Below are 56,226 nucleotides of genomic sequence, written 5' to 3'. Positions count from 1 at the left end.
GCAGTGCGAGCTCAAGCAAGAGTTCGAGCGGTTCCGGCAGCGCCCAGGGCTCGGCCGCCACGACGGGACAGGGGCAAGGCCAGAAGCCGCCGAGCACGACAGACAAGTGATATAGACAAATGATCAAGGAGGCCGCCCGCGTAGCGGCCTCTTTCATTTGTGGTGGCCGCCATCTATCGATGCCAGGCCCGGAGGCATCCATGAACGACGCGATCGATCTTGCACAGAAGCTGTCGACATTCAGCGACCACTGGTCGCCGCGCACCGTGGCGCAATTCAACGCCTGCGACGTCATGGTAGTGAAGGTCGAGGGCGAGTTCGTCTGGCACAAGCACGACGACACCGACGACTTCTTCCTGGTGCTGAAAGGCGTGCTCGACATCGAACTGCGCGACCGCACCGTGACGCTGAAGCCGGGCCAGATGTACATCGTACCGAAGGGCGTCGAGCACCGCCCCGTCGCGCGGGAAGAGGTGCATCTGTTGCTGATCGAGCCGACGGGGACGCCGAACACGGGGGATGCGAAGACGGCGGCGGCGCGGAAGGTGGTGTAAAGCCCCTACAGGAAAGGTTAAATTCCATAACCGGATCAATGCGATCAGCCCTGTCCAGTCCTTGCTAAGAAAATATTCCGCTTGGCGTTTGACCCAACTCAGATGTTCAATATGCGCGTCTCACCCGATCGAGGGGCGCTGCGCATCGTCAGGAGTGTTGCGGTGAGATGCGGTGGACGCCGCTCGCGCACTGACGACGTGCGCGATGCGGCGGACGGCGAAGTCGTGCAGACCTGACGCCCTAGCGGCAGGTGTCTCCCGCGGAACGCGAAAGCGTTTCGCAGCGACGGTGACAAACAAGCCCAGTCTCACCGGGGCGAGCACGTATAAGCCGTAAAACCATCGCGCAGGGAAAGCCGGGTTGTTTCCGGTTACACCTGTGGTCCTACCTCCCGCGTTTTTTATTACGCGGGACCCATGGGTGCGATCGGCACCCGGCTTTCCCTGCGCCCTCTGATTGAAGAGCGGCGAAACGAAATGCAAAAGCTCGGACGATTCATGTCGCGAGAGTGCGAAGCGGCGTCCTCATCCACAACTGTCATCGCCCGCGAAAGCGGGCGATCCAGTATTCCAGAGACAGCCTTTGCTGAATCGATAAGCCGCGGCGTACTGGATCGCCCGGTCGAGCCGGGCGATGACACTGAAGTTGGGGCCGCGTGGGGATGCAACGACGGCGGAGAAGGTTTGCGCTCATCCCTCCGCCTCGAGCCATTCCGCGGCGCCGCGCCACAGCGTGTCGCGGTGCTCGCTGCGGAAGAAGCCGAAATGGCCGATCTTGCTGACGCCGGCGTCCGCGGGTCGGATCGAGACGATCTCAGGCGTGACCGATGTAAACGCGGAGCACAGCAATTCGACCGCGGGCCGCGTCGCCCAGGTGTCGTCGGTGACGCTGAAGGCGCGGAGCTTGCCGTTGAACTTCGCGAAATTCGCGCGCGCCGCGAGCGCGGGATCGTCGAGCAGATAGCGCTCGCGCATCACCCAGCTTCGCCATTGCTCGAACACGCCCCGCGGCAGGTCCATGCCAAGGCCGGCCCAGGCCGGCACGTAGCCGAGCGTGCGCGCCAGCGGCATGCCGATGCCGTTCATGAAGGCGACGACGCGGTAGCGTTCGGGCGAGGCCATCAGTTTCCAATAGGCGGCCTGCGCGGCGATCAGGAGAGCGCGCGGGATCTCGGTGTTGTTGGCCAGCAAGCCAAGCGCCTGGCCGCCGAAGGAATGGCCGACATAGGCGAGCGGCAGATCGCTGTAGCGGTCGCGCATCCAGCTCACCGCGGCGGTGGCGTCGAGCGCGGCCCAGTCAGCCATCGTGGCCTTGAAGCCGGAGAGCGACTTCGGCTTGTTCAAGCCGGTCGCGGCAAGCGGTCTCGAGTCACCGGTGCCGCGGTAGTCATAGGTCAGCACGGCCGCGCCGCGGCGGGCGAGGTAGCCGGCAAAGCCGCGATAGACCTTGCGTGGCACGGCGGTCGCCGAATTGATCAGCACGGCGCGGCGCTTCTTGCCGCGCGGCAGGAACAGCGTCGCGGCGAGCGGATAGCCGTCCGCCGCCGGCACGACGATATCGTCGCTAAAAACGTCGTCCGGCGTGGCCTCGGCCACGGCTATTTGGCTGGCATTCATGGTATGGTCCAGCAAAGGCGAATTCGGTTTTTCTTGCAAGGGCTTGACGGAATTGCCGGAATCCTTCTAGCGGGGGAGCGGGCGGCTGTGTATAAGCCCTGCTTTCCCGGCGATTAAGTCGCGGTTTTTGCTCAGGAGTTGACCTCATGTCCGAGCGGTGGACACCCGATAGCTGGCGCACCAAGAAGGTGCTGCAGGTGCCCGATTATCCCGATGCCAAGGCATTGGCCGATGTCGAGGCCCAGCTCGCGAGCTTTCCGCCGCTGGTGTTCGCGGGCGAGGCGCGCAACCTGAAGAAGGCGCTGGGGCGGGTCGCCGACGGTGAGGCGTTCCTGCTGCAAGGCGGCGACTGCGCCGAGAGCTTTGCCGAGCACGGCGCCAACAACATCCGCGACTTCTTCCGCGTGCTGCTGCAGATGGCCGTGGTCATGACCTATGCCGGCGCGCTGCCGGTGGTGAAGGTCGGCCGCATCGCCGGGCAGTTTGCCAAACCGCGCTCCTCGCCGACCGAGAAGCAGGGCGATGTCGAGCTGCCGAGCTATCGCGGCGACATCGTCAATGACATCGCCTTCACGCCGGAAGCGCGCATTCCCGATCCGCAGCGCCAGCTGATGGCCTATCGGCAGTCGGCGGCGACGCTGAACCTGCTGCGCGCCTTCGCCACCGGCGGTTTCGCCAATCTCGGCAGCGTGCATCAATGGATGCTCGGCTTCCTGAAGGACTCGCCGCAGTCCCGCCGCTACAAGGAGCTCGCCGACCGCATCTCGGACGCGCTGAACTTCATGCGCGCCTGCGGCCTCGACCTCGAGAGCCATCCCGAGCTGCGCGCCACCGATTTCTACACCAGCCACGAGGCGCTGCTGCTCGGCTACGAGCAGGCGATGACGCGGGTCGATTCCACCACCGGCGACTGGTACGCGACATCGGGCCACATGATCTGGATCGGCGATCGCACCCGTCAGCTCGATCACGGCCATGTCGAATATTTCCGCGGCATCAAGAACCCGATCGGCCTGAAATGCGGTCCGTCGCTGAAGCCGGACGAGCTGCTGAAGCTGATCGACGTGCTCAGCCCCGACAACGAGCCGGGACGGCTGACGCTGATCAGCCGGTTCGGCGCCGACAAGGTCGGCGACCATCTGCCGGGCATGATCCGCGCCGTGCAGCGCGAAGGGCGCAAGGTGGTGTGGTCGTGCGATCCGATGCACGGCAACACCATCACCTCGACCTCCGGCTACAAGACGCGGCCGTTCGACCGCGTGCTGGCGGAGGTGAAGTCGTTCTTCCAGATCCATGCGGCCGAGGGCACCCATGCCGGCGGCGTGCATCTGGAGATGACCGGGCAGGACGTCACTGAATGCATCGGCGGCGCGCGCGCCATCACCGACGAGGATCTCAACGACCGCTACCACACGGTGTGCGATCCCCGCCTCAATGCCGAACAGTCGATCGACATGGCCTTCCTGATCGCCGAGCTCTTGAAGCAGGAGCGCGCCGGCAAGGCCAAGCCGATGCCGGCCGCTGCGGGCATGTGATTTGGGACGTGTGGGGGCAGTGACTTGCTGAGGTTCTGGCGAGCCACCATCAACTCGCGCAACGGGCTGGCGTTCGCCATTCGCTCGGAGCAGGCGATCCGCGAAGAGGTGGGGGCGCTGGCGCTGTCGCTGCCGCTGGCGTGGCTGGTCGGCGCCACCGTGATGCGCCGGGTCGAGCTGGTCGCGACCGTGGTGCTGGTGCTGGTGATCGAGCTGCTCAACACCGCAATCGAGAAGCTCGCCGACCGCCTGACCATGGATCACGATCCGCAGATCGGCCGGGTCAAGGACATGGGCTCGGCCGCCGTCGGCGTCGCGCTCATCATGGCCGGGCTGTTCTGGCTGTTCGCGCTCGCCGAACGCCTGGGCGCGTTCTGACCGTGATCCGGAAAAGTGGGAACCGGTTTTCCGATCAGATCATGCTCAAAACGAAAGAACGACGGTCATGGTGCGATTTCTGCAATCGCACCATGACCGAAGGGCCATTGAAGTTTGCTCTTGTGCAGGACAACTTAAGCGGATGAGCGAACAACAGATCAAGATCACCCTGGCGCAACTCAATCCGACGGTCGGTGACGTCACCGGCAACGCCGCGAAAGCGCGTGCTGCGCGCGAGAAAGCCAAGGCCGACGGCGCCGACCTCGTGGTGCTGTCGGAGCTGTTCATCGCCGGCTATCCGCCGGAGGATCTGGTGCTCAAGCCGGCGTTCCAGTCGGCCTGCCGTGCGGCGGTCGAGGAACTGGCGCGCGAGACCGCCGATGGCGGCCCGGCTGTTCTGATCGGCACGCCTTGGGTCGAGGACGGCAAGCTCTACAATGCCTGCGCGCTGCTCGACGGCGGGCGCATCGCGGCGCTGCGCTTCAAGGCCAATCTGCCGAATTACGGCGTGTTCGACGAGAAGCGGCTGTTCGCCCGCGGCCCGGCGCCGGGCCCGGTGACCGTGCGCGGCGTGCGCATCGGCGTGCCGATCTGCGAGGACATCTGGCTCGAGGAATCCGAGGACTACGAGAACGTCGTCGAGTGCCTCGCCGAGACCGGCGCCGAGATCCTGGTGGTGCCGAACGGCTCGCCCTATGCCCGCGACAAGGCCGATCTCCGGCTCTCGATCGTGGTGGCGCGCGTCACCGAAAGCGGGCTGCCGCTGGTCTATCTCAACGAAGTCGGCGGCCAGGACGAGCTGATCTTCGACGGCGCCTCGTTCGCCCTGAATGCCGATCTGTCAGTGGCGGCGCAGTTGCCGGCGTTCGAGGAGAACATCACGACGCTGACCTGGCGCAAGACCGCGGATGGCTGGCGCTGCTCCGGGCCGACCACGCCGCAGCTCGAGGGAGACAAGGCCGATTATGCGGCCTGCGTGCTCGGCCTGCGCGACTATGTCCGCAAAAACGGTTTTCCCGGCGTGCTGCTCGGCGTCTCCGGCGGTATCGACTCGGCGCTGTGCGCGGCGATCGCGGTCGATGCGCTCGGCGCCGACAAGGTGCGCGGCGTGATGCTGCCGTTCCGCTACACCGCGCAGGTCTCGCTCGACGATGCCGCCAAGCTCGCCGCCGCGCTCGGCATCCGCTACGAGATCCTGCCGATTGCCGATGCCGTGAACGGCTTCGAGACGATCCTGGCGCCGGTGTTCAAGGGGCTGGAGCGCGACATCACCGAGGAGAATTTGCAGGCGCGCGCCCGCGGCACGCTGCTGATGGCGATCTCCAACAAGACCGGCGCCATGGTGGTGACCACAGGCAACAAGTCGGAAATGTCGGTCGGCTACGCCACGCTGTACGGCGACATGAACGGCGGCTTCAACCCGATCAAGGACATCTACAAGACCGAGGTGTTCCGCCTGTCGAGCCTGCGCAATGCCTGGAAGCCGGACGGCGCGCTCGGGCCGTCGGGCGAGGTGATCCCGGTCAACATCATCATCCGGCCGCCGACCGCGGAATTGCGCGAGAACCAGACCGACCAGGATTCGCTGCCGCCCTACGACGTGCTGGACGCAATCCTGGAGCGTCTCGTCGAGCGCGAGGAGCCGCTTGCGACCATCATCGCAGCCGGCTTTGAGCCTGATGTCGTGACCCGCATCGATCGCCTGCTCAACATCGCCGAATACAAGCGGCGGCAGGCGGCGCCGGGCGTGAAGGTGACGCGCAAGAATTTCGGCCGCGACCGCCGCTATCCCATCACCAACCGCTTCCGCGATTTCGGCAAGGCACTGCCGACGCCCGATGACAAGCTGGTGACGCGCACCTCGCGTGCGTCGGCGGAGGCGTTTGAGGGGTAACCTTTACTGCTTCTTCTGCTGGATGAAGGTCGGGCCGACGGTGCGGATCTGGCCGTCGCTCGCGGGCGCGGCCGGGGCCGGCGCCGTGGCGTCAGCGGCAGCCGGCTGCTGAGCGGCGGCTGCAGGCGCGCCCTTCTTGCCGGCGGCGGCCTTGGTCTGCGCGCGCTGCTGCATCTTCCGCGCGCTCTCCTCGGTGACGATGATGTCGCCCTGCTGCGCGGCGGACGCCTGATCGTCGACCGCCTTCAGCGCCTCGGCCCAGCTCTGGCCGGCCGCCCGGCAGGAGCACGACGGATTGAACTCGGTGCGGTACTTGAAGGCGTTCGGCAGCGACGAGTAGGACTGGCCGTTGATCGAGACCGCCTGGTTGATGTCCTCGCCGGGATTCCGATAGGCGAACAGGCTGGCCTCCGTGGCCGGGCACTGCGCCTTGCAGATCTGCTCGTCGGCGGCGAAGCGCGCCTGGCTGGTCGCAAACGAGATCGGGAAATAGGCGCCGTCGCAGGTGCGGACGCAGACGGTGCGGAAGGTGCCGGACTGCGCGCCATATTGCGGGTCGGGCGGGGGCAGCTGGCTGTTCGGATTGCCGCCGCCACCGCCACCGCCGCCGAACAGGTTCTCGAGGAAGTTGCCCGGGCCGCGCGATGCGGCCGCGGCGTATTGCGGGCCGCAATTGTTCTGCGCCAGTGCGGTCAGCACCGAGCGGCGCTGGTTCTCGCGGTCGGCGCCGCCGAGCCCGCCGGAGCGCAGCCGCTCCAGATTGGCGGTCATCTGGTCGAGATTGGCGCGCATCTGCTGGATCTGGTTGTTGACCGGACCGCACTGCGCCGAATTGTTGTTGAAGAGGGACAGGAAGCCGGAGCTGTCGCAGCCCATGCGCCGCGCCTGCGCCGTCACCCGATCGAGCTCACCCTGCTGGCGGGTCGCCGCGTCCTGGTAGCGTCGGATCTGCTCGTCCCGTGCCGGATCGCCGCTGCCGCCGCCGCGATCGATCGCCGCCAGCTGGCCCTCGAGCCGGCTGCACATCGGGTTGGCCTGCGGCGCGCCTTGCGGCGCCGGGCCGGGCGGGCCCGGGGGCACCTGCGCCAGCGCATCCGTGGCGGGCAGGGCGATGCCGGCCAGCACGGCGCAAGTCAGAAACCAGGGGGAGAAGCGAGAACGCGAGCGATTGGGCATATCCGGCCATTAAAACGACGCCGCCCGGCGATCAACGCCAAAGCGCGCAGGCAAGGCCGCTGCAATAGCGGTTTCTCGGGGCAGCGTCACGTCGTTTCCGGGGCGCCGGTGTGGCAGTAACCCCGTTTATCCAGCGGCTTGGCTTAGCGCTGGCAGGTGATGGCGACGTATTCACCGCAAGCATTGCCGCTGCATTTCTCGTTTGCGGCGTGCGGAACCGCGCCGGTGATCTCGTCGGGATCGACGCGGCGGTAATTGGTGGCCTGCGCAAAATCGCGTGAGCGGCAATAGGCGCGGGCGGCGGAGGCGCCGCAGCGGTCGCCACGGGCCAGGCACTGGTCGATGCCGTAGCCGTCGGCCTGGTTGGCGACGATGAAGACGCGGCTGTCGGCCAGCGCGGCCGAGGGGGCAAGGAAGGACGGGACAGCGAAGAGCGTGCAGGCAATCAATGCTGAAATCGGCCGCATGGTGCACCAGTGAAATGGCGGGGGATCCGCTGGTCTTCCGGTACGCCCAAATCCTTAATAATGATTAACCATGAGGGCATTGGCGTGATTTTGCTGGGCGGGCGGCCGTAATGGGCTCCAAAACAGCCCCTTGACGCGATGGAGGGGTCATGAGACACGGTGGAACCATGAACGGCCACCTCGCCATCTGCAGCATTTGCCGCGAGATTATGAGCTAGCGATTCGCTGGCTGAGGCCGTCTTTTCTCAATCGCCTGAGAATCACTGGACGCCCGGCCGCAAGGGATGGGTACCCATGGATTTGCGCCTCTACGATACGTTGACCCGGGAGAAGCGGCCGTTCGTGCCGCTCGATGCCGACAATGTCCGCATGTATGCCTGCGGACCGACGGTCTACGATTTCGCCCATATCGGCAATGGCCGCGCCGCTGTTGTCTTCGACGTGCTGTTCCGCGTACTGCGCCACCGCTATGGCGCGGATCACGTGACCTATGTCCGCAACATCACTGACGTGGACGACAAGATCAACGAGCGCGCTGCGCGGGACTATCCCGGCGTGCCGCTGAACGAGGCGATCCGCAAGGTCACCGAGCTGACCTACCAGCAGTATCAGGACGACGTCACCGCGCTGGGCTGCTTGGCCCCGACGGTGCAGCCGCGCGCGACCGAGCACATCCCGGAGATGCGGGCAATCATCGAGAGACTGGTCGCCGGCGGCTTCGCCTATGTCGCCGAGGATCACGTGCTGTTCTCGCCGCAGGCGATGAACGCGGCCAATTCGGTGCTGCCGCGCTACGGCGCGCTGTCGAAGCGCTCGCTCGACGAGATGATCGCCGGCGCCCGCGTCGACGTCGCGCCCTACAAGCGCGACAACACCGACTTCGTGCTGTGGAAGCCGTCGAAGCCGGGCGAGCCGTCCTGGCCGTCGCCGGCAGGCATTGCGGTCGAGGGCCGGCCCGGCTGGCACATCGAGTGCTCGGCGATGGCCTGGAAGCATCTCGGCGAAAAATTCGACATCCATGGCGGCGGCATCGATCTGGTGTTCCCGCATCATGAGAACGAGCTGGCGCAGACCTGCTGCGCGTTCCACTCCGACCGCATGGCCAATGTCTGGATGCACAACGGCTTCCTGCAGATCGAAAGCGAGAAGATGTCGAAGTCGCTCGGCAACTTCTTCACGATCCGCGATCTCCTGGCGGATTGGCCAGGCGAAGTGCTGCGGCTTGCGATGCTCAAGACGCACTACCGCTCACCGCTCGACTGGACGCTGAAGAGCGCCGAAGAGAGCGCGAAGACACTCGACGACTGGTATGCGGTCGCGGCCGATGCCGAGCCCGGCGCGCCGTCGCAGGCCGTGGTCGAGGCACTTTACGACGACCTCAACACGGCGCAGGCGATGGCCGTGCTGCACGGCCTGCGCAGCGCGTCGTCGAGCAGCGAACAGCGCCGCAGGGAATTTGCCGGTTCGCTGCGGCTGCTCGGTTTCCTGTCGGAGAGCGCGGCCGCGTGGGAGGCGCGCAAGCAGCAGGCGAGCGGCGTCGATGCCGCGGCCGTCGAGGCGCTGCTTGCCGAGCGCAGCGCGGCGCGGGCGCGCAAGGACTTCAAGGAGTCCGATCGGATCCGCGATCAGCTCGCCGCGATGGGCGTGGTGATCAAGGACTCCAAGGAAGGCACCACCTGGGAGGTCGCGCGATGAGCCGTTCCGCACCCGCATTGCGCCCGTATCTGCCCGACGACGCAGCCGTTCTGGCGGCGATCTTCGCGGCCTCGATCATGGATCTGACCGGTGACGATTACAGCGAGGCGCAGCAGGAGGCCTGGGCGGCGGCGGCCGACGACGAGCAGGCGTTCGGCAAGAAGCTCGCCGGCCAGCTGACGCTGATTGCGACGTTGCAGGGCGCGCCGGTCGGCTTCGCCTCGCTGAAGGGCGCCGATCACATCGACATGCTCTATGTGCATCCGCGCGCGGTCGGGCAGGGCGTCGGAGCTGCGCTGTGCGATGCGCTGGAGAAGATCGCGAGCGCCCGTGGCACCAAGACCCTAAAGGTCGATGCCAGCGATACCGCGCTCGAATTCTTCCGCAAGCGCGGCTATGTCGCGCAGCAGCGCAATTCGATCACCATCGGCGACGAATGGCTCGCCAACACCACGATGCAGAAGACGCTCGACGGCGTTGCCACGCCCGGAGGCCACGCATGAGCCGCGAGCGCCTCTATCTGTTCGACACCACGCTGCGCGACGGCGCGCAGACCAATGGCGTCGACTTCACCTTGCAGGACAAGCGGGTGATCGCGGGCATGCTGGATGCGCTCGGCATCGACTATGTCGAGGGCGGCTATCCCGGAGCCAATCCGACCGACACCGAGTTCTTCGGCAGCAAGCCCGCGTTCGACCACGCGCGCTTCACTGCGTTCGGCATGACGCGGCGGCCGGGCCGCTCGGCCTCGAACGACCCCGGGCTTGCCGGCATCCTCGAGGCCAAGGCCGACGCGATCTGCTTCGTCGCCAAATCCTCGGCCTACCAGGTCCGGGTCGCGCTCGAGACCAGCAACGAGGAGAACCTCGCCTCGATCCGCGACAGCGTCGCCGCCGCCAAGGCGCTCGGCCGCGAGGTGATGGTCGACTGCGAGCATTTCTTCGACGGCTACAAGGAGAACCGCGACTACGCGCTCGCCTGCGCAACGGCGGCCTATGAGGCGGGCGCGCGCTGGGTGGTGCTGTGCGACACCAATGGCGGCACCATGCCGCATGAGATCGGGACCATCGTCGGCGATGTCGTCAAGCATGTGCCCGGCACCCATCTCGGCATCCACGCCCATAACGACACCGAGCAGGCGGTGGCCAATTCGCTGGCCGCGGTGCGCGCCGGCGCGCGGCAGATCCAGGGCACGCTCAACGGCCTCGGCGAGCGCTGCGGCAACGCCAATCTCTGCTCGCTGATCCCGACCCTGAAGCTGAAGCAGGAGTTCGCCGACAGATTCGAGATCGGCGTCACCACCGAGAAGATGGCGACGCTGATGAAGGTGTCGCGCACGCTCGACGACATGCTGAACCGCGCGCCGAACCGCCATGCGGCCTATGTCGGCGAGAGCGCCTTCGTCACCAAGACCGGGATCCATGCCTCGGCCGTGATGAAGGATCCGCAGACCTATGAGCACGTGCTGCCGGAACTGGTCGGCAACCACCGCAAGGTGCTGGTCTCCGACCAGGCCGGCCGCTCCAATGTGATGGCCGAGCTCGACCGCGCCGGCATCGCCTATGACAAGAGCGACCCGCGGCTGACGCGGCTGGTCGAGGAACTGAAGGAGCGCGAGGCCGCGGGCTTCGCCTACGAATCCGCCAACGCCTCGTTCGACCTCTTGGCACGCCGCACGCTCGGCAAGGTGCCGGAATATTTCAAGGTCGAGCAGTTCGACGTCAATGTCGAGCAGCGCTACAACGCCAACGGCCAGCGCGTCACCGTGGCGCTCGCGGTGGTGAAGGTCGATGTCGACGGCGAGCATCTGATCTCGGCCGCCGAAGGCAACGGCCCGGTCAATGCGCTCGACGTCGCGCTGCGCAAGGACCTCGGCAAGTACCAGAAATACATCGACGGGTTGAAGCTGATCGATTACCGCGTCCGTATCCTCAATGGCGGCTCCGAGGCGGTGACGCGCGTGCTGATCGAGAGCGAGGACGAGACCGGCGAGAACTGGACCACGGTCGGCGTCTCGCCGAACATCATCGACGCGTCATTTCAGGCGCTGATGGATTCACTGGTCTACAAGCTGATGAAGTCGGGCGCGCCGGCGTGAGACTGGCGTGACGGCACGAAAGGGACGTCATTGCGAGCGAAGCGAAGCAATCCATCCGTCCGCATGCTCGAATCGATGGATTGCTTCGTCGCTTCGCTCCTCGCAATGACGAGGGAGGACAGACATGATCGACCACGTCTCCGTCGGCGTCCGCGATCTCGAACGCGCCGCACGGTTCTATGAGCCGACGCTGGCCGCGCTTGGCCTGAGCCGCCTGGTCACGCGGCCGGCGACGATCGGCTTCGGCAAGGCCTATCCCGAATTCTGGATCAATCTGCGCGCTGCGATGGCGCCCGTGCCGCATGAGAGCGGCACCCACATCTGCCTGCGCGCCAAGACCACCGCCGAGGTCGACGCCTTCCACGCCGCCGCGCTGGCTTCGGGCGGCGCATCCGACGGTCCGCCGGGCCTGCGCCCGCACGATCGCGTGCGCTATTACGCTGCGTTTGTCCTCGACCCCGACGGCAACCGCGTCGAGGCCGTGACCTTTCCGAGCGAGTGAGTTTGGCTAGCCTACACGCATCTCATCCGTCATCCTGAGGAGCGCGTAGCGCGTCTCGAAGGATGAATCGGCCACCAGCGGGGCCGTTCATCCTTCGAGGCTCGCTCCGCTCGCACCTCAGGATGACGGGGATAGTTTGGCGCCCGCGCTCCTCTACAGCCGCCGCGCCACCTCGGGGGCGAGTTCCTTCGCGGCCGCCGGCTTGCCGGCCACCGCCGAACGCAGCCGCGGCAGGATCTCGTCGACGCGGTCGGCCATCAGCACGTTGATGGGCAGCGTCGGCCGGATGAACTCGGTCGTGCGCATGTGGTTCAACAGCGAGAGCAGGGGCTCCCAGAAGTTGTCGATGTTGGCGAGCAGGATCGGCTTGGAGTGACGGCCGAGCTGCTGCCAGGTCAATTGCTCGACCAGCTCCTCGAGCGTACCGATGCCGCCGGGCAGCGCGACGAATGCATCCGAGCGCTCGAACATCAGCCGCTTGCGCTCATGCATGTCGGGGGTGACGATCATCTCCTGAACCGAGGTCAGCGCATTCTCGCGCGCGCGCAGGAATTCGGGAATGATGCCGGTGACCGAGCCGCCATGATCGAGCGTGGATTTGGCGACGGCGCCCATCAGGCCGATCGAGCCGCCGCCATAGACCAGGCGCACGTTGTTGTCGGCAAAGGCCTTGCCGAGCGCGACGGCAGCTTCAACGAAGCGGGGATTGTTACCGGGGCCGGAGCCGCAATAAACACAGACAGTCTTGATTTGGTTCATACGATCCTTGTGGCACTGCAGCGTAAAGAGGGTCAAGATCAGCATATGGGGATTGAGGGCCAAAAAATCCCGCAAATTCCCGCGAATCGCGAACAATTTTCGTCATAAGCCTGTACGCCGCGTTCAAACGATCTATATGACGGGCACAATGGCAAATCGTGGAAAAGATGTGGCAGCGCACCGGCGCGCCATGACGGCGCGAGCGGGCTCCTGATGGTGCCGCCGCAACAGTCTGTGACCGGCGCCGCGCAGCCCACGGCCACGACGCCGGCCGCCGAGAAGGGCACGCTCCTCGGCACCCTCGTTCATCTCTGGCCCTATATCTGGCCGGGCGATCGCGCCGATCTGAAGATGCGGGTGATCTGGTCGGTGGTGCTGCTGCTGTTCGCCAAGCTCGCGACGCTGTCGGTGCCGTTCACCTTCAAATGGGCGATCGATGCGCTGAACGGCACGGGTTCGGCGCCGGTCGCATCGTCGAACTGGATGGTCTGGCTGATCGCCTCGCCGGTGCTGATGACGATCAGCTACGGCGCGGTGCGCATCATCATGGCGGTGCTGACGCAGTGGCGCGACGGCATCTTTGCCCGCGTCGCGATGCATGCGGTGCGGCGGCTCGCCTACATCACCTTCGTCCACATGCACGAGCTGTCGCTGCGCTTCCATCTCGAGCGCAAGACCGGCGGCCTGACCCGGGTGCTGGAGCGCGGCCGTTCCGGGATCGAGACCATCGTGCGGATGGTGATCCTGCAGCTGATCCCGACCATCGTCGAAGTCACGCTGCTGGCCGGCGTGCTGCTGTGGCAGTTCGACTGGCGCTACGTGCTCGCGGTGCTGATCACGGTCGTCGTGTTCATGTACTACACCTACGTCGCGACCGAGTGGCGGATCGAGATCCGCCGCAGGATGAACGATTCCGACACCGAGGCGAACACCAAGGCGATCGACTCGCTGCTCAACTACGAGACCGTGAAGTATTTCGGCGCCGAGGAGCGCGAGGCGCGGCGTTACGACCGCTCGATGGAGCGCTACGAGCAGGCCAGCGTGAAGACCTACACTTCGCTTGCGGTGCTCAACACCGGGCAGGCGATCATCTTCACCGCGGGGCTGACCGCGACCATGCTGATGTGCGCATTCGGCATCCGCAACGGCACCCATACGGTCGGCGATTTCGTGCTGATCAACTCGATGATGATCCAGCTCTACCAGCCGCTGAACTTCATGGGCATGGTCTATCGCGAGATCAAGCAGGCGATCATCGACATCGAGAAGATGTTCGACGTGCTGGCGCGCGATCCCGAGGTGAAGGACATTCCGGGCGCCAGGCCGCTGGTGGTGTCGACAGGCAGCGTGCGCTTCGAGGATGTCCGCTTCTCCTATGAATCCGACCGGCCGATACTGAAAGGCCTGAGCTTCGAGGTGCCGGCCGGCAAGACGGTTGCGATCGTCGGTCCGTCAGGCGCCGGCAAGTCGACGATCTCGCGGCTGTTGTTCCGTCTTTACGACGTCTCGAGCGGCCGCATCCTGATCGACGGCCAGGACATCAAGACCGTGACCCAGGCCTCGTTGCGACAGGCGATCGGCATGGTGCCGCAGGACACCGTGCTGTTCAACGACACCATCCGCTACAACATCCGCTACGGCCGCTGGGATGCCGGCGACGACGAGGTGGAGGAGGCGGCGCGTCTGGCGCAGATCGACGGCTTCATCCGGATGTCGCCGCAGGGCTACGAGACCCAGGTCGGCGAGCGCGGCTTAAAGCTCTCCGGCGGCGAGAAGCAGCGCGTCGCGATCGCACGCACGGTCTTGAAGGCGCCGCCGATCCTGGTGCTGGACGAGGCGACGTCGGCGCTCGACAGCCACACCGAGCACGAGATCCAGGGCGCGCTGGAACGGGTGTCGCGCAACCGCACCTCGCTCGTGATCGCGCACCGGCTGTCGACCATCGTCGGCGCCGACGAGATCATCGTGCTGGACCAGGGCCGGATCGCCGAGCGCGGCACCCACGCGCGGCTCCTGGCCGCCGACGGGCTCTATGCCAGCATGTGGAACCGGCAGCGTGAGGCCGAGGAGGCTCGCGAACGGCTCGCCCAGGTCGGCGACGACGGCACGGCGCCGAATCGGCTGCCGCCGGCGGTGGCCGAATCCTCTGAGGATTCCACCCCTGACGCGGGTGAGAAGCCCTTGCCGACCGCCGCGGAATAGTCGATTAGGGCATGATCCGGAAACGTGCGAAGCGGTTTTCCGAAAAGATCATGCCTGAAACGACCAACCAAAGCGCGACGATCGCGCCTTGAGGCCACTCCCGCCGCAGGGGCGGGGTACCACAGCGAGTTCTGATGTCGATCGCCAATTCCATCCGTGCGCAGATCCCGCCGATCCACCCGGAGGGCTATCCCTTCATCGGCGGTTTCGCGCTGGCGAGCCTGATCCTGTTCTGGATCTGGACCCCGCTGGGCTGGATCGGGACGCTGCTCACGGTCTGGTGCGCGCTGTTCTTCCGCGATCCCGTCCGGGTGACGCCGCTGCGCGACGGCATCGTGGTGTCGCCGGCCGATGGCCGGGTCTCCATGGTGGTGCAGGCGCTGCCGCCGGCCGAGCTCGGCCTCGGCGACAAGCCGCTGCCGCGGGTCTCGGTGTTCATGAGCGTGTTCAACTGCCATGTGAACCGCAGCCCGGTGGCCGGCCGCATCGACCGCATCGCCTATCGCCCCGGCGCCTTCATCAATGCCGAGCTCGACAAGGCGAGCGAGGACAATGAGCGCAATTCGCTGGTGATCTCGAGCTCGAACGGGCGGATCGGCGTGGTCCAGATCGCGGGCCTGGTGGCGCGCCGCATCGTCTGCTTCGTCAAGGAAGGCCAGTCGATCGGGGCGGGCGAGCGTTTCGGCCTGATCCGCTTCGGCTCGCGGCTCGACGTCTACCTGCCCGAGGGCACCAAGGCGCTGGTGTCCGAAGGCCAGACCGCGGTTGCCGGCGAGACCATCCTGGCGGATTTCCGCGGCGCTGATCCGGGCCGCACCTACCGCGCCGATTAACGCTGTTTCAGCCGGTCGATCAGCCGGTTCCGGCTCCGATGGCGGAGCCGGGCGGCGCTTGCTATATTGTGGTCCATGATGCCATCAGACCCCAATTCCATCGAGTTGCGCCGCCGCCGGTTCCGTCCGATCCCGGTGCGGATGCTGGTGCCGAACATGATCACGCTGCTGGCGATCTGCGCCGGCCTGACCGCGATCCGGCTGTCGACTGAAGGGCGGATGGAGCTTGCGGTCGCGGCCATCGTGTTCGCCGCGATCCTCGACGGCATCGACGGCCGCGTCGCCCGCATGATCAAGGGCCAGTCGAAATTCGGCGCCGAGCTCGACAGCCTCGCCGACTTCGTCAATTTCGGCGTCGCGCCGGGCCTGATCCTGTATTTCTGGCAGCTGCATGAATTGAACAATGGCGGCTGGATCGCCGCGATGGTGTTCGCGATCTCCGGCGGCCTGCGGCTGGCGCGCTTCAATGCCTCGATCGACGATCCGAACAAGCCGGCCTTCGCCGCCAATTATTTCACCGGCGTGCCGGCGCCGGCCGGCGCGATCACCGTGCTGTTGCCGATCTATCTCGCCTTCCTCGGCGTGCCGATGCCGCCGGCGACCTTGACGGCGTTCTACACGCTCTTGATCGCCTTCCTGATGGTGTCACGGCTGCCGGTGTTCTCCGGCAAGACGGTGAAGATGCGGGTGCCGCCCGAGATGGTGCTGCCGGTGTTCGTGTCGGTGGTGTTCTTCGTCGCGCTGCTGATCGGCTATCCCTGGCACATCCTGTCGGCGGGTTCGGTGGCCTATTTGATCAGCCTGCCGTGGGGCTGGAAGTCCTATCGCGACCAGGAGCGCCAGCTTGCGGCGCAGACGCAGGGGGCGAGCGCGGCGTCGCCGGCCACTGCTGCTTCCTATACGGCGCCGGTCGCGGATACGGACCACGACGATCGTCCGACGCATCTGCATTGACTTCCCGACCCGTCATCCTGAGGAGCCGCGTAGCGGCGTCTCGAAGGATGCACGGCCACGATCTCGCAGCTGGGCCGTCGATCCTTCGAGACGGCGCTGCGCGCCTCCTCAGGATGACGGTCATGGAGCTGTGACGCCCAAATATCAGCCATGAGCGGGGCTCGGTTGGGTTCGCCCCTGATCTCGGTTATAGGCTGAGATGGCTCAGCGAACGCCAAAAATCAGGAGAGAAACGCCGTGACGACATCCGCTTCCGCCCCGCTGCCTGCTTCCGTCCTCGAGGCGTTGGGACGCTATGACACGCCGACGATCTGCAACGCGATGGAGATTGTCGCGCCGGAGCGCCGTCTGATCGGCTACACCGTGAAGCCGCTGGTCTGCCCGTTCCCGACGCTGCCGCCGATCGTCGGCTATGCGCGCACGGTCGCGATCCGCTCGGTGCTGAAATCCGGCCTGTCGGCCGAGGAGCAGTCGAAGCGCCGCATCGACTATTACGAATACGTCGGCACCGGCTTCGGTCCGCGCATCTCCGTGATCCAGGACATCGACGGTCCCGACGTCGGCTATGGCGCGTTCTGGGGCGAGGTGCAGAGCGCCGTGCACAAGGCGCTCGGCTGCCTCGGCGTCATCACCGACGGCTCGATCCGCGACATCCCGCAATGGGCGCCGGGCTTCCAGGCGCTGGCCGGCTCGATCGGCCCGTCGCACGCCTGGGTGCACGCCGAAAGCTTCGGCGGCGAGGTCCGTGTCGCCGGCATGACGGTGCGCTCCGACGACCTGATCCACGCCGACAGCCACGGTGCGATCGTGATCCCCTACGAGATCGCGGCCAAGCTGCCGGAGGCCGCCGAACTCTGCGGCCGCCGCGAAACCCCGATCCTCGACATCGCGCGCAGCAAGGACTTTTCGCTCGAGAAGCTGAAGGACGCGCTGAAGCGCTCGTCGGAAATCCACTGAGGCGCCGAGTCTCCACCGCGCGCTCCCGATCACCTCTCCCAAGGGAGAGGTGAACGTCCGCCACCGCCCACGCCGATCACGCCGGCGCGACCTTGGCGATCTCGTTCGCGCCGCGAACGGTCATGTCGATCGCGACATAGAGGATCACGGCGAGGCCGACATAGGCGATCCAGCGGTGGTTCTGCAGCAGCCGTGCGATGAAGGTGGCAGCGGCGCCCATCATCGCGATCGAGAGCGCGAGGCCGAATACCAGCACGATCGGCTGCTCGCGCGCCGCGCCCGCGACCGCCAGCACATTGTCGAGCGACATCGAGACGTCGGCAACGATGATCTGGGTGGTGGCCTGCCACAGCGTCTTGCGCGGCACCTCCGCGCCGCCGGTGCCATCCACGGCCGTGGTCTCGTGCGCGCTGGCACGCAGCTCGCGCCACATCTTCCAGCACACCCAGAGCAGCAGGATGCCGCCGGCGAGCAGCAGGCCGACGATTTGCATCAATTGCGTGGTGACGAGGGCGAACAGGATGCGCAGCAAGGTCGCGGCGCCAATGCCGATCAGGATCGCCTTGCCGCGTTGCTGCGCCGGCAGGCCGGCCGCGGCGAGGCCGATCACGACGGCATTGTCGCCGGCGAGCACGAGGTCGATGACGACGACTTGCAGCAGTGCGCTGAGGGCGTCGAGTGAGAACAGTTCGGACATGGATCATCCCCTTTAAGGTCGGGGAGTGGGCCGCTTCGACGAAGCCGGATCTGCCGTCATGCCGACGGCAGATCCGTCATGACGTTGTCACGTCGCCGGTCGAGGCAGGGCCACTCCAACTGAGTTCCAGTCCGACATCGCAGCTTGTGGCTGCCAGAGGGGCCCGGCCTGGGATTACGGTCGCCAAGCGCGATGCGATCATTCGTCATCGCGCTTGCGCTTTTTTTGAGCATGATCCGTTCGGAAAACCGCTTCACACTTTTCCGGATCATGCTAGCCCGGACGGATTGCTGCTTCTTCCTCGAAGAACAGCGCCGCCTGGTCCGGCTCGCCGAGGATCGCCGCGGCGCATCCCATGAAGGTGAAGGCGCCGGCAAAATCCCACAGCGTGAGTTTCGCCACGCTCGTGCGCGCGTGGATCACGCGCGCCGCGAGCGCGGCAATGGCTGCCTCTGCGAACAACGCCAGGCTGAGCGCGGGCAGCACGAGCGCGAGCTCAACCAGACGCACCGTCAGGACAATCGGCAGCGCAGTCAGCGCTGCGAAGAGCAGGAGCATGCCGAATGGTTCCAGCGAGGCAGCCTTCCGCGAGTGCCTGCCTGGAATGGTCGAGGACATTCCAAATCCCTGCCGATGCAAATCCTTCAATCGGAGTCTTGTCGTTCACCCCGAGATTATCAGAATGCATGTCCCTTGACGCGCGGCGCGGCGCCGCGCGACCGCAGGCCGCGCGACAGATTGTGCACCTCGTGGCCATCAAGGAGGGGCGTTGACGGGTCATTTCGGCGCCGTTTCGGGGCTGATGGTGCTGCGGCATGCCATGGCAAAGTCCACAACGGGGATTTATCTTTGCTGGCAGCGCTGGGCGGACGATCGAAAGGCAATTTCGATGAACATGACGGGCAAGACGGTGCTGATCACCGGTTCCACCGACGGCGTCGGCCGCTATGTGGCGATGAAGCTGGCATCTCGCGGCGCCCGGGTCCTGATCCACGGCCGCGACACCAAGCGGGCGCAGGTCCTCGCCGACGAGATCAAGCGGGTCAGTGGGCGCGAGCCGATGTTCTACCAGGCCGACCTGTCCTCGCTCGCCGAAGTCCGCGAGTTCGCCCAGCTGGTGCTCGACGACCAGCAGCGCCTCGACGTGTTCGTCAGCAACGCCGGCATCGGTTCGCAGAACGAGGGGCCGGCGCGGCAGACCAGCAAGGACGGCCACGAACTGCGTTTCGCGGTCAACTATCTCGCCGGCTTCCTGCTCGCACATCTGTTGCTGCCGCGGCTCAAGGAGAGCACCCCGGCGCGCATCGTCAATGTCGCCTCGCTCGGCCAGCATCCGATCGATTTCGCCGACGTGATGATCACGAAAAACTACAGCGGCGCACGCGCCTACGCGCAGAGCAAGCTGTCGCAGATCATGTTCACGATCGATCTTGCCGCGGAGCTGGAAGGCAGTGGGGTGACGGTCAACTCGCTGCACCCGGCCACCTACATGAACACCACGATGGTGCGCGCCTCAGGCGCGACGCCGATCTCGACCGTCGAGCAGGGCGGCGACGCCATCCTGCGTCTGGTCGAGGACGACGACGTCGCGGACAAAAGCGGATTGTTCTTCGACGGCAAGCGTGAGGCCCGCGCCCACGCGCAGGCCTATGACGCCGAGGCGCGCAGGCGGTTGCGGGAGTTGAGTTTGAAGCTGGTCGGATTGTAGGATCCCAGACCCGTCGGCCGGCCGGAGCGGATCGCATCAGATAACCGCCGACACTGGCCCGAACGCCGGGTTCCCGGCCATAGCCGATATTTACTAACGGCTTGGTCAAAAGGAACTAGAGCTCCCGCCGGACGTTGACACGGCAACCCAAGCAGAACGGACAGATCAAGCAACGCAGGGAGCCAGCGATGGACCATGTGGTGACGGATGACGCGCGCGAAAACGGGCGGCTGAGGGGGACCGTTTCGGCTGCCCGCGGGGGGATTATTTTCGTTGATGTAAACGGCCAAGTCGTGGGAATGGACAGGACCGCTCGGGAGGGACTCGACGGTGAGGTGAAGCAACTGAAATTGCCGCTTCGCGACGATGGCGCACGCGATGCCGGTTTCGTCGATTGTTTCGCGTCCGCCGAAACCGTGAGAATCCGCGGCGTGCCGACGCAGGTGTGCGTCATCCAGGAACGTGAATCCACGGAACGGCGGGCCACGGAGCGGGAGGTGATGACTGCGATCGAGTCGGTGCTGGCGGACACCTCCTCCTTCGCTCGCAGCATCATCGATCGGATCAAGACGTTGTCCTTCGCGCCCTCCGGCACCGCGGCCGAGGACCTTGATCCCCTCACCGAGCGCGAGAAGGAAGTCCTCGGATTGATCTGCCAGGGCAAGAGCGACCTCGAGATGAGCGTTGAACTCAACGTGTCGCACAACACTGTGCGCAACCACATCTCATCGCTTTACCGCAAGATCGGCGTCAACCGGCGCAGTGCCGCCATTCTCTGGGTGCGCGAGCGGGGCATCGCCCCGGCAAGCTTGCGCGGCCGCCGCCGCCGCCATCCACCTTCCGATCGGGAGTCGCTCTAGTGTCCCGAATCTGAAGTTCGCATCCTTTGCCGCACATTCGGAGCGGACTTCAGATTCGATAAGGACGCTGGCAAATTTATGATTCGAGTCTGCTTTGTGAATGCGAAGTTCGTGGAAGTGGCTGCCGCGAGATCGCACGAACTTCGCATTCAGCACACGAGATGCGTCGAACCTACTAATGGTCTGGTAGTTCTAGCTCTCTTGCGCCCAACCCCTGTTTGTTGTTCCTTCAACGAAATCATCAGGTTCACTGGGAGCCTCCGTAACTCGGATGCTGTGGCGCCGGCAGCGCTGCAGCCATTGGGCCAACGGTCAGTCGAGAAGGCAATGTCTCCGTGGCCGCGCGCTTGCTTCGATTGTATATCGCAGGAAATTCGGCCAGTTCGCGCCGCGCCCAGCAGAATCTCGACCGCTTGCGGACGTCCATCGGCGCGCATGGATGGGACGTCGAGATCATCGACGTATTGGATCGGCCGGAGCTTGCCGAAGGTGCGCGCATCATTGCGACACCGACCCTGTCCTACGAAGATGCGACTCGCACGCGACGCATCGTCGGCGATCTTGGCGACACGGTGCGGGTTCTGGAATTTCTCGGGATCGACCGGAAGGACGAGGCATGAGCGCTGAGGAAGCAGGGATCACCGGCGTGTTGGAGCGCGTCAAGACCGGGGTCGAAGCCTTCGACGAGTTGGTGATGGGAGGGTTGCCGAGAGCCCGCTCCACCGTGGTCGGCGGTACGCCAGGCAGCGGCAAGACCGTATTTGCCACCCAGTTTCTCGCTCACGGCATTACCCAGTTCGACGAGAACGGCGTATTGGTGACGTTCGAGGAGCCGCCCGCCGACATCCAGGCCAATATGAGCGGTTTTGGCTGGGATCTGGCAAAATGGAAGAGGGAGGGCCGGCTCGCCTTCGTCGATGCGAGCCCGCCGCCGAACGATGAGCTTGTGATCGGCGAGTTCGATCTTGCGGGGTTGTTGTCGCGTATTCAGCACGCGGCGAAGAGCGTCAATGCCCAGCGGGTAGTCCTGGATTCACTCACTCAGTTGTTCGATCACTTCATCGGCGACCCCAAGATATTGCGCCGCGAGCTGTTTCACATCAGTACGGCGCTGAAGAAGGCGGGGCTGACCGTATTGATGACGGCGGAGCGAAACAGCGAATATGGCGAGATCACCCGCCATCGCCTTGAGGAGTTCGTTGCCGATAACGTTGTCATTCTGCGCAACGTGCTCTATCGGGAAAAGCGCCGCCGCACGATCGAGGTTCTGAAGATGCGCGGCAGCCATCACGTCGAAGGCGAAGCGCCGTTCACGCTACTGGGCGGACGCGGGGTGGTGGCGATCCCGCTCTCGTCGCTACGGCTGGAGCAGCATTCGAGCACGGTGCGGGTGACGAGCGGCAATGCCGATATCGACGAGATGTGCGGCGGCGGCTTCTTCCGCGACAGCGTGACGCTGGTCAGCGGGGCGACGGGCACAGGCAAGACGCTGCTGGTCACCAACTTTCTCTCCGGCGGGGTCAAGGCCGGAGAAAGAGTCCTCATGTTCGGTTACGAGGAAAGTCGCGGGCAGCTGTTCCGCAACGCCAGCGGCTGGGGCGCCGATTTCGCAGGCATGGAAGCCGACGGTAAGCTGAAGGTCGTCAGTCTGTACCCTGAGGCCCAGGGCTTGCCCGATCACCTGCTCACGATCCAGGGGATGGTCGATGAGTTCAAGCCGAACCGGATCGCGGTCGACAGCTTGTCCGCGCTGGAGCGCATTGCCCCTGAAACCGGCTTTCGCGAGTTCCTGATCAGCTTGACGTCTTTCATCAAGAAGCGGGAGATCGCGGGTCTCTGCACCGCGACAAGCAAGTCGCTGATCGGTGGCGAGAGCGCCAGCGAACAGCACATTTCGACGATGACCGACTCGATCATTCTGCTGCGGTACATCCAGGAGCAGGAAGTCATGCACCGGGGCTTGATGGTGCTGAAGATGCGCGGCAGCGAGCACGCCAAGGAGATCAGACGCTTTTCCATCGACGGTTCGGGCATGCATCTGGGCGGACCGTTCAAGGAGGCGCCGAACGTATTCAAAGCGTGATATCCACCGCGAACGGTAGTTGGAATACGCATGACGGATACTCGGATTGGCTCAAAGGTCGCGCAGTCGGACATCCAATTCCTCATCGAGAAGAACGCCGACGGTATCATCGTCGTCGATGAAGCCGGGTTTGTGCTGTTCGCCAATCCGGCGGCGGAACGCCTGTTCGGGCAGCCGTCATTGGCGCTGATCGGATCGCCGATCGGCTTGCCGATCGTGGCGGGCGAGATGAGCGAGATTGCAATCCATCAGCCCGGGGGCGGGCTGGTAGATGCCGAAATCCGCACCGTAGAAACCAGCTGGGAGGGCCGGCCGGCGCGCCTCGCGAGCGTGCGCGACGTGTCGGAGCGCCGGGCGTTGGAAGACCGCATGCGTCATGCTGCCAAGATGGAGGCGGTCGGGCGGCTCACCGCCGGCATCGCGCACGACTTCAACAATTTGCTAGCCGTGGTTCTGGGCAATCTGGAAGGCGCGAGGCGCCGCATTGGCAGCGAAGAGGGCGCACTCGTAACCATGCTCGACAACGCCACGCGCGGCGCCCGGCAAGCGGTCGTCCTGACCAGTAAATTGCTCGCTTTCGCAAGGCGCAAGCCTCTCGAATACCGTCGCGTGGATCTTTCCGAATTGATCGCCGGCATGTCGCACTTGCTGCAACGTACCCTGGGCGAGGGCATTTCGATACGGACGGACATACCGCCTCAGCTATGGGCGGTCGAGGTCGATCCAACCGAACTGGAGTCGGCGATTCTCAACCTCGCCGTCAACGCGCGTGACGCAATGCCGGATGGCGGCGAACTCGCGATCATGGCGGAGAATATCGATCTCGCGCGTGATGAGTCGGAGGATGGCGACGGCGAGGCCGGACCTTACGTCAAGATCTCGGTCGCCGACACTGGCATGGGGATGACGCCTGAGATCCAGAACCGCGTGTTCGAACCTTTTTTTACCACAAAGACCGATGGAAGGGGCACCGGCCTCGGCCTCAGTCAGGTTTATGGCTTCGTCAAACAGAGCGGCGGGCATCTCAGGCTTGAAAGCGAGCTCCACGTCGGGACCAGGATCGACATCTATCTTCCCAAGGCCGCGATGCTTTCAGATCAGGCAGTCTCTCGCGCCGAGGCCAGCTCGGAATTCAGGGCCATCCCGCGGGCCCGCGGTGGGGAGACGATCCTTGCGGTCGAAGACGACGAGGATGTCCGCGCTACCACCGCGGGCAGCCTTCGTGAACTCGGGTACAGGGTGCTCGAGGCGGCAGACGCAAGCGCCGCGTTGAGTTTGCTGAGAAGTGATGCGCAAATCGAGCTGTTGTTCACCGACCTTGGCCTGCCCGGCCAAATCAATGGCAAGGCATTAGCGGATCAGGCGCGGGCGCAGTATCCCGGCTTGAGGGTGCTGATCACGACGGCCTATGCCGGTGATGTCCTCATTCGTGAAGGACGGCTCGATCCGGACATCGAGTTGCTCAGCAAGCCGTTTTCATTCGCCGAGCTCGCAACGCGAATCCGTGGCCTGCTCGACGGCGGGCCTCCGCAGCCCGGCCGCATCCTGTTGGTCGAGGACGAGTTTCTCTTGCAGCTTCTCGTCACGGATATGCTTGCGGAATCCGGGCTCGCAGTAGATGGCGCTGCGAGTTTCAAGGAGGCCGCCGCCAAGGCGCGCTCGGGCATCGAGGGGCTGATCGGCGCGGTCGTTGATCTTGGCCTGCCGGACAGGCCGGGGGATGAACTCGTTGCGGAGCTTCGCAGCCTGTATACCGACCTGCCGGTCGTGCTCGCGACCGGCCATGTGGACGAGGATGTGCGGCAACGCTTCTCCGCTATGCAAGGCGTCCAATTGCTGGCGAAGCCATTCTCTGCCGAAGATCTGACGACGGCCCTTGGAAAAGCGGGCGTGAGACTTTGGCGCGCGAGCCTGAGCCGATGAGGGCCGGTCGGACCGGAATGGCAATCGAGAATCGTCGGGATGCGTTGTCGGAGACAACGATTGCGCCTCGATCGGCTCGATGCGTCGTTGCTTCGCCGATAGATCCGGAATCTCTCGATTCCGGATTCGGTTCCGTGGGCCGCCCCGGAATGACGGAGCAATACATAAGCCGTACGCCTCAGCTCACCCGCCGCTCGCGGTTCTCCCAATACGGCCTGCGCAGCTCGCGCTTCAGGATCTTGCCGGCGCCGGAGAGCGGCAGCGGGGTCGCGGTGATGTCGACGCTGCGCGGGCATTTGTAGCCGGCGATCAGCGTCTTGCAGTGCTCCATCAGCTCTTCCGGCGTGGCGTCGGCGCCGCTCTTCATCACCACCACGGCGTGGACCTGCTCGCCCCAGCGCTCGCTCGGGATGCCGATCACGGCGCATTGCGCCACCGCCGGGTGCTGGGCCAGCGCGTTCTCGACCTCGGCCGAATAGACGTTCTCGCCGCCGGAGATGATCATGTCCTTGACGCGGTCGACGACGTAGACGAAGCCGTCCGCATCCATGTAGCCGCCGTCTCCGGTGTGCATCCAGCCGTCGATCACGGCGCGCGCGGTCTCCTCCGGCCGCTCCCAATAGCCCATCATCACCATGTCGCCGCGCACCGCGATTTCGCCGACGGTGCCTGTTGGCACCACCTTGTCCTCCGCATCGACGATCCTCACCTCGGCGCCGAGCGTCGCGCGGCCGGCGCCGCGATGCCGGCCCTTGGCGCGGCCGTCGCCGATATGCTCCTTCCAGTGCAGCAGCGTCGCGATCGGCGACAGTTCGGTCATGCCGTAGGCTTGCGTGAACTCGACATGCGGCAGCGCCTTCATCGCCCGCATCAGCACGGCGTCGCTGATGACCGAGGCGCCGTAAGCGATCCGCTTCAGCGACGACAGGTCGTAACTGCCGAGCGTCGGGTGATCGACGAACATCTGGATCATCGTCGGCACCAGCAGCACGTCGGTGACGTGCTCCTTCTGCACGGCCGCGGCGACGCCGTCCGGCGTAAAACCCTGGATCACGACGTTGGAGCCGCCGGACAGCAGCACCGAATACATCGCTGCGCCATTGGCGAGGTGGAACATCGGCGCCGCGTGCAGATAGACCGTGCTCGCCGGCCACAGGCCTTCGCCGAGCGCGTTAAGCGCATTGGCCATCAGATTGCCATGGCTCAGCATCACGCCCTTGGAGCGGCCGGTGGTGCCGCCGGTGTAGAAGATGCCGGCGAGATCGTCGCGGGTGCGCATCGCATCCGCCATCGGTTCGCTCTGCGCGATCAGCGTCTCGTAATTCTCCATGCCGGCGGGCGTCTCGCCTTCGTCGGCGTAGATGAGCTTGAGGCCAGGGATGGCGCCTGCCAGCGTCGCGCCGACCGCCGCGAACGCCTTGTCGACGAACAGGATCGTCGCGCGGCAGTCGCGCAGCGCATCCTCGTTCTCGATCGGAGACCAGCGGATGTTGAGCGGCACGATCACGGCGCCGGCCCAGCCGACCGCGAGGTAGAGTTCGAGATAGCGATCGGAGTTCAGCGACAGGATCGCGACGCGGTCGCCATTGTCGGCGCCAAGCGAGCGGATGGCGGCGGCGAGGCGGGCGACGCGGTCGCCGACCTCGCGCCAGTTGCGCCGCCCCTCACCGCAGACGATTGCGAGCCCGTTTGGATTGACCTGCAGCGCGCGCCGCAGTCCGTGCGTGATGTTCACTCGTCTCCTCCCTCGATGCGTTTCCCTTCCGAGGCGGTTTGCCCGCCTTCTGCGCAGCCGGAACGGCTGCTTTGCGCGTTGTTGTCTCGCGCGTTGATGTCACTTGCGTTGTTGCTTTGGCGATGCCCTCGGTGAGGCGGATCGCGAATTCCTCGGCGACGGCGCGGCCGCTCAGCTCACCGCCGGGCTGGAACCAGTGTCCGATCCAGTTCAGCGAGCCTGCGATCGCGAACGCCGCGAGCTTCGGGTCGCAGGGTTTCACCGAACCGTCCTTGACGCCAGCGGCAATATAGTCGCGGAAGGCGCGGTCGATCCGCCGCTTGGCGGTCTGCACGATCTTGCGGTTGTGCTCGCTGAGATCGCGGATGTCGAAGCGGACCAGGCTCTTGCCGTAGTCCTCGGTCATCAGCTCGGCATAGCGGACGATCAGCTTGCGCAGCTTGTCGAGCCCCGAGCCGCCGCCGGCCGAGGTCTCGGCGATGCAGTCGTCGACCAGCTCGTTGCCGATCGACCAGCACTCGTAGAGGATCTCGTCCTTGCCGCGGAAGTAATTGTAGAGCGCCGGCTTGGTGATGTTGAGCCGCCTGGCGACCTCGTTCAGCGTGGCGCCGTGATAGCCCTGTTCGAGGAACAGCGCGACCGCCGTGCGCAACACCGCCTCGCGCTTCTCGTCGCGGGCGCGGCGCCGGCTCTCGAACGGCAGCCAGGGAGACTCGTTGCTGGAAGAGGGGGGGCTGGCGTCCATCGCGTCGGTCGTTGTCGCATTGACTCCGGAAGATCGCCCGTATATTACCCATGGGTAATAAATAGTCCAGTGGGTAATTTCCGGGAGGACACGCGATGACGTCACGCAGCTATGTTGCCGGGGTCGGCATGATCCCGTTCGTCAAGCCCGGCGCCAACGCGCCGTATCATGTGATGGGCGCCGAAGCCGCCAGGCTCGCGCTCGCCGATGCCGGGCTCGATTACGGCAAGGTCCAGCAGGCCTATGTCGGCTACGTCTATGGCGATTCCACTTGCGGCCAGCGCGCGCTCTATGGCGTCGGCATGACCGGCATCCCGATCGTCAACGTCAACAACAACTGCTCGACCGGCTCGACCGCGCTGTTCCTGGCGCGGCAGGCGATCGAGTCGGGTGCTGCGGATTGCGTGATGGCGCTCGGCTTCGAGCAGATGAAGCCCGGCGCGCTCGGCGCCGTGTTCACCGACCGCCCCAGCGCGTTCGACGATTTCGATGCCGCGGCCGACAGGCTGGTCGACGCGCCCGGCGTGCCGCTGGCGCTGCGCTATTTCGGCGGCGCCGGCCTGAGCCACATGAAGAAATACGGCACGCCGCTGAATGCTTTTGCCAAGGTGCGCGCCAAGGCGAGCCGCCACGCCAAGAACAATCCGCTGGCGCTGTTCCGGAAAGAAGTCACCGCCGACGACGTGATGAACGACCAGGTGATCTGGCCCGGCGTGATGACGCGGCTGATGGCGTGCCCGCCGACCTGCGGCGGCGCCGCCGCGATCCTGGTCTCGGAGAAGTTCGCCGACCAGCACGGCCTCAACAAGCAGGTCCGTATCGCCGCGCAGGCGATGACGACCGATACGCCGTCGACCTTCGGTGCGTCAGACATGATGCAGGTGGTCGGCTACGACATGGCGCGCGATGCCGCGGGCAAGGTCTATGAGGCGGCGGGCATCGGGCCAAAGGATCTCGACGTCGTCGAGCTGCACGACTGCTTCGCCCATAACGAGCTGATTACCTATGAGGGACTCGGCCTGTGCGGGCAGGGTGAGGCCGCGAAATTCATCGACGACGGCGACAACACCTACGGAGGGAGGATCGTCACCAATCCGTCCGGCGGGCTGTTGTCGAAGGGCCATCCGCTCGGCGCCACCGGCCTTGCGCAGTGCTACGAGCTGACCCGGCAGCTGCGCGGCACCGCTGCGGCAACCCAGGTCGAGGGCGCGCGGCTCGGCTTGCAGCACAATCTCGGCCTCGGCGGCGCCTGCGTCGTGACGCTCTACGAACGCGCCTGAGGCCGTCATGGTCGATCAATCCGCCGTCGGGCGCGAATTCACGCCGGTGACCGCGCGCGTCGAGCCGGGACGCCTGCGCTTCTTCCTCGACACGCTCGGCGAGACCAATCCGGTCTATCGCGATGGCGAGGCGACACCGGTGCCGCCGACCTATCTGTTTTGCCTCGAGATGATGGACGCGCCCGATCCGTTCGAATTCCTGACCGCGCTCGGCATCGATCTCGCCCGCGTGCTGCATGGCGAGCAGCGCTTCGACTATCACGCGCCCGTTGTGGTCGGCGACATCCTGACGTTCCACCCGCGGGTCACTGGGGTGACCGAGAAGAAGGGCGGGGCGATGACGCTGATCGTGGTCGATACATCAGTCACCAACCAGAACGGCGTCCACGTCGCCGATGTCTCGCGCACCATCGTGGTGCGCAATGCGAGGCCGTCATGACCGGCGTTCCGTCGGTCGGCGACCGCATCGTCCACAAGGAGTTTCCGCCGATCACCCGGCATCGCCTGGCGCTGTATTGCGGCGCTTCCGGCGACCACAATCCGATCCATGTCGACATCGACTTCGCGAAGGCGGCCGGTTTCCCCGACGTGTTCGCGCACGGCATGCTGGTGATGGGCTATCTCGGCCAGGCGCTGACGGATGCGGTGGCGCCGTCGCGCATCCGCTCGTTCGCGACCCGCTTCGCCGCGATCACCCAGCTCGGCGCCAGGCTGACCTGCGAGGGCACCGTGACCGAGCTGATCGAGCAGGGCGGCGAGAAGCGCGCCAAGCTCGCGCTGACGACGAAGGATCAGAACGGCGAGATCAAGCTCGCCGGCGAAGCCATTATCGCGCTCTAGGGAGAGATCATGTCGAAGCTGCAAGGCAAAGTCGCGCTCGTCTCCGGATCGGGCCGCGGCATCGGGCGGGCGATCGCGCTGAAGCTCGCAAGCGAAGGCGCGCGCGTCGTGGTCAACGACCTCGATGCCGAGCCGGGCAATGCCGTCGTCGCCGAGATCAAGGTCATCGGCGGCGAGGCGATCGCGGTCAATGGCAGCGTGACGGAATCGGGCTTTGCCGATCGTTTCGTAGGCGCCGCCATCGAGCAGTTCGGCGGCCTCGATATCATCGTCAACAATGCCGGCTACACCTGGGACTCGACGATCCAGAAGATGTCGGACGAGCAGTTCCAGGCGATGCTCGACGTGCATCTGGTCGCCCCGTTCCGCATCCTGCGCGCGGCATCGGAGCCGATCCGGGTGATGGCGAAGAAGGAGGCCGAGGCCGGGCGCGAGGTATTCCGCAAGGTGGTCAACATCTCTTCGATCGCAGGGCTCTACGGCAATGCCGGGCAGGCCAGCTATTCCTCGGCAAAGGCCTCGCTGATCGGACTGACGCGGACGATGTGCAAGGAATGGGGCCGCTACAAGGTCAACGTCAATTGTGTGGCGTTCGGCCTGATCAACACCCGCCTGACCCAGCCGATCGAGAGCCAGCAGAAGACCATCGACGTCGCCGGCCGCGACATCAAGGTCGGCGTCCAGCCGCAGATGCTGGAGGCGATGGGCCGCATGATCCCGCTCGGTCGCGGCGGCACGCCGGAGGAAGCGGCGGACGCGGTCTATCTGTTCTGCGCTCCGGAATCGAATTACATCAGTGGTCAGGTGATCGTCGCCGGCGGCGGTCTGCTGATTTAGCACGGGGATATCATGCACTACCGATCGTCCTGGATGACCGAGGAGCTCGACACCTTCCGTGACCAGTTCCGCAAATTCCTCGCCAAGGACCTGGCGCCGCACGCCGAAAAATGGCGCGCGCAGAAGCTGGTCGACCGTTCCGCCTGGCGCGCGCTCGGCGAGATGGGCGCCTTGCTGCCGAGCGTGCCCGAGGCCTATGGCGGCCTGGGGGCGACCTTCGCCTATGACGCTGCCGTGCTCGACGACCTCGAGAGCACGGTGCCGGAGCTGACCACCGGCGTCTCCGTGCACAGCGCGATCGTGGCGCATTACATCGTCAACTACGGCTCGGAGGAGCAGAAAAGGCGCTGGCTGCCGAAGATGGCCTCGGGCGAGATGGTCGGCGCTATCGCGATGACCGAGCCCGGCACCGGCTCCGATCTGCAGGCGGTCAAGACCACGGCGAAGAAGCAGGGCAATTCCTACGTCATCAACGGCCAGAAGACCTTCATCACCAACGGCCAGGCCGCCGACCTCGTGATCGTCGTGGCGCGCACCGGCGCGCCTGGCGCCAAGGGCATCTCGCTGATCGTGGTCGAGACCGCCGGCGCCGAGGGCTATCGGCGCGGCCGCAACCTCGACAAGATCGGCCTGCATGCCTCCGACACCTCGGAGCTGTTCTTCGACAATGTCGCGGTGCCGCCGGAAAACCTGCTTGGCAATGAGGAGGGCAACGGCTTCGTGCAGCTGATGCAGCAATTGCCGCAGGAGCGGCTGTCGCTCGCGATCGGCGCGGTCGCCTCGATGGAGCGCGCGGTGAAGATCACCGCGGACTACACCAAACAGCGCACCGCGTTCGGCAAGCCGCTGATCGAATTCCAGAACACCGCATTCACGCTGGCCGAGCGCAAGACCGAGGCGATGATCGCCCGCGTCTTCGTCGACTGGTGCGTCGAACGGCTGGTTGCAGGCGACCTCGACACCGTGACGGCGTCGATGGCCAAATGGTGGTGCTCGCAGAAGCAGGTCGAGACCGCCGACGAATGCCTGCAGCTGCACGGCGGCTACGGCTATATGCAGGAATACCCGATCTCGCGGATGTTCATCGATTCCCGCATCCAGAAGATCTATGGCGGCACCAACGAGATCATGAAGGTCTTGATCGCGCGCTCGCTGTAGGGTTGAATGTTGCTCCCGCACCATGCCGGGACGATTTCATCATTGCTGGGGGCCGTTGTTGGATACGCCTGCGACCGGTGCCGAGGCTACGGAGGCCCCAATCACCTTGCGGCCTCCATACACCCGCGGTGCTTTCGTAGCGGCCGTCATCTGGTCTCTGCGCGTCGTCTTGTCGGTTAATCTGTGGTGTTTCTTCTTGTGGCTCGCGGGTGCATCCGGGCCGGGCGGAACGCCTTCCTTCGCGGCCATCGTCGGCAGCGTCGGAGGCGCATCGCTGCTGATGTGGCTGCTGGTCATGCCAAGAAGGCGCCGCGCACGAAATGAATGCAGCATCATCTTCCTGCGTGGCTTCAGGCAGGAAGCCCGCGCGGACGTTCCCAATCGCGTGTTGCCGTGCATCGGCTGCTACGGCCGGATCATGCGGCTGCGCAACGTCGTCAAGACAGGAACGCAGGATCAGATCGCGGGATTGAACGGCGAGTCCATGACGGACACAAGGGAGCAGCCCTACGTTCGCGATGACTGGAAGCCGGTTCTGCTCGCGCTGCTCCAGCAGGCCGATCTTGCTGTGATCGACTTCTCCGTCTCGAGCGAAAGCCTGTTTTGGGAGATCGAGCAGTGCTTGCGGCGGCTGCCTGCCCAGCGCATCGTGCTGATCACGGAGCTGAGCGAGTACGCGAAGGAGAACCATTCAGAGCTTTGTGGCAGATTCCCGGACCTGCTGTACGCGCCAGCACCGATCCCGGTCTATCCTTCCCGATTTCTCATCCCTTTGCGGTTCTGGAGGTGGTGGTTCTTCGAGTATGAGCGACGGGTCGATCATTGCATGAAGGCAATTGCGGCGCAGTCGTTGCAGACGGCGTTGCTTGCCAGTGATTGGCATGGACCTTCAGGCCAAGCGAAAAGTACGGTGGCATCCTGAGATGTCTGGAAGACGATGAGATTGCTTCTCGATATCGTCATCGCGTTGCTGGTGTTGCCGGTCTTTCTGGTTGCCGCGCTGCTGGTGGCGGTCGTGTTCGGGCTTGTGGGCGGCGGCGCGAGCGCTTTCGTCTCCGCCTGGCCCGTTATCGAATACTATCATGACCGGTTCCTCCTGTCGGTCATTCCGTCATCCTGGACCGCGGGCCTTATTCGTCGCGCCGAGGCCTGCGTGGATTTCTATTCTGATCAGAATCGGCGGCGTTAGGGCATGACCCGCCGTCTCCGGCAGCCGGATCGGATCGGCATTGTCGGCGAGGCCGGCCTTGGCGAACAGGTCGCGGCCCGGAATCTCGAGCCACAATCTCGAGATTTTCAGGTACACAAGAGTGCACCATAGTTCGATGCTTTCGCATCGCCCCGGAATTTCCGGGAGAATAGGCCTGTCCCATCCCGGCCGCATGGCTCAATGCGGCCGCCGCATTGCGCGGCGACTTCGGCCTTGCGCCATATTTCCGACTATCCTACCCCCGTGGGACCAAATTCCGCGCGAGCCGCGAGCGCGCGCCAATGCCGCAGGGAGCCCACATGACCAAAAGCAACGCCCGCACCGGAGGCCAGATCCTGATCGACCAGCTGGTCGCGCAAGGGGTGGAGCGCGTCACCTGCGTGCCGGGCGAGAGCTATCTGGCGGCGCTCGACGCCCTGCATGACAGCCCGATCGACGTCGTGATCTGCCGCGCCGAGGGCGGGGCGGCGATGATGGCGGAGGCCTATGGCAAGCTCACCGGGCGTGCCGGCATCTGCTTCGTCACCCGTGGTCCGGGTTCGACCAACGCCGCCCATGGCGTGCACATCGCGATGCAGGATTCCACGCCGATGATCCTGTTCGTCGGCCAGGTCGACAGCGGCATGCGCGAGCGCGAGGCGTTCCAGGAACTCGACTACAAGGCGGTGTTCGGCACCATGGCGAAATGGGCGGTCGAGATCGATCGCCCGGATCGCATTCCGGAGCTGGTTGCGCGCGCGTTCCGTGTCGCGTTGCAGGGCCGTCCCGGTCCTGTCGTGATCTCGTTGCCCGAGAACATGCTGACCGAAACCGCGGCGGTCGCCGACGCGCCGAAGGTCGAGCCGGCGGCGAGCTGGCCGGCGCCGGCCGATCTCGAGCGTCTCGGCACCATGCTGGCATCCGCCAAGGCACCGCTGGTGGTGCTCGGCGGCTCGGCCTGGACCGCCGACGCCACCAAGGGCATCGCGCGCTTTGCCGAACGGTTCGACTTGCCGGTCGCGACCTCGTTCCGCCGCGCCTCGCTGTTCGATGCCGACCATTCGCATTATGCCGGCGATCTCGGCATCGGCCCGAGCCCGAAGCTCAGGGATCGCTTCACCGGCGCCGATGTGATCCTGCTGATCGGCGGCCGCATGTCGGAGATGCCGTCCTCCTCCTATACGCTGCTCGACATTCCCTCGCCGAGCCAGCAGCTCATTCACGTCCATCCCGGCTCCGAAGAGCTTGGCCGCGTCTACCAGCCGGCGCTGGCGATCCAGGCGACGCCTGCCGCCTTCGCGGCTGCGGTCGAGACCATGAAGCCCGCGGCCGCGCCGGCCTGGACGGGCGAGGCGGCCAAGGCGCACGCCGATTATCTTGCCTGGACCGACAAGCCGCGCGAGCTGCCCGGCAGCTTCCAATATGGCGAGGTCGTGACCTGGCTGCGCGACCGGCTGCCGAAGGATGCGATCGTCTGCAACGGCGCCGGCAATTACGCCGGCTGGATCCACCGCCATCATCGCTTCCATTCATTCGCCGCGCAGCTGGCGCCGACCTCGGGCTCGATGGGCTACGGCGTGCCGGCGGCCGTGATGGCCAAGCGGCATCATCCGGATCGCGTCGTCGTCGCATTCGCCGGCGACGGCTGCTTCCTGATGAACGGGCAGGAGTTCGCCACCGCCGTGCAGTATGACGCGCCGCTGATCGTCGTGGTCATCGACAACGCGCAATACGGCACCATCCGCATGCATCAGGAGCGCGATTATCCCGGCCGCGTCGTCGGCACCCAGCTCAGGAACCCGGACTTCGCGCTTTACGCCAAGGCGTTCGGCGGTCATGGCGAGCGGGTCGAGCGCACCGAGGACTTTGCGCCCGCCTTCGAGCGCGCGCTGGCCTCCGGCAAGCCGGCGATCCTGCACTGCCTGGTCGATCAGCGCGCGCTGTCGGTCGGCAAGGACTTTGTGCCCGAGGCATGATCCGGAAAAGTGCGAAGCGGTTTTCCCCGCGACAAACGCAATGCGTTTGCCCGAAGATCATGCCCAATCAAAAGGCGAAGCGCTGATGACCGGAACGGGGCGTCACGTCGCGATCATCGGCGCCGGCGCGGTCGGCGTGATCTCGGCCATCGAGGCGCTGCGCGCCGGTCATCGCGTCACGCTGATCGATCCCGGCGAGCCCGGCGGCACGCAGGCCGCGAGCTATGGCAATGCCGGCTGGCTGTCGTCGCATTCGGTGATCCCGCCGGCGGAGCCCGGCACCTGGAAGAAGGTGCCGGGCTATCTGATGGATCCGCTCGGGCCGCTCGCGATCCGCTGGTCGTATCTGCCGAAGGCGCTGCCGTGGCTGATCAGGTATCTGCTGTCGAGCTGGACCGAGGCGCAGGTCGAGGCCACCGCGCGGGCGATGCGCGATCTCTTGAAGGATGCGCCGCTGCTGCACCGGCAGCTCGCCGAAGAAGCCGGCGTACCCGAGCTGATCGAGCGGCGCGGGGTGATGCATGTGTTTCCCTCGCGCGCGCCGTTCGACCGCGATCTCGGCTGGCGCATCCGCAAGCGCGTCGGGATCGAATGGCTCGAGCTCGATGAGGATGAGATGCGCCAGCGCGAGCCCGATCTGCATCCGCGCTACAAATTCGGCGTCGTGGTCGAGGAGGCCGGCCGCTGCCGCGATCCCGGCGCTTACGTCGCAGCACTCGCCGCGCACGCCGTCGCAAGCGGCGCCGAGCGCGTCGCCGCCAAGGCGACCGGCCTCAAGCTTGCCGGCGACAGGCTCGTCGCCGTGGTCACCGAGCGTGGTGAGATCGCCTGCGACGCGGCGGTCGTCGCCGCCGGCGCGCGCTCGAAACAGCTGACCGCATCGATCGGCGATCCGCTGCCGCTCGAGACCGAGCGCGGCTATCACGTCATGATCGAGCACCCGGAGTCCGGCCCGCGCAATTCGATGATGGCCTCGGATGCCAAGATGGTCGTCAACTGGACCGACAAGGGCCTGCGCGCCGCCGGCACCGTCGAGATCGCTGGCCTCGACGCCGCGCCGAACTGGAAGCGCGCCGAGATCCTGCGCGAGCATCTGTTCAGCATGTTCCCGAAACTGCCCCGGGACATTCCACCGTCGCGGATCAAGACCTGGTTCGGCCATCGCCCGAGCATGCCCGACGGGCGGCCCTGCATCGGCCACAGCAGCGCCTCGCGCGACGTGGTCTATGCCTTCGGCCACGGCCATGTCGGGCTGGTCGGGTCGGCCCGCACCGGCCGGCTGGTCGCGCAATTGCTCAGCGGCACGGCGCCGGAGATTCCGCTCGCCCCGTTTTCGCCGGCGCGCTTCCTGTAAGGGGACGTGGATCTCAGCTGTCGCCGGCCCAGGCCGTGATCGCGGCCGGCGCGATCACGCGTCTTGGCATATGCGGATTGATCGTGCCGGCGCTGACGTCCCGCGTCTGATCGAGCAGGGTGCGCGCGAACGCCTTGGCATCCTGCTCTGTCGTGAAGGTGCGGGTTTGGCGCGCGAAGCGGTGATGTCCGGCGTCAGGGTCGTTTCGCACGGCGAACGAGACGTACCAGATGGCCTTGTCCGTCTTCATCGCGCGGCCCTGCTGGCGGTGGTCGGCGCCCGCCACCGGGACGTCGTGGCCGATATTCGATATGCAAAAAGTGCCAAGATGAAGATTCCTGAAATACAGCAGACGACGGCTAATTGGCCCCCCTGTGGACAAGGAATGCTACAGGATCGGCACACATACCGATACTGGCGGCATATTACCTCTCAACCGCTGGGTGAATGACAATGCCCTATTGCGAATTTGGTTCCTGCGGTCGGACGTGGTGGCTTTCCGGTGGTTAAATCGATCTTCCAGCGGCGCGCGAGATGATCTTGGGAAGCGTGCTGTCGCGGAAACGGACGCGACCTAGACAGCATCGCCTTGCTTGCCGGCCGCGGCAGCGGCAATGGCCTTCTCGACCTCTGCGGCGAGTGCGGTGAGATGGTCGGCCAATCTGGTGAACAGCTCGCGCTTTCGGATGTCGGTGGCCAGGTCGCGGATCAGTGCGCACTCCGCCGCGTCGCGGCGAAGCTTCTCAAGGTGCTTCAACATATCCTGCATGGTGCGGCCCAGTACGCTCTCGTCAGTGAACGGTAGGCGGCGGGAACTTGCGGGACAATAACCTGTGATAATTTCGGCTCCGCGCGTCGGGCTGGCCGCCCGCCCGACAAACACTCGGCGGTGCATCGGTCGGACAGGCTGAAGCACGATCCGAAAAAGTGCGAAGCGGGTCCCCTCGCGACAAACGCGGAACGCGTTTGCGCGGAGATCATGTTCAAACAAAGAGCCAAAGCGATGACGATTCAACCAAATCTCATCGCGCTCTAGCGGCGGTCGAGGATTTCCCGCACGCGCAACGCAAGCTTGGCTTGCGAGACCGGTTTCTCCAGGAGCTCGACGCCCTGGTCCAGCCGGCCATGATGTATCACGGCGTTCTGCGAGTAGCCCGTCATGTAGAGAATCTTGAGTCCATGCCGCATCTCGGCAGCTCGCTTTCCAAGCTCGCGGCCGTTCATGCCCGGCATCACAATGTCGGTGAGCAGGAGATCGATATGCGGCTGCTCCTGGAGCAGGATGGTCAATGCGGACTGTGCGCTCCCAGCCATCAGCACGCGATAATTCAATTCTCGCAGCAACTCGCTGATATAGGTGCGGAGATCCTCGTCATCTTCGACGACCAGGATGGTTTCGATCTTGCTCGACTCGGCTACGGCGACCGGTTCGTCAATCTCTTCCTGCTCGAGGGCCGGCCCACGGTGGCGAGGGAAATACAGCTTGACGTTGGTGCCGTAGCCGAGCTCGCTGTAGATCTTGATATGGCCGCCCGACTGCTTCACGAAGCCGTAGACTTGGCTGAGCCCGAGGCCGGTGCCGTGTCCGACTTCCTTGGTCGTGAAAAACGGTTCGAAAGCATGGCTCAACGTGTCGTGGCTCATCCCGACACCCGTGTCGGTGATGCTGATGACCACATACTGCCCGGGACTGAGTTCGGGATTTCGTAAGGAGTATGCGTGATCGGCCGACACGTTCGAGGCCTCGATCGTCAGTTTGCCGCCTTCGGGCATCGCGTCGCGTGCATTGATCGCGAGGTTCAGGATGGCTGCTTCCAATTGGTTTGGATCGGCTTCAATCTGCCAGAGCCCGGCGCTGCCGACGGTCTGAACGTCGACGCGTTCGCCAAGCGTTCGTTGCAGAAATTCCTGCGAGCTGTTGAGGAAGTTGTTCAGCTCGATCGGTTTCGGTGACAGGGCCTGTCGGCGCGAGAAGGCGAGCAGGCGGCTGGTCAGGCTCGCTGCGCGCTGTGCGCCGCGTTTCGCATGAGACAGGGCGCGTTGGAAATTGGGATTGCCGGCAAGCTGCCGGCCATGTCGCTCCATCGTTTCGAGGTTGCCGATCACGATCATCAGCAGGTTGTTGAAATCGTGCGCGACGCCTCCGCTGAGTTGTCCGACCGCCTCGAGCTTTTGCGAGGCAAGCAGTTGATCCTGAACCTTGGCGAGCTCCTCCTGTGCGTTGCGGCGCTCGCTGATGTCGCGGGTCACCTTGGCGAAGCCGACCACGGCACCGCTCTCGTCCATGATCCTGTCGATAACCACCGACGCCCAGAACTTGGTGCCGTCCTTGCGGACACGCCATCCTTCGGCTTCGAACCGGCCGCTTTGCCTTGCTTGCTCGAGCGCGCGGTCGGGCACGCGGTTTGCGCGGTCCTCTTCCGTGTAGAATCGCGAGAAGTGCTGGCCGATGATCTCGTCCGGCGCGTAGCCCTTGATCCGCTCTGCGCCGGGGTTCCAGGTGACGACGACGCCCGAGGCATCGAGCTGAAAAATGGCATAGTCCACGACGGCCTCGATCAGCCGGCGATAGCGCCGTTCGCTGTCGAGCAGCGCCTTGGTGGCTTCGGTCCGCTCGGTGACATCGCGCGTAACCTTGGCGAAACCGATCAGCGACCCCTTGCGATCTCTCACCGCATCGATCACGACGGTCGCCCAGAAACGGCTTCCGTCCTTGCGGACCCGCCAGCCTTCCGAGCTGAAACGTCCCTGTTCGGCGGCGACCGCCAGTGCCTTTTGCGGCAGTCCGGCGGCCTGATCCTCGGGAGTATAGAAGGTCGAAAGCGGTCGCCCGATGATTTCGTCGGCGCTATATCCCTTCAGCCGGGCGGCGCCGGAATTCCAGCTTGCGATCGTGCCGTCTGGCTCGACCAGATAGACCGCATAATCGGTGATCGCGTCGATCAGCAATTGAAGCCGTTGGCTGTCCGACACGTCGGCTGTATTGGGATTCATTCGAAGATAGCGGCCCGCCGCCGACCCCTCGTGCAAATTGATCAAGATGCACCGGTTAACGTCAACATTTTGAACTCGTTCCCCGCCGCCACGGCAACGAAAATATAGGAACCAAGTGGATGTCACCGCACTGCAGGCGCATGGAATTGCGGATGGCGGCAGCGATATCGATCCGCGATCGATCCGTTCGGCTTTTCAGAAATTAACTTGACACCAGACCCAACTCAGATGTTTAATGCGTCCGTCTCGCCCGACACGAGGGGCGCTTCGCGGTCGTCACGAACGCGGGTCGAGATGCGGTGGACGCCGATTGTGCAGTCGACGAATGCGCATGAAGCGGACGGTGAAATCGTGCAGGCCTGACGCCCTAGCGGTAGGTGTCTCTTCCGATTGCGCAGTGCGCGTTGTGAAGACGGTGACAACAAAGCCAAGTCTCGCCGGGGAGAGCACGTATAAGCCGTAACCCATCGCGCAGGGAAAGCCGGATTGCTCCGGTTACACCTGTGGTCCTACCCCCCGTGCTTTCTACCTATTGCACGGGGCCCATGGGTGCAATCGGCACCCGGCTTTCCCTGCGCCCTCACCAACGGAGAGGGCGGAACGAAAGAGCAAAGCTCGGACAATTCATGTCGCGAGAACGCGAAACTGTATCCTCGTCCACAACTGTCATCGCGCGGCTCGCCGCCTCCGCTAAAGCTTCGGCGCGCCACGGACTGCTTGCCTCGTCGAAGCCTTGGCGTAGACGGGACCGGGCGATCCAGTACACCGCGGCCTCTCGGCTCAAGCATTACTGCCTCTGGAATACTGGATCACCCGCTTTCGCGGGTGATGACACCGACAGTGTGGCAAGTGAATCGAAACCCATCCTCATCGTCGTCCTGGCGAAAGCCAGGACCCATTACCCCGAATGCTCATTGTTGTGCGACGCTGGGGCCGCGGTCCCGTTCATCACCGAATGCGGTGGTTACGGGTCCTGGCTTTTGCCAGGACAACATCGGCAGTTTGTCTTTCCCGCTAACCGATCCGCACCACCATCTTGCCGAGCGCGGCGCGGGTTTGCATGGTGGTGAACGCCGCGCGGAAATCGTCGAACGCGAACACCTTGCCGACCACGGGCGTCAGCCGGCCATCGTTCAGCCACGCCGACAGTTGCGTCATCACGCGCGCCTGCGCCTCCGGCTCGCGGCGCGCGATCTGGGCAGCGTCGACGCCGATCAGAAGGCCGCCCTTCAGGAGCGGCAGGTTGAATGGCAGCGCGGGGATCTGGCCCGCCGCAAAGCCGACCACGACATGGCGGCCGTTCCAGGCGATCGAGCGGAACGCCTGCAGCGAGACCTCGCCGCCGACCGGATCGAAGATCACGTCGGGACCATGGCCGCCGGTCGCCTCCTTCAGCGCGTCGCGCCAATCGGGCCTGGTGTAGTCGACCACGGCGTCGGCGCCGAAGCTGGCGGCGAAGCTGCGCTTCTGCTCGGTCGAGGCCGCGGCGATGACACGCGCGCCGAGCAGCTTGCCGATCTGGATCGCGGCGATGCCGGTGCCGCCGGCGGCACCGAGCACCAGGAGCTGCTCGCCGGCCTTGAGCGAGCCGCGCTCGCCGAGCGCGTACAGCGCCGTGAGGTAGTTGGTGCGGAAGGCGGCTGCGGCCTCCATCGACAGGCCGTCGGGCATGATCTCGACCACAGCCGGCGGCACCACGATCTGCTCGGCCAAAGCACCCGAGCGCGCCGCGCCCATCACCCGCATCCCCGGCGCGATGCCGGCGACGTCGCTTGCGACCGCATCGACCACGCCGGCGAATTCCGCACCGGGCGTAAAGGGCAGGGCGTCCTTGGTCTGGTAGCGGCCCTCGACCTTCAGCCCGTCGACGAAGCCGATGCTCGCGGCGTGGATCCGGACGCGGATCTGTCCGGGTCCGGGTTCGGGGGTGGCGATCTCCCTCAGCTCGATCTGCTCGATGGGCGCATAGTGCTCGACGACGACCGCCTTCATCCTGTCCTGCTCGCTTGTTCGTTTCCTCGAGAGCCTTTTCCGTTCCGATTGAATCGGAACGGGGCTCTCAATTCTTGTGTTGACGCGTTTTCTTCACACGAACCGGTAGCCATCCCGGATCAAGTCCGGGACAGGCTTTCGCTCGAAAACGCTTTGAGCCCACCTATCTCATGTCCGTTGTTCTACGGGGAGGGCTTTTGCGCATGCCGTGGCGGCGTTCGATGCGGAAAGCCAGCATCTTCAACGACATCGCGAAAAGGCCGGCGTTTACCCGTTGTTATCCCTACCAAATTCGGTAACGCGTCCTTAATGGCGTTAACGCTAGGGTTTTCCACGCGGCCCCCACTGGGCTGCGCGCCGTCCAGGACGGGCAGGTTGCGTACGCGTTGGAGTCTCCTATGGATATCATGACTGGCGCCGGGCTGTTGGCTGGCATCATCGTCATCGCGGTGATGATGTTCATGGGCGGCGACCTGCACATGTTCATCTCCGAACATGCCATGATCATCATCTTCGGCGGCTCGATCGCGGCGACGATGATCCGCTTTCCGCTCGGCGTGATGCTGCACGGGCTGCCGCTCGGCGCCAAGTTTGCCTTCACCATGAGCCGGCTGTCGGCACGCGACCTGGTCGACGAGCTCGCCCGCATTGCCGAGATCGCCCGCAAGCAGGGCCCGGTCGGCCTCGAGAAGGTCGAGACCGACGAGCCGTTCCTTGCCAAGGGGATCCGCTACGTCGCCGACGGCTACGACCTCGAATTCATCCGCGACAACATGGAGCGCGACCGCGACAATTTCCTGATGCACCTCGACGAGGGCAGCAAGATCTATCGTGCGATCGGCGACTGCGCGCCGGCCTTCGGCATGATCGGCACGCTGATCGGCATGGTGCAGATGTTCGCCAACATGACCGACCCGTCGAAGCTCGGCCCGTTCATGGCGACCGCGCTGCTGGCGACGCTGTACGGCGCGCTGGTCGCCAACCTGTTCTGTCTTCCGATCGCCGACAAGCTGCACGGCAAGCTGCTCGACGAGGAGACCAACCGCACGCTGATCATCGACGGCATCCTGATGATCCGCGACTCCAAGAGCCCCGCGCTGGTGCGCGAGATGCTGCTGGCCTATCTGCCGGAGAAGCATCGCCAGGAGGAAGGCGAGCCGGTGCCGGCCTGACCGGCCGGCGGGTTCGGGAAACGCGACAATGGCGAAGAAAAAACGCGGCGACGCCCATACCGGAGGTCACGGCTGGTTCGTGACCTTTGCCGACCTGATGGGCTTGATGATGAGCTTCTTCGTGATGCTCGTCGCGTTCTCCACTATGGACAACAACAAGCTGAAGATCGTCGCCGGCTCGATGCGCGACGCCTTCGGCGTGCAGACCAATGTGCGCTATTCGGGCATCGTCGAGTCCGACGGCCTGCCGACCCGGCCGAAGCTCAAGAACGTCGAGCACATCTCGCCGGAGGAGTCTTCGGCCAATCCGACCCCGGACGAGCAGGAGCGCAGCCAGATCAACGGCGCGCGGCTGAAGATCGACCGCGAATTCGCGCTCGCCTCGGCCTCGCTGCGCCAGGCGCTGCAGGACATGCCGGAGCTGACCGAGATATCCAAGAACATCATGTTCGAGGAGACCAAGGAGGGGCTCAACCTCGAGATCGTCGATCAGGACGGCCGCTCGATGTTCGCCGACGGCTCCAGGGAGCCGTATGAGCGCACCCGCCGGCTGATCCAGAAGCTCGCAGCGCCCTTGAAGGCGACGCCGCTGCGGATCGCGATCGTGGGGCATACAGCCGCAGGCTTCGTGCCGGCGCGCAGCGAATACGACGCCTTCGACCTGTCCGCGGACCGCGCCAATGCGGTGCGGCAGATCCTCGAGCGGGAAGGACTGCCGCCGTCGCATGTTTTCGCGGTTTCCGGCAAGGCGGACGGCCAGCCGCTGTTTCCCGACGACCCGACACTGCCGGCCAACCGTCGCGTGACCATCACGTTGATGCGGGAAAATCCGCCGCTGCCGCCGGACTTGAAGCCGTAGCCCCAAAAACACCATGTTACCGTCGCGCGGGCGGTGTTGCTTGGTTGACAGGCGGGGCGGAAGCGTCGATAGCCGCGCGGATCAAAATCAACCGATCGGGCGTTCCAACTTCGCCATGGCTGCCAGCGTCACATCCAGCGAAGCCCAGGACACTCAAGGCACGATCCAGGGTGCGGGGCACGGCACATCCAGTTTCTGGGCCCTCACACTGGGCAGCATCGGAGTGGTGTTCGGCGATATCGGCACGTCGCCGCTCTACGCATTCCGCGAGGCGGTCGGCGGTGCCGCGCACGGCCAGCCGGTCACCCGCATCATGGTGCTGGGCGTGCTCAGCCTGATCCTGTGGGCGCTGTTCACGGTCGTCACCGCGAAATATGTCCTGCTGCTGCTGCGCGCCGACAACAATGGCGAGGGCGGCACGCTGTCGCTGATGGCGCTCGGCCAGCGCGCGCTCGGACGGCGCAGCTGGCCGCTGCTCGCGCTCGGCGTGGTCGGCGCCTCGATGTTCATCGGCGATTCCATGATCACCCCGGCGATCTCGGTGCTGTCGGCGGTCGAAGGCCTCAAGCTCGCCACGCCGCATCTCGAGCACTATGTGGTGCCGCTGACGATCCTGATCCTCGTCGTGCTGTTCTCGGTGCAGCGCTCCGGCACCGCCCGAGTCGCCTCGGCCTTCGGGCCGGTCATGGTGGTGTGGTTCGCCTCGCTCGCGGCGATGGGCGTGGCCCACATCATGGATGATCCGTCGGTGCTGGCGGCGATCAATCCGTACTACGCGCTCCAGTTCATGCTGACCCACGGCACCATCGGCCTGGTGACATTGGGCGCGGTGTTCCTCGCGGTGACCGGCGGCGAGGCGCTGTACGCCGATCTCGGGCATTTCGGCCGCAAGCCGATCCAGTCCGGCTGGCTGTTCTTCGTGCTGCCGTCGCTGCTATTGAACTATTTCGGGCAGGGCGCGGTGGTGCTGTCCGACCCTGGCGCGATCGAGAACTCGTTCTACCGCATGGTGCCCGACGTGCTGCTGCTGCCGCTGGTCGGGCTCGCCACCGCCGCGACCGTGATCGCGAGCCAGGCGGTCATCACCGGCGCCTATTCGCTGATCAGCCAGGCGGTGCAGCTCGGGCTGTTGCCGCGCTTCGAGGTCCGCTACACCTCGGAGACCCATGCCGGCCAGATCTACCTGCCGCGGGTCAACCGGCTGCTGTTGATCGGCGTGCTGCTGCTGGTGCTGCTGTTCCGCACCTCGAGCGGGCTCGCCTCGGCCTACGGCATCGCCGTCTCCACCACCATGGTCGCCGACGGCATCATGGGCTTCATCGTGATCTGGAAGCTGTGGAACTGGCGGGTGGCATCGGCGGCGGCATTGATCCTGCCGTTCGTGATCGTCGACATGACCTTCTTCAGCGCCAATCTCCTGAAGCTGTTCGAGGGCGCCTGGGTGCCGCTCTTGTTCGGCATCGTGATGGCGACGATGATCTGGACCTGGCGCCGCGGCGCCGCGATCCTGGTCGCCAAGACGCGCCGCATCGAGGTGCCGCTGCGCGACCTGGTCCACAGTCTGGAGAAGCGGCCGCCGCATATCGTCAAGGGCACCGCGGTGTTCCTGACCAGCGACCCGAGCTTCGTGCCGACCGCGCTGCTGCACAATCTCAAGCACAACAAGGTGCTGCACGAGCACAATGTGATCCTGACCATCGAGACCGCGCCGACGCCGCGCGTCGATCTGTCCGAGCGCGTCAGCATGGAGAAGGTCAGCGACAAGTTCACCGCGGTGCGGCTGCGCTTCGGCTACATGGAATCGCCGAACGTGCCGAAGGCGCTCGCGGTCGCTCGCAAGCTCGGCTGGCAGTTCGACATCATGTCGACCTCGTTCTTCGTGTCGCGCCGCTCGCTGAAGCCGTCGGCCCAGTCCGGAATGCCGCAGTGGCAGGACCATCTGTTCATCGCGATGAGCCGCTCCGCCAACGATGCCACCGACTATTTCCAGATTCCGACCGGGCGGGTGGTTGAAGTGGGTACTCAGGTAACTATCTGAGCCGGCAGCGAATTCCGGCGTTGAGAAACCGTGATCTATGCGTGATACGCATAGTGGAGGCCTGAATCCGTGCTAACCTATGCATTCCTGCCGGGAGTATAGGCCTGCAACCCGGCATTGTGCAGTGCGGCAGAAGACAGAGGCGCAGCTTCCCATGTCATCCGAGAGTGCGATCACCGCGGCGGAAACGCCCGCGGTAAACGGCCATGGCGAGGCGCATTCAACCGCCACCTTCAAGGCGCTGATGCTCGGCAGCATCGGCGTCGTCTATGGCGACATCGGCACGAGCCCGCTCTACGCGCTACGCGAGGCCGTGGTTGCGGCTGCCGGCGGCGAGGGCGCCGTCACGACGCATGCGGTGCTCGGCGTGCTCTCGCTGATCCTGTGGGCGCTGATCGTCGTCGTCACGCTCAAATACGTCGTGATCCTGCTCCGTGCCGACAACAATGGCGAGGGCGGCACGCTGGCGCTGATGGCGCTGGCGCAGCGCGCGGTGACCAAGGGCGGAGCCGCGATCGTGCTGCTCGGCATCATCAGCGGCGCGCTGTTCTACGGCGATGCCGTGATCACGCCGGCGCTCTCGGTGCTGTCGGCGATCGAAGGCATCAAGCTCGTCACCTCGACCTTCGATCCCTATGTCGTGCCGCTCACGGTGGTGATCCTGGTCGTGCTGTTCGCGGTGCAGTCGCGCGGCACCGCGCGGGTTGCCGCCTTCTTCGGGCCGGTGATGTGCGTCTGGTTCGCCGTGATCGCGATCGCCGCGCTGCCGCAGATCGTGCGGCATCCCGAGGTGCTGTACGCGCTCAATCCGATCCTTGCGGTGTCGTTCATGCTGCATCACGGCGTGATCGGCTTCATCACCCTCGGTGCCGTGTTCCTCGCCGTGACCGGTGCGGAGGCGCTCTATGCCGATCTCGGCCATTTCGGCAAGCGCCCGATCCAGACCGCGTGGCTGTTCATCGTGCTACCGTCGCTGGCGCTGAACTATCTCGGGCAGGGCGCGCTCCTGATCGGCGATCCCAAGGGCGTCGAGAACCCGTTCTTCCTGATGTTCCCGGATTGGGCCCTGATCCCGATGGTCGCGCTCGCCACCATGGCGACCGTGATCGCGAGCCAGGCCGTCATCACCGGCGCCTATTCGCTGACCCGGCAGGCGATCCAGCTCGGCCTGATGCCGCGGTTCGAGATCCGCCATACGTCAGAGGCGCATTCCGGCCAGATCTACATGCCGCGCATCAACCGGTTGCTGTTCATTGCGGTGATCGTGCTGGTGCTGATGTTCCGTTCGTCGAGCGCGCTGGCGTCGGCCTACGGCATCTCGGTGACCGGCACCATGGTGGTGACCGCGATGATGGGCTTCGTGGTGATCTGGAAGGTCTGGCGCTGGTCGCCGGTCGCCGCCGCCGCGCTGGTGGCGCCGTTCCTGTTCCTCGACATCACGTTCCTGGCCGCCAATCTGCTCAAGGTGTTCGAGGGCGGCTGGGTGCCGCTGGCGCTCGGCGGCGCCATGATGGTCGTGATGTACACTTGGCGGCGCGGCAGCCGGCTATTGTTCGAGAAGTCGCGCAAGCTGGAATTCCCGCTCGCCGATCTCGTCGCGATGCTGGAGAAGCGGCCGCCGCAGCGGGTCTCCGGCACCGCAGTGTTCCTGACCAGCGATCCGGTCAGCGCACCGACCGCGCTGATGCACAGCCTCAAGCACTACAAGGTGCTGCACGAGAAGAATGTCATCCTCACCATCGAGACCGCGCCGACGCCGCGCATCGATCCGTCCGAGCGGGTCCGGATGGAGCAGCTGACCGAGACATTCTCCAAGGTGACGCTGAAGTTCGGCTTCATGGAGCAGCCGAACGTGCCGAAGACGCTGGCGATCGCCCGCAAGCTGGGCTGGCAGTTCGACATCATGTCGACCTCGTTCTTCCTGTCCCGCCGCGCGCTGAAGCCGGCGGCCCATTCGGGCATGCCGAGCTGGCAGGACCATCTGTTCATCGCGCTGAGCCGCTCCTCGAACGATGCCACCGACTATTTCCAGATCCCGACCGGGCGGGTGGTCGAGGTCGGCACGCAGGTCACGATCTAGGCCACGATCCAGCTTTTCTGCGCGGCATCTAACCCGTTTCGGACGCTTGATTTTCTTGCCGCGAGAGGCGACTTTGCGGCCCGGAACGGCGAGCCATGCGACGCTCGCCAAGCAATATCGGGAGGATATTTCCGTGGCGGATCACAAGGTGGAAGATTTGTTTCCGGACGAGGTGTCGAAGGGCATAGCGGAAGGCCGCTATCTCCTGGTCGACGTCCGCGAGCCCAATGAAGTCGCCGTCGAAGCCTATCCCGACGGCCTCGTGGTGCCGCTGTCGAGCTTCGATCCGGCTGCGATCCCCGATCCGCGGGGCAAGCAGGTGGTGTTCGCCTGCCGCTCCGGCAAGCGCTCGGTGACGGCCTCGCTGGCCGCCCAGGCCGCGGGCCTGCCCTACGACAAGCACCTCGCGGGCGGCATCATCGGCTGGAAGGCGGCGGGACTGCCGACCAAGACCGGCGGCTGATCCCTGACATGACCTCCATGAACAAGGTCTTCGCGGACCTTCCCGTCACCATCTTCGAGGCGATGTCGCAGGCTGCGCGCGACAACAACGCCATCAATCTCGGCCAGGGCTTTCCCGACGATCCCGGACCGGAGGACATCCGCCGCGCCGCCGCGGACGCCTCCATCAACGGCTATAACCAGTATCCGTCGATGATGGGGATTCCGGAACTGCGTCAGGCGATCGCAACGCATTACGGCCACTGGCACGGACTCAAGCTCGATCCGATGACCGAGGTGATGGTCACGTCAGGCGGCACCGAAGCGCTGACCTCATCGATCCTCTCCGTGGTCGAGCCGGGCGACGAGGTGGTGTGCTTCCAGCCGGTCTATGATTCCTATCTGCCGATCATCCGCCAGGCCGGCGGCATCCCGCGGCTGTTGCGGCTCGAACCGCCGGAGTGGCGGCTGAACGAGGAGATGCTGCGCAGCGTCTTCAACCACAAGACCAAGGCGGTGCTGTTCAACAATCCGCTCAACCCTGCGGCCGTGGTCTATCCGCGCGAGGACCTCGAGCTGCTGGCGCGGTACTGCCAGGAGTTCGATGTGGTCGCGATCTGCGACGAGGTCTGGGAGCACGTCGTGTTCGACGGCCGCGAGCACATTCCGTTGATCACAATCCCCGGCATGCGCGATCGCACCATCAAGGTCGGCAGCGCCGGCAAGATCTTCTCGTTGACGGGATGGAAGATCGGATTCGTCTGCGCCGCGCCGCCGCTGTTGCGTGTCGCCGCGAAGGTGCACCAATTCCTCACCTTCACGACCGCGCCCAATCTGCAAGCGGCGGTCGCCTACGGCCTTGGCAAGCCGGACGATTATTTCTTCGACATGCGCAAGGACATGGCGCGCAGTCGCGATCGCCTCAGCAAGGGGCTCGAGAGCATCGGCTTTCCGGTGTTGAAGTCGCAGGGCACCTATTTCCTCACGGTCGACCTGTCGCCGCTCGGCCTCAATGAGGCCGATGCGGAGTTCTGCTGGCGAATTGTAAGGGATTACAAAGTCGCGGCTATTCCAGTGTCGGCGTTTTACGAGCAGGATGCGGTGACGTCGGTCGTGCGTTTCTGTTTCGCCAAAAAGGACTCGACGCTCGACACCGCGCTGGAGCGGCTGTCGGACGCGGTGCATCGTCGCAAGAGGTAGACCAGAATGCAGAAGCAGAGCCGTCGTCTCGTCAGCCTCGTCGGTACGGTCGCCACGGTTCTGTTGTTCGCTGCGTCCGCCAGCGCGGAGGAGCGCACGGTCAACTTCTACAACTGGTCGAACTACATGGCGCCGGGAGTCCTCGAGGACTTCACCAAGGAAACCGGCATCAAGGTGATCTACGACACGTTCGACGCCAATGAGACGCTGGAGACGCGGCTGCTGGCCGGTAAGTCCGGCTACGACGTCGTGGTGCCGACCGGCTATTTCCTGCAGCGGCAGATCACCGCGAAGGTGTTTCTGAAGCTCGACAAATCGAAGCTGCCGAACCTCGCCAACGCCTGGCCGGTCGTGACCGGTCAGCTCGCGACCTACGACCCCGGCAACAATTACGGCGCCAACTACATGTGGGGCACCACCGGCATCGGCTACAACGTCAAGATGGCGGAGAAGATCCTGGGGCCCGATGCGAAGATCGACAGCTGGGACATGGTGTTCAAGCCGGAGAACCTCGCCAAGTTCAAGGATTGCGGCATCCACATGCTGGATTCCGCCGACGACATCCTGCCGGCGGCGCTGAGCTATCTCGGCCTCGATCCGAATTCGACCAGGCAGGCCGACCTCGAAAAGGCCGCCGATCTCGTCATCAAGATCCGGCCCTATGTGCGCAAATTCCATTCATCCGAATATCTCAGCGCGTTGGCCTCGGGCGAGATCTGCTTCGTGGTCGGATGGTCTGGTGACATCATGCAGGCGCGCAGCCGGGCGGCGGAAGCCAACACCGGCGTCGAGATCGGTTACACGATCCCGAAGGAGGGCGCGCAGATGTTCTTCGACAATCTGGCGATTCCCGCCGATGCCAAGAACGTCGCCGAGGCCTATGAGCTGATCAACTACCTCTACCGTCCCGACGTCGCGGCGAAGAACTCGAACTTCCTGTCCTACGCCAACGGCAATCTGGCGAGCCAGAAGCTGATCGATCCGAAGATCTTCAACGACAAGAACATCTATCCCGACGAGGCGATGCAGAAGAAGCTGTTCGTGATCACGGCGCGCGATCCGGCGACGCAGCGGATCATCAACCGGCTGTGGACGCGCGTGAAGACCGGGAAGTAGGTCTATCCGTCATTGCGAGGAGTGAAGCGACGAAGCATCCATCGCTCCGCATGCAGGAGAAATGGATTGCTTCGCGGAGCCTGTCATCGGGCGCGCGTTCGCGCAACCCGTTGGCTCGCAATGACGAATGTGGAGCCTACCGCCAGCGCCGGTGCAGCCAGAGCCATTGATCCGGATACTCGCGGACCCAGCCCTCGACGATGTCGGTGATCGCCTGCATGGTGCCCTGGATGTCGATCTGGCCGGACGCGTCGAACACCGGTTTCACTTCCTCGGTGACCTCGCCGCGGAAACGGCCATCGGGCAGGCGGATGATCCGCGTGCCGTGGATCGGGCAATCGATCTGCCGGCGCAGGCGCGCCAGCAGCGGGTTCGCGGTGGTCTTGCGGCCGAAGAAGGTGACGGGAACGCCGTTGGTCAAATACTGGTCGACCAGCATCGCGACGTGCTGGCCGTCCTTCAGCGCCTGCGCCAGCTTGAGCGGCGCGTCGCGGCCGGCGGGGACCAGCGTACCGAGGTTGACGGCGCGGATGCGCTCGATGGCGCGGTCGGCGGCCTCGATGTTCGGCCGCCGGAACAGGATCGTGGCGTCGAGGCCGTGCGCGGCGGCAGCGATCGGCGAGAGCTCCCAATTGCCGAGATGCGCGGCGAAGAACAGTGCCGGCTTGCCGTCGTCACGCAATTGGTCGAACAGCTGCTTGCTCCGCGCCGAGAATTCGACGCGCCCGGGCTTGTCGGGATTCTGGGGGTCATGATCCCAGATGCGGTCGATGTGCGCGAATTCGGCGCCGATGCGTCCGAGGTTGTGCCAGACGCCGGTCAGGATCTCTTCGATTTCCTGCGGTGACTTCTCCGGGAAGGCGGCCGTCAGGTTCTCGCGGCCGATCCGATCCTCGCGCAGCCGACGGCCGATGAAATGCGCGGCGTGGCCGAAGAATCGTGCGGTCTTCTCCGGATCGAAATAGCGCGTGGTGCGCAACAGTCCGGTCGTCAACGCGCCAATGGCAGCGTCGGTCACGGGCTTGGCAGCGTCACGCAGCTGCGCCCTGGTGCGGAGGATCAGGCGTTTCATCTGTCGAGGCGAGGGCGCCGGGCTAGGCCGGCTCGCGCGTCAGGATCAGCGAGGCGTTCTGCCCGCCGAACCCGAACGAGTTCGACATCACGGCGGTCACCTTGGCATCGCGCGCCTTGTTGCCGACCACATCGAACGGGATCGCGGGATCGGGCACCTCGTAATTGATCGTCGGCGGAATCCGCTGATGCTCGAGCGTGAGCAGCGAGAAGATCGCCTCGACCGCGCCGGCGGCAGAGATGGTGTGGCCGACCATCGACTTGTTCGACGACACCGGAATGTTCTTGGTGTGCTCGCCGAACACCGCCGAGGTGGCCAGATATTCCATCTTGTCGTTTTCCGGCGTCGAGGTGCCGTGCGCGTTGATGTGATCGATCTGCTCGGGCTCCATGCCGGCGTCCGCAAGCGTCTTGCGGACGCAGCCGATCGCGGGCTTGCCGTCGGGGGCCGAGCGGGTGCGGTGGAAGGAGTCGGTCAGCTCGCCGCAGCCGGCGACGACGCCGAGGATGCGCGCGCCACGGGCCATCGCGGCCTCGTAGCTCTCCAACACCAGCGCGCCGGCGCCTTCGGCCATCACGAAGCCGTCGCGGTTCTTCGAGAACGGCTTGGAGGCGGCCTGCGGCGGATCGTTCTGGGTGGAAAGCGCCGACAGCAGCGAGAACCGCACCATGGCTTCGGGATTGACCGAGCCGTCGGTGGCGATGCACAGCGTGGCATCGGTTTCACCGCGGCGGATCGCCTCGACGCCGAGCTGGATCGCGGTCGCGCCGGATGCGCATGCCGTCGAGAGTGAAATCGGCGAGCCCTTGGTGCCGAAGGTTTCGGCGAGGCTGAGTGCGACCGAGCCGAAGGTGAAGCGCCGGTGGAAATGCGCAAACTTGCCGCCGCTGCAGGTCGCCAGGTATTCGATGATGCCAAAGTCCTTGGTCGGAACGTCGCGCGCCACCTCGAGCCGCTGCGGCCATTCGGTCTCGATCGGTGCGACCGCCAGGAATAGCGGGCCGGGGAAGTCGCCCTTGCCGCCGATGCCGGATTGCTCCAGCGCCTCTTCGGCTGCGATCTCCGCCAGGCGCTGCGACAGGCTGGTCGAGGAGAACGGATCGACGGTGACGAAATCGACGGCGCCGGCCATCGTCGTCTTCATGCTGTCGAGCGGGAAGCGGGTGACGGTCCGGATGCCCGACTCGCCCGCGGTGAGGCGCTTCCAATTGTCGGTCTTGCCGCCGCCGAGCGACGTCACGATTCCCATGCCGGTCACGACAACGATCGGTCGGCCGAATTTATCGCGTGGTGCTGTCATGGTGTCCCCGTCGGTGCTTGCGCCGAATTACTTGACGGCCTCGACCAGCGCCATGCCTTCGCCCTGCCAGTGGCCGACCCCCAACACGACAATCTGGGTTGGCGCCTCGGTCTTTTCAACCTCCAGCCCGGTCGGGTCGTTGGCCGGATAAAGCGCGCCGCGCGAGATCGACAATGCTGCCAATGCGAGCCCGAGCGGGAACTGGGCCTCCATGGTGTGCCCGAAGGTCGTCCCGGTGGCACGCACGGCAACGTCCGGGTGCTGACCGAGGAATTCGCGCTCCTCGGCGGTCGCAGGCTCCGCGCCGGTCGCACCCGTGATCAGCATGGCATTGGCGTCGCTGACGCCGAGCTGCGGCCACATCGCCTGCAGCGACTTCGTCACGGCGCCGGGTTGCTTGCGCTTGGCGAGATCCGCGACCACCTTGGTCAGCTTGGCGTACGGCTTGGCACCCCGCGCCTCGGCGTGCTCGCGCGATTCCATCACCAGGAAGGCCCCGGCCGAGCCGATGGCGAAGCCCGGGTGATTCCTGCGCGCCCAGACCGGCGCGTATTGATCCTTGAGAGCGAAGTCGCCGAACGAATAGAGCATCAAGAGGTCGCCGCGATCGCCGTTATGGGCCGCGCCGACCAGCGCGATGTCGCTCTGTCCGGCCCCGATGCGGGCGACCGCGATCCGCGCAGCATCGATGCTCGCGGCTTCCTCGCCCATGAAGGTGCGCGACGTCCCGCACACGCCGTGAACGATCGCGATGTTGCCGGCGAGCAGATTGGAGAGCTGCGCCAGGAACAGCGTCGGACGCAGCTCGTTCATCAGCTTCTCGTTGAGCAGGGCGGGCGGCAGCTTGCCCTGCGCGTCGGCATTCATGATCGCCAGGTCGACAGTGAGGTCACGCTCGCCGCCACCGGCTGCGATGATCATGTCCATCCGCGACAGGATTTCCTGATTGCCTTTGACGCCGGCGGAATCGAGCGCCAGCCCGGCGGCATAGGTGCCGATCCGCTGCCATGTCTCCATCTGGCGCTGATCGCCCTTCTTCGGGATCTGCGCGTCGAAGCTCACGGGGGCGATCGGATGGATCACGTAGGGCGCGAGACGCTTGTCGTCGGCATTGACGCGCTTTTCGCCCAGCGCCTGCCAATGCGCATCCAGCCCCTCGCCGAGCGAGGAGAGCAGGCCTACGCCGGTGATCCAGACTTCCTTCTCAGCCATTACTTATTGCCTGCTGCGGAAACCCGATCTTGCCGGCCATCGCATCCATGTGCACGCGCAAGTCCGGGCTGGGGAAGGGAATATGACGGAAGGTCAGCTCGGCATTGCATTTGAGCTCCTTGCCGACGCGGACCTTCGCCGAGGTCACGGTGAAGCCTGAACCTTCGTGCTCGATCTTGGCTTCGATCGTCAGCGTCGAACCGGGGCTGACGAAACCGCGCATCTTGGCTTCCTTGACCATCGCGAGGAAGGGCATGCGCTCGAACTTGGTCAGACCGAGGATCAGCCAGCCCGAGCTCTGGGCCATCGCTTCGGTGAGCAGCACGCCGGGCATGATCGGGTAACCCGGAAAGTGTCCGGTGAACACCGAATGGCTCTCCGGCGGGACATCCGCCTCGACGACAATGGTCTTGGCGTCGAGGTTGAGGTCGACGATCCGATCGATCAGCTGAAAGGTTTCAAGCTGCATGATGGGCGATTACGAGCCCGTGCCCGTGCTCGCGTTCTTGGCCGCAACCAGTTCGTCGATGCGGTCGGCGAGATTCTGCAACACGAAATACTGCTCCGTGGTGGCCTTGCCGTCGTTGACCTCCTGGGTCCACTTCTCGAGCGGCATCTTGATGCCGAACGCCTTGTCGATGGCAAAGGCGATGTCGAGGAAGTCGAGGCTGTCGATCCCCAGATCGTCGATCGCATGGCTCTCCGGCTTGATCGTATCGCGCGGGATGTCGCACGTCTCCGCGATAATGTTGGCGATCTGCTCGAATGTGGAGGACATCATTAAGCCTTTGATATTTTGAAGGTAATTCCGGGTCGGCTTGGAGGAGGCGGGCGCGGTGCCCCGGAAATCCCTATCGCTGCTGCCGGAGTCGTGTGCCCGTATATCGGAGCAGGGCCGTTAGTTCAATGGAGCTTGGCCGGGCCGGCCAGGACGGTTTTTGGGCACGGTTCCGGCCCGCCTAGGTGCGCGGCATCACGGTAATCTTCGCGCAATCCCGGCGTCCCATCAGCACGCAATCCTGGGTCTTGCGCAAATCGGCGATGCTCATGGCGAGCCAGATGCCGATCGCGGTGAGTGCCACGGTGAAGGCGAAGGCGGCGATGTTGGCGAGCATGCGCTGCCGGAAATCGTCCGGCTCCTCGCGCGGCTTCTCGTAACGGGAGAGGTCGTTGGCGACGGAAGCGGGGCGGGTCGGTCGGATCGGTTGCTCGCGCTTGCCGGGCGGCTGCGCCGAGGTACGCGGCCGGAATTTGAGCACCACGTGCTCGTCATCCGAGGAAATTGGCCGCTGCGTCTTCACTGTTGTCAGTCCGGTCGCGTCGCCACTCATGTTTAGCATGTTCGCCGCGCTTCACACCTAAAATCTTGATGCGCGCAGAGGTGGTATTCATCCTTCGAGCGTCTCGTGGAACCGACTGTAGTCGATCCGCAGACGGCCGTCGTCGGTCGTGTGCAGGATCTCCGCGTAGCGATGGCCGATGCGGATGTCGGAATGCTTGCAGGATTTTCGCGCATGCACAGTTTGCGCTGCAACGTCGTCGTAGCCCGAGACGATCAGGCCGAGACTGGCATTGACGGCTGCACCAACGGCAGTTCGTGGGATCGGCGTCGGGCCATGCTTCCTTGCTGACACCGTTCTTGAACAGCCACAGCCGCGTGGCGGCATTGGCGATGGAGCGATGGCGAATGTCTGCTGAGCTCCAAGCCCTCGGTCACCACCTCGCGATTGCCGAGGCGGATCGTGCGGGCCTTCAGGCTCGTTTGCTCGCAAACTCGTTCCGTCGAACCGGCTCTTTCGTCCGCCTGTGACATCATGTCATAATGGAACCCATTCCGGGGTGCCGGTCAAACGGGAGTGCAAATCATGGCCCATACGCGCGAGCCTTACGTCAAACCGGTCCCGATCATGTCGCTGCGGCCGACCCAGATGACGGTCGGCATGCATGAGGTGAAGGAAAAGCGGAAGCGCTGGCGCGAGCACAGCTCGGACAAAAAACGCGCCGAACTGCTGGGCAAGCACATGATCCCGGTCGTACACGGTCCCGACGATCGCTACTACGTGGTCGATCATCATCACATGGCGCGTGCGCTGCATGAGGAAGGCGTCAAGGACATCCTGGTCACGGTGATCGGCGATCTCACGATGGTCGAGCGCGACGTGTTCTGGGGCGTGATGGACAACAAGCGCTGGGTCTATCCCTACAATTCCAAAGGCGACCGTTGCCACTTCAAGGACATTCCGAAGTCGATCAAGGATCTCAAGGACGATCCGTTCCGCAGCCTTGCCGGCGAGATGCGCCGGGCCGGCGGCTTCGCCAAGGACACCACGCCCTTCAGCGAATTCCTGTGGGCCGATTTCCTGCGCCGCCACATCCCGCGCAAGACGGTGGAGAACAATTTCGCCAAGGCGCTGGAGAAGGGGCTGGCGCTCGGCCGCAGCAAGGACGCGGTCTATCTGCCCGGCTGGTGCGGGCCGGCATCCGACGACTGACCGGGGACGGCCTCCGGCTTGGCTGGATCTTCCTTGCCGCCGAGCACGTGGTGCAGCCACCGCTCGGTGCGCTTGCCGAAGGTCAGCAGCAGGAATGCCAGCACGAGCGCGGTAAGGACGATCGGCCAGTGTCCGGCGCCGCAGACGATCCCGACGCATGCGGCGAAGAACGCGCATGCGGCGCTGGTCAGGCCGTGGACGTGAAAACGATCGCCGCGCCGGACGATCACGCCGGCGCCGAGAAAGCCGATG

General features: G+C 64.9%; 55 protein-coding genes (2 of these 55 only partly in view). 34 read left to right on the top strand and 21 right to left on the bottom strand.

All coding sequences use genetic code 11. The annotated features are described in order from the left end of the window. On the bottom strand, positions 1–127 hold the 5' portion of the coding sequence (locus tag ACVW17_RS31200; RefSeq protein WP_456755435.1) for a hypothetical protein. Its footprint begins 41 nt before the window's first position; 127 of the gene's 168 nt are visible here — the first part of the coding sequence; it begins with the start codon at positions 125–127; its stop codon lies beyond the left edge, outside the window. A gap of 73 nt (positions 128–200) precedes the next feature. Between ACVW17_RS31200 and ACVW17_RS31195 the strand changes: the two genes are divergently transcribed. Beyond that, positions 201–554: a cupin domain-containing protein gene (locus ACVW17_RS31195; RefSeq protein ID WP_456755434.1), complete on the top strand. Its 354-nt coding sequence runs from the start codon at positions 201–203 to the stop codon at positions 552–554. A gap of 690 nt (positions 555–1,244) precedes the next feature. On the opposite strand, the gene ACVW17_RS31190 is transcribed toward ACVW17_RS31195, so the two are convergent. Next, the gene (locus ACVW17_RS31190; RefSeq protein WP_456755433.1) at positions 1,245–2,171 is read right to left on the bottom strand and encodes an alpha/beta hydrolase family protein; all 927 of its coding nucleotides are present in this window, start codon (positions 2,169–2,171) and stop codon (positions 1,245–1,247) included. A 146-nt stretch (positions 2,172–2,317) separates the two neighbouring features. Here ACVW17_RS31190 and ACVW17_RS31185 point away from each other — a divergent pair, with 146 nt between their 5' ends. The 3 genes from ACVW17_RS31185 to ACVW17_RS31175 all read left to right on the top strand — a co-directional run bounded on the left by ACVW17_RS31185 (position 2,318) and on the right by ACVW17_RS31175 (position 5,978). Continuing rightward, on the top strand, positions 2,318–3,706 hold the full coding sequence (locus ACVW17_RS31185) for a class II 3-deoxy-7-phosphoheptulonate synthase (RefSeq protein ID WP_456755432.1): 1,389 nt from the start codon (positions 2,318–2,320) through the stop codon (positions 3,704–3,706). 24 nt (positions 3,707–3,730) lie between these two features. Continuing rightward, positions 3,731–4,084, top strand: coding sequence for a diacylglycerol kinase (locus ACVW17_RS31180; protein WP_456755431.1), 354 nt, complete (start codon positions 3,731–3,733; stop codon positions 4,082–4,084). A 142-nt stretch (positions 4,085–4,226) separates the two neighbouring features. Next, positions 4,227–5,978, top strand: a complete 1,752-nt coding sequence (locus ACVW17_RS31175; RefSeq protein WP_456755430.1) for an NAD+ synthase — start codon at positions 4,227–4,229, stop codon at positions 5,976–5,978. A gap of 3 nt (positions 5,979–5,981) precedes the next feature. Here ACVW17_RS31175 and ACVW17_RS31170 read toward each other — a convergent pair whose 3' ends face one another. Both ACVW17_RS31170 and ACVW17_RS31165 read right to left on the bottom strand, forming a co-directional pair. Next, on the bottom strand, positions 5,982–7,154 hold the full coding sequence (locus ACVW17_RS31170) for a DUF2865 domain-containing protein (RefSeq protein WP_456798242.1): 1,173 nt from the start codon (positions 7,152–7,154) through the stop codon (positions 5,982–5,984). A 143-nt stretch (positions 7,155–7,297) separates the two neighbouring features. Next, the gene (locus ACVW17_RS31165) at positions 7,298–7,621 is read right to left on the bottom strand and encodes a hypothetical protein (protein WP_456755428.1); all 324 of its coding nucleotides are present in this window, start codon (positions 7,619–7,621) and stop codon (positions 7,298–7,300) included. A 294-nt stretch (positions 7,622–7,915) separates the two neighbouring features. Between ACVW17_RS31165 and cysS the strand changes: the two genes are divergently transcribed. The 4 genes from cysS to ACVW17_RS31145 all read left to right on the top strand — a co-directional run bounded on the left by cysS (position 7,916) and on the right by ACVW17_RS31145 (position 11,916). After that, positions 7,916–9,316, top strand: a complete 1,401-nt coding sequence (gene cysS / locus ACVW17_RS31160) for a cysteine--tRNA ligase (RefSeq protein WP_456755427.1) — start codon at positions 7,916–7,918, stop codon at positions 9,314–9,316. Beyond that, the gene (locus ACVW17_RS31155; RefSeq protein ID WP_456755426.1) at positions 9,313–9,819 is read left to right on the top strand and encodes a GNAT family N-acetyltransferase; all 507 of its coding nucleotides are present in this window, start codon (positions 9,313–9,315) and stop codon (positions 9,817–9,819) included. Before cysS ends, ACVW17_RS31155 begins: the two co-directional genes overlap by 4 nt. After that, positions 9,816–11,414, top strand: a complete 1,599-nt coding sequence (gene cimA / locus ACVW17_RS31150) for a citramalate synthase (protein WP_456755425.1) — start codon at positions 9,816–9,818, stop codon at positions 11,412–11,414. Before ACVW17_RS31155 ends, cimA begins: the two co-directional genes overlap by 4 nt. Positions 11,415–11,538: 124 nt before the next feature. Then, positions 11,539–11,916, top strand: a complete 378-nt coding sequence (locus ACVW17_RS31145; RefSeq protein WP_456755424.1) for a VOC family protein — start codon at positions 11,539–11,541, stop codon at positions 11,914–11,916. Positions 11,917–12,069: 153 nt separating this feature from the next. Here the strand turns inward: ACVW17_RS31145 and ACVW17_RS31140 are convergent, their stop codons facing one another. Further along, the gene (locus ACVW17_RS31140) at positions 12,070–12,675 is read right to left on the bottom strand and encodes an LOG family protein (RefSeq protein ID WP_456755423.1); all 606 of its coding nucleotides are present in this window, start codon (positions 12,673–12,675) and stop codon (positions 12,070–12,072) included. Positions 12,676–12,888: 213 nt separating this feature from the next. Between ACVW17_RS31140 and ACVW17_RS31135 the strand changes: the two genes are divergently transcribed. The 4 genes from ACVW17_RS31135 (at position 12,889) to ACVW17_RS31120 (ending at position 17,621) form a co-directional block, all read left to right on the top strand. Next, complete coding sequence (locus ACVW17_RS31135; RefSeq protein ID WP_456755422.1) at positions 12,889–14,877, top strand: ABCB family ABC transporter ATP-binding protein/permease; 1,989 nt, start codon at positions 12,889–12,891, stop codon at positions 14,875–14,877. Between the two features lie 134 nt (positions 14,878–15,011). Beyond that, positions 15,012–15,710 (top strand): phosphatidylserine decarboxylase, encoded by a 699-nt coding sequence (locus tag ACVW17_RS31130; RefSeq protein ID WP_021081990.1) that lies wholly within the window; start codon positions 15,012–15,014, stop codon positions 15,708–15,710. Positions 15,711–15,788: 78 nt separating this feature from the next. Beyond that, the gene (gene pssA, locus ACVW17_RS31125) at positions 15,789–16,664 is read left to right on the top strand and encodes a CDP-diacylglycerol--serine O-phosphatidyltransferase (RefSeq protein ID WP_456755421.1); all 876 of its coding nucleotides are present in this window, start codon (positions 15,789–15,791) and stop codon (positions 16,662–16,664) included. 237 nt (positions 16,665–16,901) lie between these two features. Beyond that, a complete protein-coding gene (locus ACVW17_RS31120; RefSeq protein ID WP_212022559.1) occupies positions 16,902–17,621 on the top strand; it encodes an RraA family protein in 720 nt (239 codons plus the stop codon). Positions 17,622–17,697: 76 nt separating this feature from the next. Here ACVW17_RS31120 and ACVW17_RS31115 read toward each other — a convergent pair whose 3' ends face one another. Together ACVW17_RS31115 and ACVW17_RS31110 are read right to left on the bottom strand one after the other, a co-directional pair. Further along, positions 17,698–18,318: a TerC family protein gene (locus ACVW17_RS31115; protein WP_456755420.1), complete on the bottom strand. Its 621-nt coding sequence runs from the start codon at positions 18,316–18,318 to the stop codon at positions 17,698–17,700. Between the two features lie 273 nt (positions 18,319–18,591). Then, entirely contained in the window at positions 18,592–18,876 is a 285-nt protein-coding gene (locus ACVW17_RS31110) for a hypothetical protein (protein ID WP_456755419.1), read from the bottom strand. Positions 18,877–19,207: 331 nt separating this feature from the next. Here ACVW17_RS31110 and ACVW17_RS31105 point away from each other — a divergent pair, with 331 nt between their 5' ends. The 5 genes from ACVW17_RS31105 to ACVW17_RS31085 all read left to right on the top strand — a co-directional run bounded on the left by ACVW17_RS31105 (position 19,208) and on the right by ACVW17_RS31085 (position 24,892). Beyond that, a complete protein-coding gene (locus tag ACVW17_RS31105; protein ID WP_456755418.1) occupies positions 19,208–20,026 on the top strand; it encodes an SDR family NAD(P)-dependent oxidoreductase in 819 nt (272 codons plus the stop codon). 188 nt (positions 20,027–20,214) lie between these two features. After that, on the top strand, positions 20,215–20,886 hold the full coding sequence (locus tag ACVW17_RS31100) for a response regulator transcription factor (RefSeq protein WP_456755417.1): 672 nt from the start codon (positions 20,215–20,217) through the stop codon (positions 20,884–20,886). 335 nt (positions 20,887–21,221) lie between these two features. Next, positions 21,222–21,506, top strand: coding sequence for a circadian clock KaiB family protein (locus tag ACVW17_RS31095; protein ID WP_456755416.1), 285 nt, complete (start codon positions 21,222–21,224; stop codon positions 21,504–21,506). Further along, positions 21,503–22,969, top strand: coding sequence for a circadian clock protein KaiC (gene kaiC, locus ACVW17_RS31090; protein ID WP_456755415.1), 1,467 nt, complete (start codon positions 21,503–21,505; stop codon positions 22,967–22,969). The genes ACVW17_RS31095 and kaiC overlap by 4 nt, the downstream gene beginning before the upstream one ends. Positions 22,970–22,999: 30 nt before the next feature. Beyond that, complete coding sequence (locus tag ACVW17_RS31085; protein ID WP_456755414.1) at positions 23,000–24,892, top strand: response regulator; 1,893 nt, start codon at positions 23,000–23,002, stop codon at positions 24,890–24,892. Between the two features lie 178 nt (positions 24,893–25,070). Here the strand turns inward: ACVW17_RS31085 and ACVW17_RS31080 are convergent, their stop codons facing one another. Together ACVW17_RS31080 and ACVW17_RS31075 are read right to left on the bottom strand one after the other, a co-directional pair. Continuing rightward, positions 25,071–26,627, bottom strand: coding sequence for an acyl-CoA synthetase (locus tag ACVW17_RS31080; protein WP_456798241.1), 1,557 nt, complete (start codon positions 26,625–26,627; stop codon positions 25,071–25,073). Next, on the bottom strand, positions 26,557–27,477 hold the full coding sequence (locus tag ACVW17_RS31075) for a TetR/AcrR family transcriptional regulator (protein WP_456798240.1): 921 nt from the start codon (positions 27,475–27,477) through the stop codon (positions 26,557–26,559). Before ACVW17_RS31075 ends, ACVW17_RS31080 begins: the two co-directional genes overlap by 71 nt. Between ACVW17_RS31075 and ACVW17_RS31070 the strand changes: the two genes are divergently transcribed. The 9 genes from ACVW17_RS31070 to ACVW17_RS31030 all read left to right on the top strand — a co-directional run bounded on the left by ACVW17_RS31070 (position 27,468) and on the right by ACVW17_RS31030 (position 36,006). Further along, on the top strand, positions 27,468–28,652 hold the full coding sequence (locus ACVW17_RS31070; protein ID WP_456755411.1) for a lipid-transfer protein: 1,185 nt from the start codon (positions 27,468–27,470) through the stop codon (positions 28,650–28,652). The two genes, ACVW17_RS31075 and ACVW17_RS31070, sit on opposite strands and share 10 nt — an antisense overlap. A 7-nt stretch (positions 28,653–28,659) precedes the next feature. Further along, positions 28,660–29,091, top strand: a complete 432-nt coding sequence (locus ACVW17_RS31065; RefSeq protein WP_456798239.1) for a MaoC family dehydratase N-terminal domain-containing protein — start codon at positions 28,660–28,662, stop codon at positions 29,089–29,091. Continuing rightward, positions 29,088–29,492, top strand: a complete 405-nt coding sequence (locus ACVW17_RS31060) for a MaoC family dehydratase (RefSeq protein ID WP_456798238.1) — start codon at positions 29,088–29,090, stop codon at positions 29,490–29,492. The genes ACVW17_RS31065 and ACVW17_RS31060 overlap by 4 nt, the downstream gene beginning before the upstream one ends. A 9-nt stretch (positions 29,493–29,501) precedes the next feature. Then, positions 29,502–30,329 (top strand): SDR family NAD(P)-dependent oxidoreductase, encoded by an 828-nt coding sequence (locus ACVW17_RS31055; protein ID WP_456798237.1) that lies wholly within the window; start codon positions 29,502–29,504, stop codon positions 30,327–30,329. Between the two features lie 12 nt (positions 30,330–30,341). Further along, the gene (locus tag ACVW17_RS31050) at positions 30,342–31,487 is read left to right on the top strand and encodes an acyl-CoA dehydrogenase family protein (RefSeq protein WP_456755407.1); all 1,146 of its coding nucleotides are present in this window, start codon (positions 30,342–30,344) and stop codon (positions 31,485–31,487) included. 58 nt (positions 31,488–31,545) lie between these two features. Continuing rightward, complete coding sequence (locus tag ACVW17_RS31045) at positions 31,546–32,409, top strand: hypothetical protein (RefSeq protein ID WP_456755406.1); 864 nt, start codon at positions 31,546–31,548, stop codon at positions 32,407–32,409. 15 nt (positions 32,410–32,424) lie between these two features. Further along, positions 32,425–32,676, top strand: a complete 252-nt coding sequence (locus ACVW17_RS31040; RefSeq protein ID WP_456755405.1) for a hypothetical protein — start codon at positions 32,425–32,427, stop codon at positions 32,674–32,676. A gap of 320 nt (positions 32,677–32,996) precedes the next feature. Next, positions 32,997–34,652: a thiamine pyrophosphate-binding protein gene (locus tag ACVW17_RS31035; RefSeq protein WP_456755404.1), complete on the top strand. Its 1,656-nt coding sequence runs from the start codon at positions 32,997–32,999 to the stop codon at positions 34,650–34,652. A gap of 85 nt (positions 34,653–34,737) precedes the next feature. Next, positions 34,738–36,006, top strand: a complete 1,269-nt coding sequence (locus ACVW17_RS31030; RefSeq protein ID WP_456798236.1) for an NAD(P)/FAD-dependent oxidoreductase — start codon at positions 34,738–34,740, stop codon at positions 36,004–36,006. A gap of 13 nt (positions 36,007–36,019) precedes the next feature. Here ACVW17_RS31030 and ACVW17_RS31025 read toward each other — a convergent pair whose 3' ends face one another. From ACVW17_RS31025 to ACVW17_RS31010, 4 genes are all read right to left on the bottom strand, one after another. Next, positions 36,020–36,292 (bottom strand): hypothetical protein, encoded by a 273-nt coding sequence (locus ACVW17_RS31025; protein ID WP_456755402.1) that lies wholly within the window; start codon positions 36,290–36,292, stop codon positions 36,020–36,022. A gap of 288 nt (positions 36,293–36,580) precedes the next feature. After that, positions 36,581–36,775 (bottom strand): hypothetical protein, encoded by a 195-nt coding sequence (locus tag ACVW17_RS31020; RefSeq protein ID WP_456756568.1) that lies wholly within the window; start codon positions 36,773–36,775, stop codon positions 36,581–36,583. Positions 36,776–37,038: 263 nt separating this feature from the next. After that, entirely contained in the window at positions 37,039–39,000 is a 1,962-nt protein-coding gene (locus ACVW17_RS31015) for a PAS domain S-box protein (protein ID WP_456756567.1), read from the bottom strand. Positions 39,001–40,014: 1,014 nt separating this feature from the next. Then, the gene (locus ACVW17_RS31010; RefSeq protein WP_456755401.1) at positions 40,015–40,992 is read right to left on the bottom strand and encodes an NADPH:quinone oxidoreductase family protein; all 978 of its coding nucleotides are present in this window, start codon (positions 40,990–40,992) and stop codon (positions 40,015–40,017) included. Positions 40,993–41,390: 398 nt separating this feature from the next. Between ACVW17_RS31010 and ACVW17_RS31005 the strand changes: the two genes are divergently transcribed. The 7 genes from ACVW17_RS31005 to ACVW17_RS30975 all read left to right on the top strand — a co-directional run bounded on the left by ACVW17_RS31005 (position 41,391) and on the right by ACVW17_RS30975 (position 49,898). Further along, complete coding sequence (locus ACVW17_RS31005; protein ID WP_016848416.1) at positions 41,391–42,164, top strand: motility protein A; 774 nt, start codon at positions 41,391–41,393, stop codon at positions 42,162–42,164. 28 nt (positions 42,165–42,192) lie between these two features. Further along, positions 42,193–43,023: a flagellar motor protein MotB gene (locus ACVW17_RS31000; protein WP_456798235.1), complete on the top strand. Its 831-nt coding sequence runs from the start codon at positions 42,193–42,195 to the stop codon at positions 43,021–43,023. Positions 43,024–43,138: 115 nt separating this feature from the next. Next, positions 43,139–45,061: a potassium transporter Kup gene (locus ACVW17_RS30995; RefSeq protein ID WP_456755399.1), complete on the top strand. Its 1,923-nt coding sequence runs from the start codon at positions 43,139–43,141 to the stop codon at positions 45,059–45,061. A gap of 154 nt (positions 45,062–45,215) precedes the next feature. Then, positions 45,216–47,141 (top strand): potassium transporter Kup, encoded by a 1,926-nt coding sequence (locus tag ACVW17_RS30990; RefSeq protein ID WP_456755398.1) that lies wholly within the window; start codon positions 45,216–45,218, stop codon positions 47,139–47,141. A gap of 133 nt (positions 47,142–47,274) precedes the next feature. Then, the gene (locus ACVW17_RS30985; protein WP_456755397.1) at positions 47,275–47,604 is read left to right on the top strand and encodes a rhodanese-like domain-containing protein; all 330 of its coding nucleotides are present in this window, start codon (positions 47,275–47,277) and stop codon (positions 47,602–47,604) included. An 8-nt stretch (positions 47,605–47,612) separates the two neighbouring features. Next, a complete protein-coding gene (locus tag ACVW17_RS30980; RefSeq protein ID WP_456755396.1) occupies positions 47,613–48,782 on the top strand; it encodes an aminotransferase in 1,170 nt (389 codons plus the stop codon). Between the two features lie 6 nt (positions 48,783–48,788). Then, positions 48,789–49,898: a polyamine ABC transporter substrate-binding protein gene (locus tag ACVW17_RS30975; protein ID WP_456755395.1), complete on the top strand. Its 1,110-nt coding sequence runs from the start codon at positions 48,789–48,791 to the stop codon at positions 49,896–49,898. Between the two features lie 136 nt (positions 49,899–50,034). Here the strand turns inward: ACVW17_RS30975 and ACVW17_RS30970 are convergent, their stop codons facing one another. From ACVW17_RS30970 to ACVW17_RS30940, 7 genes are all read right to left on the bottom strand, one after another. Next, a complete protein-coding gene (locus ACVW17_RS30970) occupies positions 50,035–50,970 on the bottom strand; it encodes a lipid A biosynthesis lauroyl acyltransferase (RefSeq protein WP_456755394.1) in 936 nt (311 codons plus the stop codon). 22 nt (positions 50,971–50,992) lie between these two features. Next, positions 50,993–52,270, bottom strand: a complete 1,278-nt coding sequence (locus tag ACVW17_RS30965; RefSeq protein ID WP_456755393.1) for a beta-ketoacyl-ACP synthase — start codon at positions 52,268–52,270, stop codon at positions 50,993–50,995. Between the two features lie 27 nt (positions 52,271–52,297). Continuing rightward, positions 52,298–53,482 carry a beta-ketoacyl-ACP synthase gene (locus ACVW17_RS30960; protein WP_456755392.1) on the bottom strand — a complete coding sequence of 395 codons (1,185 nt, stop codon included), beginning with the start codon at positions 53,480–53,482 and terminating at the stop codon, positions 52,298–52,300. Then, positions 53,475–53,951 (bottom strand): 3-hydroxyacyl-ACP dehydratase FabZ family protein, encoded by a 477-nt coding sequence (locus ACVW17_RS30955; protein WP_456755391.1) that lies wholly within the window; start codon positions 53,949–53,951, stop codon positions 53,475–53,477. Before ACVW17_RS30955 ends, ACVW17_RS30960 begins: the two co-directional genes overlap by 8 nt. A 9-nt stretch (positions 53,952–53,960) precedes the next feature. Continuing rightward, positions 53,961–54,260, bottom strand: coding sequence for an acyl carrier protein (locus ACVW17_RS30950; protein WP_456755390.1), 300 nt, complete (start codon positions 54,258–54,260; stop codon positions 53,961–53,963). A 181-nt stretch (positions 54,261–54,441) separates the two neighbouring features. Next, positions 54,442–54,783, bottom strand: coding sequence for a hypothetical protein (locus ACVW17_RS30945; RefSeq protein ID WP_456756566.1), 342 nt, complete (start codon positions 54,781–54,783; stop codon positions 54,442–54,444). Between the two features lie 87 nt (positions 54,784–54,870). Beyond that, entirely contained in the window at positions 54,871–55,116 is a 246-nt protein-coding gene (locus ACVW17_RS30940; protein WP_456755389.1) for a hypothetical protein, read from the bottom strand. A 231-nt stretch (positions 55,117–55,347) separates the two neighbouring features. Here ACVW17_RS30940 and ACVW17_RS30935 point away from each other — a divergent pair, with 231 nt between their 5' ends. Continuing rightward, positions 55,348–55,974 (top strand): ParB-like protein, encoded by a 627-nt coding sequence (locus ACVW17_RS30935; protein WP_456755388.1) that lies wholly within the window; start codon positions 55,348–55,350, stop codon positions 55,972–55,974. Here the strand turns inward: ACVW17_RS30935 and ACVW17_RS30930 are convergent. Then, a protein-coding gene (locus ACVW17_RS30930) for an MgtC/SapB family protein (RefSeq protein WP_456755387.1) crosses the window boundary here: on the bottom strand, positions 55,935–56,226 show its 3' portion. Its footprint extends 221 nt past the window's final position; 292 of the gene's 513 nt are visible here — the last part of the coding sequence; the start codon falls outside the window, past its right edge — the gene reads right to left on this strand; the stop codon is at positions 55,935–55,937. The genes ACVW17_RS30935 and ACVW17_RS30930 overlap by 40 nt on opposite strands.

The organism is Bradyrhizobium sp. USDA 4473, assembly GCF_054063335.1.
This window is presented reverse-complemented; position numbering and strand designations above follow the sequence as displayed.

Coding starts and splice junctions, on each gene's coding strand:
- ACVW17_RS31195 (WP_456755434.1), top strand. CDS start 201: ATGAACGACGCGATCGATCTTGCACAGAAGCTGTCGACATTCAGCGAC.
- ACVW17_RS31190 (WP_456755433.1), bottom strand. CDS start 2,171: ATGAATGCCAGCCAAATAGCCGTGGCCGAGGCCACGCCGGACGACGTT.
- ACVW17_RS31185 (WP_456755432.1), top strand. CDS start 2,318: ATGTCCGAGCGGTGGACACCCGATAGCTGGCGCACCAAGAAGGTGCTG.
- ACVW17_RS31175 (WP_456755430.1), top strand. CDS start 4,227: ATGAGCGAACAACAGATCAAGATCACCCTGGCGCAACTCAATCCGACG.
- ACVW17_RS31170 (WP_456798242.1), bottom strand. CDS start 7,154: ATGCCCAATCGCTCGCGTTCTCGCTTCTCCCCCTGGTTTCTGACTTGC.
- ACVW17_RS31165 (WP_456755428.1), bottom strand. CDS start 7,621: ATGCGGCCGATTTCAGCATTGATTGCCTGCACGCTCTTCGCTGTCCCG.
- cysS (WP_456755427.1), top strand. CDS start 7,916: ATGGATTTGCGCCTCTACGATACGTTGACCCGGGAGAAGCGGCCGTTC.
- ACVW17_RS31155 (WP_456755426.1), top strand. CDS start 9,313: ATGAGCCGTTCCGCACCCGCATTGCGCCCGTATCTGCCCGACGACGCA.
- cimA (WP_456755425.1), top strand. CDS start 9,816: ATGAGCCGCGAGCGCCTCTATCTGTTCGACACCACGCTGCGCGACGGC.
- ACVW17_RS31145 (WP_456755424.1), top strand. CDS start 11,539: ATGATCGACCACGTCTCCGTCGGCGTCCGCGATCTCGAACGCGCCGCA.
- ACVW17_RS31140 (WP_456755423.1), bottom strand. CDS start 12,675: ATGAACCAAATCAAGACTGTCTGTGTTTATTGCGGCTCCGGCCCCGGT.
- ACVW17_RS31135 (WP_456755422.1), top strand. CDS start 12,889: ATGGTGCCGCCGCAACAGTCTGTGACCGGCGCCGCGCAGCCCACGGCC.
- ACVW17_RS31130 (WP_021081990.1), top strand. CDS start 15,012: ATGTCGATCGCCAATTCCATCCGTGCGCAGATCCCGCCGATCCACCCG.
- pssA (WP_456755421.1), top strand. CDS start 15,789: ATGCCATCAGACCCCAATTCCATCGAGTTGCGCCGCCGCCGGTTCCGT.
- ACVW17_RS31115 (WP_456755420.1), bottom strand. CDS start 18,318: ATGTCCGAACTGTTCTCACTCGACGCCCTCAGCGCACTGCTGCAAGTC.
- ACVW17_RS31110 (WP_456755419.1), bottom strand. CDS start 18,876: ATGCTCCTGCTCTTCGCAGCGCTGACTGCGCTGCCGATTGTCCTGACG.
- ACVW17_RS31105 (WP_456755418.1), top strand. CDS start 19,208: ATGAACATGACGGGCAAGACGGTGCTGATCACCGGTTCCACCGACGGC.
- ACVW17_RS31100 (WP_456755417.1), top strand. CDS start 20,215: ATGGACCATGTGGTGACGGATGACGCGCGCGAAAACGGGCGGCTGAGG.
- kaiC (WP_456755415.1), top strand. CDS start 21,503: ATGAGCGCTGAGGAAGCAGGGATCACCGGCGTGTTGGAGCGCGTCAAG.
- ACVW17_RS31085 (WP_456755414.1), top strand. CDS start 23,000: ATGACGGATACTCGGATTGGCTCAAAGGTCGCGCAGTCGGACATCCAA.
- ACVW17_RS31070 (WP_456755411.1), top strand. CDS start 27,468: ATGACGTCACGCAGCTATGTTGCCGGGGTCGGCATGATCCCGTTCGTC.
- ACVW17_RS31065 (WP_456798239.1), top strand. CDS start 28,660: ATGGTCGATCAATCCGCCGTCGGGCGCGAATTCACGCCGGTGACCGCG.
- ACVW17_RS31060 (WP_456798238.1), top strand. CDS start 29,088: ATGACCGGCGTTCCGTCGGTCGGCGACCGCATCGTCCACAAGGAGTTT.
- ACVW17_RS31055 (WP_456798237.1), top strand. CDS start 29,502: ATGTCGAAGCTGCAAGGCAAAGTCGCGCTCGTCTCCGGATCGGGCCGC.
- ACVW17_RS31050 (WP_456755407.1), top strand. CDS start 30,342: ATGCACTACCGATCGTCCTGGATGACCGAGGAGCTCGACACCTTCCGT.
- ACVW17_RS31040 (WP_456755405.1), top strand. CDS start 32,425: ATGAGATTGCTTCTCGATATCGTCATCGCGTTGCTGGTGTTGCCGGTC.
- ACVW17_RS31035 (WP_456755404.1), top strand. CDS start 32,997: ATGACCAAAAGCAACGCCCGCACCGGAGGCCAGATCCTGATCGACCAG.
- ACVW17_RS31030 (WP_456798236.1), top strand. CDS start 34,738: ATGACCGGAACGGGGCGTCACGTCGCGATCATCGGCGCCGGCGCGGTC.
- ACVW17_RS31020 (WP_456756568.1), bottom strand. CDS start 36,775: ATGCAGGATATGTTGAAGCACCTTGAGAAGCTTCGCCGCGACGCGGCG.
- ACVW17_RS31015 (WP_456756567.1), bottom strand. CDS start 39,000: ATGAATCCCAATACAGCCGACGTGTCGGACAGCCAACGGCTTCAATTG.
- ACVW17_RS31010 (WP_456755401.1), bottom strand. CDS start 40,992: ATGAAGGCGGTCGTCGTCGAGCACTATGCGCCCATCGAGCAGATCGAG.
- ACVW17_RS31005 (WP_016848416.1), top strand. CDS start 41,391: ATGGATATCATGACTGGCGCCGGGCTGTTGGCTGGCATCATCGTCATC.
- ACVW17_RS31000 (WP_456798235.1), top strand. CDS start 42,193: ATGGCGAAGAAAAAACGCGGCGACGCCCATACCGGAGGTCACGGCTGG.
- ACVW17_RS30995 (WP_456755399.1), top strand. CDS start 43,139: ATGGCTGCCAGCGTCACATCCAGCGAAGCCCAGGACACTCAAGGCACG.
- ACVW17_RS30990 (WP_456755398.1), top strand. CDS start 45,216: ATGTCATCCGAGAGTGCGATCACCGCGGCGGAAACGCCCGCGGTAAAC.
- ACVW17_RS30980 (WP_456755396.1), top strand. CDS start 47,613: ATGACCTCCATGAACAAGGTCTTCGCGGACCTTCCCGTCACCATCTTC.
- ACVW17_RS30975 (WP_456755395.1), top strand. CDS start 48,789: ATGCAGAAGCAGAGCCGTCGTCTCGTCAGCCTCGTCGGTACGGTCGCC.
- ACVW17_RS30970 (WP_456755394.1), bottom strand. CDS start 50,970: ATGAAACGCCTGATCCTCCGCACCAGGGCGCAGCTGCGTGACGCTGCC.
- ACVW17_RS30965 (WP_456755393.1), bottom strand. CDS start 52,270: ATGACAGCACCACGCGATAAATTCGGCCGACCGATCGTTGTCGTGACC.
- ACVW17_RS30960 (WP_456755392.1), bottom strand. CDS start 53,482: ATGGCTGAGAAGGAAGTCTGGATCACCGGCGTAGGCCTGCTCTCCTCG.
- ACVW17_RS30955 (WP_456755391.1), bottom strand. CDS start 53,951: ATGCAGCTTGAAACCTTTCAGCTGATCGATCGGATCGTCGACCTCAAC.
- ACVW17_RS30950 (WP_456755390.1), bottom strand. CDS start 54,260: ATGTCCTCCACATTCGAGCAGATCGCCAACATTATCGCGGAGACGTGC.
- ACVW17_RS30935 (WP_456755388.1), top strand. CDS start 55,348: ATGGCCCATACGCGCGAGCCTTACGTCAAACCGGTCCCGATCATGTCG.